Source organism: Pseudomonas sp. P129 (genome assembly GCF_020312195.1).
Lineage (GTDB): Bacteria > Pseudomonadota > Gammaproteobacteria > Pseudomonadales > Pseudomonadaceae > Aquipseudomonas > Aquipseudomonas fragariae.
Genome location: NZ_JAGPYS010000005.1, coordinates 1 through 57,671, shown reverse-complemented (window position 1 = coordinate 57,671; position 57,671 = coordinate 1). Strand labels below are relative to the sequence as shown.

The 57,671-nt window shown below is 61.0% G+C and carries 47 protein-coding genes and 1 pseudogene (1 of these 48 running past the window's edge); 30 read left to right on the top strand and 18 right to left on the bottom strand.

The window, feature by feature from the left end; genetic code table 11:
- From KBY02_RS14115 to KBY02_RS14035, 17 genes are all read left to right on the top strand, one after another.
- Positions 1-353: the 3' portion of a lysophospholipid acyltransferase family protein gene (locus tag KBY02_RS14115; RefSeq protein ID WP_003402969.1), read on the top strand. It extends 460 nt beyond the left edge of the window; only the last 353 of its 813 coding nucleotides appear in the window; its start codon lies beyond the left edge, outside the window; its stop codon occupies positions 351-353.
- Positions 328-588 (top strand): phosphopantetheine-binding protein, encoded by a 261-nt coding sequence (locus KBY02_RS14110; RefSeq protein WP_003316688.1) that lies wholly within the window; start codon positions 328-330, stop codon positions 586-588. The genes KBY02_RS14115 and KBY02_RS14110 overlap by 26 nt, the downstream gene beginning before the upstream one ends.
- 9 nt (positions 589-597) lie before the next feature.
- Positions 598-852, top strand: a complete 255-nt coding sequence (locus tag KBY02_RS14105) for an acyl carrier protein (RefSeq protein WP_011266401.1) — start codon at positions 598-600, stop codon at positions 850-852.
- Positions 849-1,394, top strand: a complete 546-nt coding sequence (locus tag KBY02_RS14100; RefSeq protein ID WP_011266400.1) for a membrane protein — start codon at positions 849-851, stop codon at positions 1,392-1,394. Before KBY02_RS14105 ends, KBY02_RS14100 begins: the two co-directional genes overlap by 4 nt.
- A 10-nt stretch (positions 1,395-1,404) precedes the next feature.
- Positions 1,405-3,087, top strand: coding sequence for an acyl-CoA synthetase family protein (locus KBY02_RS14095; protein ID WP_162496813.1), 1,683 nt, complete (start codon positions 1,405-1,407; stop codon positions 3,085-3,087).
- Positions 3,080-3,814 (top strand): glycosyltransferase family 2 protein, encoded by a 735-nt coding sequence (locus KBY02_RS14090; RefSeq protein ID WP_011266398.1) that lies wholly within the window; start codon positions 3,080-3,082, stop codon positions 3,812-3,814. Before KBY02_RS14095 ends, KBY02_RS14090 begins: the two co-directional genes overlap by 8 nt.
- Positions 3,811-4,758, top strand: a complete 948-nt coding sequence (locus KBY02_RS14085) for a glycosyl transferase (RefSeq protein WP_011266397.1) — start codon at positions 3,811-3,813, stop codon at positions 4,756-4,758. The genes KBY02_RS14090 and KBY02_RS14085 overlap by 4 nt, the downstream gene beginning before the upstream one ends.
- A gap of 65 nt (positions 4,759-4,823) precedes the next feature.
- Positions 4,824-5,273, top strand: a complete 450-nt coding sequence (locus KBY02_RS14080) for an acyl-CoA thioesterase (protein WP_003316680.1) — start codon at positions 4,824-4,826, stop codon at positions 5,271-5,273.
- A complete protein-coding gene (locus tag KBY02_RS14075) occupies positions 5,270-5,884 on the top strand; it encodes an outer membrane lipoprotein carrier protein LolA (protein WP_104652604.1) in 615 nt (204 codons plus the stop codon). The genes KBY02_RS14080 and KBY02_RS14075 overlap by 4 nt, the downstream gene beginning before the upstream one ends.
- Positions 5,868-8,231 (top strand): MMPL family transporter, encoded by a 2,364-nt coding sequence (locus tag KBY02_RS14070; RefSeq protein WP_225650581.1) that lies wholly within the window; start codon positions 5,868-5,870, stop codon positions 8,229-8,231. The genes KBY02_RS14075 and KBY02_RS14070 overlap by 17 nt, the downstream gene beginning before the upstream one ends.
- Positions 8,232-8,285: 54 nt before the next feature.
- On the top strand, positions 8,286-9,533 hold the full coding sequence (locus KBY02_RS14065) for an NAD(P)/FAD-dependent oxidoreductase (protein WP_104652603.1): 1,248 nt from the start codon (positions 8,286-8,288) through the stop codon (positions 9,531-9,533).
- Positions 9,530-10,264 carry a class I SAM-dependent methyltransferase gene (locus KBY02_RS14060; RefSeq protein ID WP_057456941.1) on the top strand — a complete coding sequence of 245 codons (735 nt, stop codon included), beginning with the start codon at positions 9,530-9,532 and terminating at the stop codon, positions 10,262-10,264. Before KBY02_RS14065 ends, KBY02_RS14060 begins: the two co-directional genes overlap by 4 nt.
- Positions 10,261-10,743, top strand: a complete 483-nt coding sequence (locus KBY02_RS14055; protein ID WP_057456942.1) for a hypothetical protein — start codon at positions 10,261-10,263, stop codon at positions 10,741-10,743. The genes KBY02_RS14060 and KBY02_RS14055 overlap by 4 nt, the downstream gene beginning before the upstream one ends.
- A complete protein-coding gene (locus KBY02_RS14050; RefSeq protein ID WP_057456943.1) occupies positions 10,740-11,936 on the top strand; it encodes a beta-ketoacyl-[acyl-carrier-protein] synthase family protein in 1,197 nt (398 codons plus the stop codon). The genes KBY02_RS14055 and KBY02_RS14050 overlap by 4 nt, the downstream gene beginning before the upstream one ends.
- On the top strand, positions 11,933-12,388 hold the full coding sequence (locus KBY02_RS14045) for a hotdog family protein (RefSeq protein WP_003346295.1): 456 nt from the start codon (positions 11,933-11,935) through the stop codon (positions 12,386-12,388). The genes KBY02_RS14050 and KBY02_RS14045 overlap by 4 nt, the downstream gene beginning before the upstream one ends.
- A complete protein-coding gene (fabG, locus tag KBY02_RS14040) occupies positions 12,385-13,113 on the top strand; it encodes a 3-oxoacyl-ACP reductase FabG (protein WP_032655070.1) in 729 nt (242 codons plus the stop codon). The genes KBY02_RS14045 and fabG overlap by 4 nt, the downstream gene beginning before the upstream one ends.
- Positions 13,113-14,339 (top strand): beta-ketoacyl-ACP synthase, encoded by a 1,227-nt coding sequence (locus KBY02_RS14035; protein ID WP_011266389.1) that lies wholly within the window; start codon positions 13,113-13,115, stop codon positions 14,337-14,339. The genes fabG and KBY02_RS14035 overlap by 1 nt, the downstream gene beginning before the upstream one ends.
- Before the next feature lie 236 nt (positions 14,340-14,575).
- On the opposite strand, the gene KBY02_RS14030 is transcribed toward KBY02_RS14035, so the two are convergent.
- Entirely contained in the window at positions 14,576-15,466 is an 891-nt protein-coding gene (locus KBY02_RS14030) for a LysR family transcriptional regulator (protein ID WP_003402997.1), read from the bottom strand.
- Positions 15,467-15,581: 115 nt separating this feature from the next.
- Here KBY02_RS14030 and KBY02_RS14025 point away from each other — a divergent pair, with 115 nt between their 5' ends.
- The 6 genes from KBY02_RS14025 to KBY02_RS14000 all read left to right on the top strand — a co-directional run bounded on the left by KBY02_RS14025 (position 15,582) and on the right by KBY02_RS14000 (position 22,796).
- Complete coding sequence (locus KBY02_RS14025; protein WP_011266387.1) at positions 15,582-16,850, top strand: MFS transporter; 1,269 nt, start codon at positions 15,582-15,584, stop codon at positions 16,848-16,850.
- 77 nt (positions 16,851-16,927) lie between these two features.
- Complete coding sequence (locus KBY02_RS14020; protein WP_032620174.1) at positions 16,928-18,193, top strand: AAA family ATPase; 1,266 nt, start codon at positions 16,928-16,930, stop codon at positions 18,191-18,193.
- Positions 18,190-18,837, top strand: coding sequence for a retron system putative HNH endonuclease (locus KBY02_RS14015; RefSeq protein WP_011266385.1), 648 nt, complete (start codon positions 18,190-18,192; stop codon positions 18,835-18,837). The genes KBY02_RS14020 and KBY02_RS14015 overlap by 4 nt, the downstream gene beginning before the upstream one ends.
- Before the next feature lie 269 nt (positions 18,838-19,106).
- A complete protein-coding gene (locus tag KBY02_RS14010; RefSeq protein ID WP_003403016.1) occupies positions 19,107-20,456 on the top strand; it encodes a GntP family permease in 1,350 nt (449 codons plus the stop codon).
- On the top strand, positions 20,457-21,317 hold the full coding sequence (locus tag KBY02_RS14005) for a MurR/RpiR family transcriptional regulator (protein ID WP_024651853.1): 861 nt from the start codon (positions 20,457-20,459) through the stop codon (positions 21,315-21,317).
- Between the two features lie 3 nt (positions 21,318-21,320).
- A complete protein-coding gene (locus KBY02_RS14000; protein ID WP_096135380.1) occupies positions 21,321-22,796 on the top strand; it encodes an N-acyl-D-amino-acid deacylase family protein in 1,476 nt (491 codons plus the stop codon).
- 44 nt (positions 22,797-22,840) lie between these two features.
- Here KBY02_RS14000 and KBY02_RS13995 read toward each other — a convergent pair whose 3' ends face one another.
- From KBY02_RS13995 to KBY02_RS13935, 13 genes are all read right to left on the bottom strand, one after another.
- Positions 22,841-24,022: a Fic family protein gene (locus KBY02_RS13995; protein WP_096135379.1), complete on the bottom strand. Its 1,182-nt coding sequence runs from the start codon at positions 24,020-24,022 to the stop codon at positions 22,841-22,843.
- Between the two features lie 228 nt (positions 24,023-24,250).
- Positions 24,251-25,315, bottom strand: a complete 1,065-nt coding sequence (gene hemE / locus KBY02_RS13990; RefSeq protein ID WP_024639381.1) for a uroporphyrinogen decarboxylase — start codon at positions 25,313-25,315, stop codon at positions 24,251-24,253.
- A gap of 131 nt (positions 25,316-25,446) precedes the next feature.
- Positions 25,447-28,671 carry a dermonecrotic toxin domain-containing protein gene (locus KBY02_RS13985; protein WP_096135378.1) on the bottom strand — a complete coding sequence of 1,075 codons (3,225 nt, stop codon included), beginning with the start codon at positions 28,669-28,671 and terminating at the stop codon, positions 25,447-25,449.
- A gap of 333 nt (positions 28,672-29,004) precedes the next feature.
- Positions 29,005-30,423, bottom strand: a complete 1,419-nt coding sequence (locus tag KBY02_RS13980) for an FAD-dependent oxidoreductase (RefSeq protein ID WP_003403026.1) — start codon at positions 30,421-30,423, stop codon at positions 29,005-29,007.
- A gap of 118 nt (positions 30,424-30,541) precedes the next feature.
- Positions 30,542-34,987, bottom strand: a complete 4,446-nt coding sequence (gltB, locus tag KBY02_RS13975) for a glutamate synthase large subunit (RefSeq protein ID WP_060409222.1) — start codon at positions 34,985-34,987, stop codon at positions 30,542-30,544.
- Positions 34,988-35,345: 358 nt separating this feature from the next.
- Positions 35,346-36,968, bottom strand: a complete 1,623-nt coding sequence (locus KBY02_RS13970; protein WP_011266379.1) for an SPOR domain-containing protein — start codon at positions 36,966-36,968, stop codon at positions 35,346-35,348.
- A 10-nt stretch (positions 36,969-36,978) separates the two neighbouring features.
- Complete coding sequence (gene aroB / locus KBY02_RS13965; protein WP_003403032.1) at positions 36,979-38,082, bottom strand: 3-dehydroquinate synthase; 1,104 nt, start codon at positions 38,080-38,082, stop codon at positions 36,979-36,981.
- 113 nt (positions 38,083-38,195) lie between these two features.
- Complete coding sequence (gene aroK / locus KBY02_RS13960) at positions 38,196-38,714, bottom strand: shikimate kinase AroK (RefSeq protein ID WP_003403034.1); 519 nt, start codon at positions 38,712-38,714, stop codon at positions 38,196-38,198.
- 4 nt (positions 38,715-38,718) lie between these two features.
- The gene (gene pilQ, locus KBY02_RS13955) at positions 38,719-40,824 is read right to left on the bottom strand and encodes a type IV pilus secretin PilQ (RefSeq protein WP_024639377.1); all 2,106 of its coding nucleotides are present in this window, start codon (positions 40,822-40,824) and stop codon (positions 38,719-38,721) included.
- Between the two features lie 47 nt (positions 40,825-40,871).
- The gene (gene pilP, locus KBY02_RS13950) at positions 40,872-41,399 is read right to left on the bottom strand and encodes a type 4a pilus biogenesis lipoprotein PilP (protein WP_011266376.1); all 528 of its coding nucleotides are present in this window, start codon (positions 41,397-41,399) and stop codon (positions 40,872-40,874) included.
- The gene (pilO, locus tag KBY02_RS13945) at positions 41,396-42,019 is read right to left on the bottom strand and encodes a type 4a pilus biogenesis protein PilO (RefSeq protein WP_003403037.1); all 624 of its coding nucleotides are present in this window, start codon (positions 42,017-42,019) and stop codon (positions 41,396-41,398) included. Before pilO ends, pilP begins: the two co-directional genes overlap by 4 nt.
- Positions 42,016-42,591, bottom strand: a complete 576-nt coding sequence (locus KBY02_RS13940; RefSeq protein ID WP_003403038.1) for a PilN domain-containing protein — start codon at positions 42,589-42,591, stop codon at positions 42,016-42,018. Before KBY02_RS13940 ends, pilO begins: the two co-directional genes overlap by 4 nt.
- Positions 42,591-43,655: a pilus assembly protein PilM gene (locus tag KBY02_RS13935; RefSeq protein ID WP_003403040.1), complete on the bottom strand. Its 1,065-nt coding sequence runs from the start codon at positions 43,653-43,655 to the stop codon at positions 42,591-42,593. Before KBY02_RS13935 ends, KBY02_RS13940 begins: the two co-directional genes overlap by 1 nt.
- 209 nt (positions 43,656-43,864) lie before the next feature.
- On the opposite strand from KBY02_RS13935, the gene KBY02_RS13930 reads away from it, so the two are divergent.
- Complete coding sequence (locus KBY02_RS13930; RefSeq protein ID WP_371834303.1) at positions 43,865-46,306, top strand: penicillin-binding protein 1A; 2,442 nt, start codon at positions 43,865-43,867, stop codon at positions 46,304-46,306.
- Between the two features lie 226 nt (positions 46,307-46,532).
- Here the strand turns inward: KBY02_RS13930 and KBY02_RS13925 are convergent.
- The 4 genes and pseudogenes from KBY02_RS13925 to rpmE form a co-directional block, all read right to left on the bottom strand.
- Positions 46,533-46,661 (bottom strand): annotated as a pseudogene (locus KBY02_RS13925) (IS110 family transposase); the annotation flags it as partial.
- 230 nt (positions 46,662-46,891) lie between these two features.
- Positions 46,892-48,160, bottom strand: coding sequence for a malic enzyme-like NAD(P)-binding protein (locus KBY02_RS13920; protein ID WP_011266374.1), 1,269 nt, complete (start codon positions 48,158-48,160; stop codon positions 46,892-46,894).
- Positions 48,161-48,341: 181 nt separating this feature from the next.
- Positions 48,342-49,145, bottom strand: a complete 804-nt coding sequence (locus KBY02_RS13915; RefSeq protein WP_032655047.1) for a thermonuclease family protein — start codon at positions 49,143-49,145, stop codon at positions 48,342-48,344.
- 13 nt (positions 49,146-49,158) lie between these two features.
- Positions 49,159-49,380 (bottom strand): 50S ribosomal protein L31, encoded by a 222-nt coding sequence (gene rpmE, locus KBY02_RS13910; RefSeq protein ID WP_003403048.1) that lies wholly within the window; start codon positions 49,378-49,380, stop codon positions 49,159-49,161.
- A 169-nt stretch (positions 49,381-49,549) separates the two neighbouring features.
- Between rpmE and KBY02_RS13905 the strand changes: the two genes are divergently transcribed.
- From KBY02_RS13905 to KBY02_RS13880, 6 genes are all read left to right on the top strand, one after another.
- Entirely contained in the window at positions 49,550-51,769 is a 2,220-nt protein-coding gene (locus KBY02_RS13905; protein WP_003403050.1) for a primosomal protein N', read from the top strand.
- Positions 51,770-51,866: 97 nt separating this feature from the next.
- Positions 51,867-53,606: an arginine--tRNA ligase gene (gene argS, locus KBY02_RS13900; RefSeq protein WP_003403053.1), complete on the top strand. Its 1,740-nt coding sequence runs from the start codon at positions 51,867-51,869 to the stop codon at positions 53,604-53,606.
- A 1-nt stretch (position 53,607) separates the two neighbouring features.
- Positions 53,608-54,303, top strand: coding sequence for an SPOR domain-containing protein (locus KBY02_RS13895; RefSeq protein WP_003403056.1), 696 nt, complete (start codon positions 53,608-53,610; stop codon positions 54,301-54,303).
- Positions 54,304-54,717: 414 nt separating this feature from the next.
- Positions 54,718-55,248, top strand: coding sequence for an ATP-dependent protease subunit HslV (hslV, locus tag KBY02_RS13890; protein WP_002551644.1), 531 nt, complete (start codon positions 54,718-54,720; stop codon positions 55,246-55,248).
- A gap of 66 nt (positions 55,249-55,314) precedes the next feature.
- Positions 55,315-56,652, top strand: coding sequence for an ATP-dependent protease ATPase subunit HslU (hslU, locus tag KBY02_RS13885; RefSeq protein ID WP_003316641.1), 1,338 nt, complete (start codon positions 55,315-55,317; stop codon positions 56,650-56,652).
- Between the two features lie 105 nt (positions 56,653-56,757).
- Positions 56,758-57,135 (top strand): gamma-butyrobetaine hydroxylase-like domain-containing protein, encoded by a 378-nt coding sequence (locus tag KBY02_RS13880; RefSeq protein ID WP_003316640.1) that lies wholly within the window; start codon positions 56,758-56,760, stop codon positions 57,133-57,135.
- The last annotated feature ends 536 nt before the right edge of the window (positions 57,136-57,671 follow it).

Genomic DNA, 57,671 nt, shown 5'->3' with positions numbered 1-57,671 from the left:
AGCGCCTGCAAAGCGGCCAGACACTGATCATCTTCCCGGAAGGCACGCGCACCCAGCCAGGTCAGCCGCCGGTCTTTCACCGCGGCGCGGCCGCCATTGCGCTGCGTGGCGCGAGCGTCATCACCCCGGTGACGATCAAGGTCCAGCCGACCACCCTGACCAAGGCCGAGCCCTGGTATCGCATTCCGCAACGCCGCGTGCACTTCACTTTGCGCGTCGGTGCCGATATAGACCCAACCGCCTTCAGTGCGCTAGGCCCACCGCCCCTGGCGTCCCGCAAGCTCAACGATTACCTGCATGACTATTTCACCAAGGAGCTCGCCTCAGATGAGCGATCTGCACCAGGACATTAAATTGTTGATCATCGATGCCCTGGGCCTCGAAGACATCACCCCGGAAGATATCGGCAACGATATGACGCTGTTTGGCGAAGGACTGGGACTGGACTCGGTGGATGCACTCGAATTGGGCCTGGCCATCCAGAAGCGTTATGGCATCAGGATCGATGCCGATGCAAAGGACACCCGTAACCATTTCGCCAGCGTCGACAGCCTTGCGGCCTTCGTCAGCGCCAGACAACCGGCCTGAGAATTGAACATGCAAACCCGTGAAGACATCTTCGAAATCCTGCGCGCCGCAATGGTGGAACTGTTCGAACTGGAGCCTGAGAGAGTCACGCTTGAAGCCAACCTGTATCAGGACCTGGAGATCGACAGTATCGATGCCGTGGACCTGATCGATCACATCAAACGCAAGACCGGCAAGAAGATTGCGGCTGAAGAGTTCAAGTCGGTGAGAACCGTGAAGGACGTAGTAGAAGCCGTGTACAAACTGGTCAATACCGCCGAATGAAGCGGCTGATTGGCCTGATTCTGGTGCTGGCCGGCGTGCTGTATCCATTCGCCGTCTATTGGGGGACCGAGCATTTCGCCCCCTGGCAGTTCGCGCTGCTGCTCGGCAGCCTGTGGCTGGCGCGCGCCCTGACCGGAGAGCGCAGGCAAGGCAGCCTGGCGATGGCGATTGTCGCGCTGATCTTTTGCGTGGTGCTCGGCGCCCTCGACAGTCACATGATGCTGCGCTGGTATCCGGTACTGGTCAGCACCTTCATGCTCGGTCTGTTCGGTTCAAGCCTTGTCTACGGCCCGCCGATCGTGGAAAAGATGGCGCGCCTGAACCGCCCCGATCTGCCTGAGGCCGGTATTCGCTACACCCGTAAAGTCACGCAGATTTGGTGCCTGTTCTTTCTCGTCAACGGCCTCACGTCAGCCATCCTGACGCTGTGGGCACCGTTGTCATGGTGGACGCTGTACACCGGCCTGATTTCCTACGGCCTGATGGGCGTGTTGTTCGCTGTCGAATGGATCGTCCGCCCACCCTCTGCGGGCGGCAAATGAAATGGATCGCATGAACTGGTTGAACCTGGAACACCTGCTGCTCGATGCGCTGCCCGACCGGCTGCTGACGCTGGCCCCGACCCTGGACCACGCGCAGTTTCGTGATCAGGCGCTCAGCGTGGCCGCTGGGCTGCAAGCGCGTGGCATCACCCACCTTGCAGTGCACCTCGAAGATGCCGCCGACCTGGCCATTGCGTTGTTCGCGGCCTGGCGCGCGGACGTGCATGTGTTGCTGCCCGCCGACTTGCAGGGCCAGACCCGCGAGCGCTGGGCGAATCAGGTCGACCTTTGGCTGACCGACCTGCCAGGTGACACCCAGCTGAGCGATCTGCGTGCCGCGCCCCTCCCGGCGGCAGCGCTGGACCTCGACCAATGCCGGCTGAGCCTGTGCACCTCAGGCTCCAGCGGCGAGCCCAAACTGATCGAGAAGCGCCTGCGGCAACTGGCCAACGAAGTCTGCGGGCTGGAACAGCTGTGGGGCGCGGAGCTCGGCTCGGCATGCATGATCGGCAGCGTGGCGACGCAACATATTTACGGGCTGCTGTTTCGTTTGCTGTGGCCGCTGTGCGCGGCACGCCCGTTCGTGCGCCGTCAGTTGCCGTTCGCCGAAGACCTGCAACGCGCCAGCCGTGAATACCCGTCATTCGCCTGGGTCGCCAGCCCCGCGCTGCTCAAACGCATGGGCGACAATCTCGACTGGCACAGTCTTGCGGCCGTGCGCCGGGTGTTCTCTTCCGGTGGTGCATTGCCGGCCGACGCCGCACAGAGCCTGCAGCAACGCCTCGGCCAGTGGCCGACGGAAATTCTCGGCAGCTCGGAAACCGGCGGCATCGCCTGGCGTCAGGGCGGGCAGCGCTGGCAAGCCTTCGACGGCGTAGAACTGAGTCAGGATGCGCAAGGTGCGCTGCGCATCAGCTCGCCGTATCTGCCGCCCGGCCATGTCGAGCAGACCGCCGATGCGGCGCTGATCGGCGCAGACGGGCGCTTTGAACTGCTGGGCAGGCTGGACCGCATCGTCAAACTCGAAGAGAAGCGCGTGTCCTTGCCGCTGATCGAGCAAGCCCTCGCGGCTCACGAATGGGTGAGTGAAGCGCGCCTTGGCGTGGTGCAGGCAAACCGTGCCTCGCTGGGCGCGCTGCTGGTGCTGAGCGACGCGGGCTTGCTGGCCCTGCGCAATCAGGGCCGTCGGGCGCTCACCGAAGCCTTGCGACAGCACCTGCAGCCGCATTGCGAAACCATCGCCCTGCCGCGTCGCTGGCGGCTGCTGCGGCAGATGCCGCTCAACGCCCAGGGCAAGCTGCCTCAAGCAGACGTCGAGGCGCTGCTGCTGGCGCCACGCTCGAAACAACCGGAAGTGCTTGAGCAACAGAACGTCGAAGGCGAGCTGCACCTGCACTTGAGTGTCCCGCCCGATCTGGCGTTTTTCAGCGGCCACTTTCCCAAGGCGCCGATTTTGCCGGGCGTGGTGCAGGTCGACTGGGCGATCAGTCTGGGCCGGCGCCTGCTCGACCTGCCATGCGGATTCGCCGGCATGGAGGTGCTCAAATTCCAGCAGCTGGTGCGCCCCGGCGACCGTCTCACGCTGACGCTGCGCTTCGATGCGGCACGCTCCAAGCTGCACTTCGCCTTTCGCAACGCCGACAACGCGCCCTGCTCCAGTGGCCGGATCCTCCTGGAGGACGACCATGCATAAGCCTTGCGTGATCATTCCGGTGTTTGACCACGAGCTGGCCGTGCCCACCGTGGTCAAGGCCGTGCGCAACGCCGGGTTGCCGTGCATCCTGGTCGACGATGCCAGCAGCCCGGCCTGCGAAGCCGTGTTACAGCAGTTGGCACAGGGCGAGGCTATCTACCTGCTGCGCCTGCCGGTCAATCAGGGCAAGGGCGGCGCGGTGATGGCGGGGTTCCGCGAGGCGCTCCGGCTGGGTTTCAGCCATGCGTTGCAGGTCGATGCCGATGGCCAGCATGATCTGAGTGATATCCCGCTGTTTCTGGAGCAGTCACGCCAGCACCCGGATGCGCTGATCTGCGGCTATCCGCAGTTTGACGAGAGCGTGCCCAAAGGCCGTCTGTATGCACGCTACCTGACCCACGTCTGGGTGTGGATCAATACCCTGTCGTTGCACATTCGCGACTCCATGTGCGGCTTTCGCCTTTATCCGCTGGCGCCGGTGGTGGCGCTGATCGACCGCGTGCAGATCGGCAGGCGCATGGATTTCGACTCGGAAATTCTCGTGCGCCTGTCCTGGCGCGGCCAGCCGATGCGCTGGCTGCCGACCCGGGTTCACTACCCGCAGGACGGCCTGTCGCATTTCCGCCTGTTTCACGACAACGCGCTGATTTCGAAAATGCACGCCAAGCTGTTCTTCGGCATGCTGGTACGCCTGCCCATGATCCTGTGGCGACGGTGGCGGCCATGAGCATCGACAAGTCGCCCAGGGAGCATTGGGCCAGTCATCAGGAGCGCGGCAGTTTCATGCTCATGAAGCTCACCGCCTGGGGCATGCGGGTACTCGGCCGGCGCCTGCTCAGCCCGGTGCTGTATGGCATCGTTCTGTATTTCTTTGTCTTCGGCCGACGTGCCCGGCACAGCATCTGGCAATACCAGCAGCACCTGGCGGACTGGAGCGGCAAACCCGAACTGCGGCCCGGCCAGCGCCGGGTGTTCGGGCAGTTCATGGCATTTGCCGATGCCTTGCTCGACAAGCTCGACGTGTGGAACGGCAGGCTGGGTATCGATCAGATCGAGATCGTCGACCAGGCCCTGCTGCGCCAGAACCTGCGTGGCCAACGCGGACAGATGCTGGTCGGTGCGCACCTGGGCAACCTTGAAGTGTGCCGTGCGCTGGCCGAACTCGGCGAAAAGGTCACCATGAACGTGCTGGTGCACACCAAGCACGCCGAACGTTTCAATCGCCTGCTCGGCGAAGCCGGCGCGACCCATCTGCGCCTGATTCAGGTCAGCGAGCTGGATCCGGCCATCATGCTGCAGCTGAGCCAGCGCCTGGACGAAGGCGAGTGGCTGGCCATCGCCGGTGACCGCGTCGCGCTGCACGGCGGGCGCAATGTGCGGGTCGACTTTCTCGGTCAGCCGGCCAACTTCCCGCAAGGCCCCTGGCTGCTGGCCGGTCTGCTCAAGTGCCCGGTCAACCTGTTCTTCTGCCTCAAGGGTGCGAAAGGCTATCGGGTGATTCTCGAACCGTTCGCCGACGCCATCGAGTGGCGGCGCAGCGACCGCGCTCAGGTCATCGAGCAGTGGGCCACGCGTTATGCCGAGCGTCTTGGTCACTATTGCCTGGAAGCGCCGCAGCAGTGGTTCAATTTCTACCCATTCTGGAAGTCTGCCGATGAATCGGGCTCATGAGCTGATCGCGCTCGGCGATCGGGGGCTGCGTTGTAAAATCAGCGCGGGTCGCCACAGGAGGTTACATGCGCAGTAAGGGTTTTCTGCACATCGACACTGAAATCGTCGTGCCGTTTTTCGACGTCGACATGATGAACATCGTCTGGCACGGGCACTACGTGAAGTACCTCGAAGTGGCGCGTTGCGCGTTGCTCGATCATATCGGCCATAACTACATGCAGATGCTCGAATCCGGTTATGGTTGGCCGGTGATCGATCTGCAATTGCGCTATGTGCGCAGCGCCGTGTTCGGTCAGACACTGAACGTGCGCGCCAGTCTGGTGGAGTGGGAGAACCGCTTGAAAATCAATTACCTGATCACCGATGCACACACCGGTGAGCGCCTGACCCGCGCCAGTACTGTGCAGGTCGCCGTCGACAGCCAGAGCCGGGAAATGCAACTGGCTTCGCCGCAAGTGTTCATCGATGCCGTGAAAAATGCCCTTGAGAGCACAATAGAGAGCGCCTCGCCATGAACCGCCCGCTTCGCACCTTGATTCTGCTGGGTCTGCTGTGCCTTTCGTCCCTGGCGCAGGCTTTCGACCTGCAACAACTGAGCGACCAGCTCGCCAAACCTGCCGTGGTGCAGGGTCGTTTCGTTCAGGAAAAACACCTGCGCGCCCTGCCGCAACCGCTGCTCAGCAAGGGCCGCTTCGTGCTCGCCAGGGATTTCGGGCTGCTCTGGCTGCTGGAAACACCGCTCAAGCAGGATTACCGCATCAATGCCGACGGTATTGCCCGTCGTGAAACCGCTGGCAATGTCAGCACCTGGAAGCCGGTGCCGAACAAGAACGCCGGCTCCGAGCAGAACCGTCTGTTTCTGGCGGTCCTGCAAGGCGACAGCAGCGGCCTGCAACGGGATTTCGACTTGCAGCTCAAGGGCGAAGCGACTGCCTGGCACCTCACCCTGACGCCACGCTCGATGCTGCTGCAACAAGTGTTCAAGCAGATCAACATCGACGGCGGCGAACTGGTGCAGCGTATCGAGCTGCTGGAAACCCAGGGCGACAGCACGGTCCTGAAAATGATCGACAGCAGCAGTGCCACGACCCTGACCGATGCGCAGCGTAATGACTTCAAAGACTGAGCGGCTGTTGCCGCGACTGTTCCTGCTGATTCTGGCGGGCGTATTGGCGCTGGCTGGCTGGCAGTGGCACGACCGCTCGCCGCTGTCGGCCAACCTGATGGAGCTGGTGCCGGGCACCGATAACGACGAACTGGTGGTGAGCGCCGAAAAGCGCATGCAGGAACCGCTCAACCGCGAAATGCTGGTGCTGGTGGGCCACAGCGATCGGCAGAAGGCCGTCGAACTGGCGCGCAACCTGGCTGAACAATGGCAGTCGACCGGCCTGTTTGAGAAGGTCCAGTGGTCGCTGCAGGCCGACCTGCCCGCGTTGCGCACCCAGTTGCTGCAAGGGCGCATCGCCATGTTGCCGACAGCGGACCGCACACTGCTGATCGACGACCCGAAAACCTTCATCGAACAGCGCGTACAGACGCTGTTCGACCCGTTTGCCGGGTTCAGCCTGGTGCCTGGTCAGGATGACTGGCTGGGGCTGACCGGACGTATCCAGAACGGCCTGCCGAAGCAGGGCTCGGTCGAGGCGGACCTGGCCAGTGGCGCGCTGGTGGCCAGCGCCGAGGGTAAAAGCTGGGTACTGCTGCGTTCACGAACCCGAACCGATGCCTTCGATATGCACCTGCCCGGCCAGGTTGCCGACCTGCTGGCGCAAGCGCTGGTGCAGGCCAGTCAGGCAGGTGGTCAATTACTCGCCGCCAGCGGGCTGCTTTACGCTGCCGACGGGCAGAAGCAGGCCAGCCGGGAAATCACCTGGGTCGGCGGTGGCGCAACGGTCGGTATCCTGTTGTTGCTGTTGCTCGCCTTCCGCCGCTGGAGCGTGCTGTTGGCATTCGTGCCGGTGGTGGTCGGCATGCTGTTCGGCGCGGTGGCCTGCGTCGCGCTATTCGGCAGCATGCACGTCATGACACTGGTGCTGGGCTCCAGCCTGATCGGCGTCGCGGTGGATTACCCGCTGCATTACCTGTCCAAGAGCTGGAGCCTCAAGCCCTGGCGCAGCTGGCCCGCCTTGCGCCTGACCCTGCCGGGCCTGAGCCTGAGCCTGATCACCAGTTGCATCGGCTACCTGGCGCTGGCCTGGACGCCGTTCCCGGCACTCACGCAAATTGCGGTGTTCTCGGCGGCCGGCCTGATCGGCGCCTACCTGACGGCGGTGTGCCTGCTGCCCGCGCTGCTCGCCAATGTCGAGATCAGCCCTGCCCAGTGGCCGCTGAAACTGGCGCAATTGATGCTCGATTGCCGCGCCGCCTTGTTGCTGCGCATCAGCACACCGATTCTGCTGGTGCTGCTGTTGGCCTTCTGTGGCGGCGGGCTCTGGCACCTGACCACCAAGAACGATATCCGCCAGTGGGTGGCAGCGCCTCAGACGTTGACCGATGAAGCCCAGGCCATCGCACGGATCACCGGTTATCAACCCACCAGCCAGTTCTTTCTGGTGCGCGGCAAGGACCAGCAGCAATTGCTGGATCGGCAGTCCGAACTGACCCAACGGCTCGACCAACTGGTCAGCATGGACAAGCTGCAAGGCTACATGGCGCTCAACCAGTTGCTCGATTCGCCTGCCGAACAACAGGCCACCCGCGATGCACTGGGCAAATTGCCGCAATACTGGGCACCGCTGGTGCAACTTGGCGTTCCGGCCAGCGCCTTGAAGGCTGAACTGGCCCAATTGCAGGTACTGCCGACGCAAGACGTCGATCAAGCGCTTCAAGGCCCGCTGAGCGAGCCGTGGCGCACGCTCTGGCTGGGACCGACCCGCGATGACAATGGCGATCAAGGTGTCGCCAGCATCGTCAGCCTGCGCGGCATGAACAGCATGGCGTTGCTGCGCGTGCAGGCCATCGGGCTGGAGGGCGTGCAACTGGTCGACCGCCTGGGTGAGCTCAACGAGGTGTTTGCCCACACACAGATCAGTGCAGCGGAATTGAAGCTGGCGTCGTGCGTACTGATCGTCCTGCTGCTGATCACTCCGTTTGGCTTCGGTGGTGCGTTGCGCATCGTCGCACTGCCGCTGCTGGCGGCGCTGTGCAGCCTCGCCAGCCTGGGCTGGCTCGGTCAGCCGCTGACCCTGTTCAGCCTGTTCGGCCTGTTGCTGGTCACGGCGATCAGCGTCGATTACGCCATCCTGATGCGCGAGCAGATAGGCGGCGCGGCCGTCAGCCTGCTGGGCACGCTGCTGGCGGCGCTCACCACCTGGCTGTCGTTCGGGCTGCTGGCCGTTTCCAGCACCCCGGCGATCAGCAACTTCGGCCTGTCGGTCAGTCTGGGGCTGGCGTTCAGCTTCCTGCTGGCGCCCTGGGCCAGCCCGCGTAAAGCGCTTCATTCGCCAGCCAATGCTGAAGGGCCACACGCATGAATCTTGCAGCGCTGTCGTCACTCCCTGCCACCGCCCAACCGAAAAGGAATACCTGTGCCCATCACTGATAGGGAAATACGTCAGGTCATCGTCATCGGTGCCGGCCCGGCCGGTTCAATAGCGGCTGCCCTGCTCAAACGCCAGGGCCATGACGTGCTGATCATCGAGCGCCAGCTGTTTCCGCGCTTCTCCATCGGTGAAAGCCTGCTGTGCCATTGCCTGGACTTCGTCGAAGAAGCCGGGATGCTGGAGGCCGTGCAGGCCGCCGGTTTCCAGCCCAAGAATGGCGCAGCCTTCGCGCGTGGCGAGCAATACAGCGATTTCGACTTCGGCGATACGTTCAGCAACGGCAGGCCGACGACGTTTCAGGTGCAGCGCAGCGAGTTCGACAAACTGCTCGCCGATCAGGCCGCGCTGCAAGGCGTGGACATCCGCTATCAGGAAGAGATCGTCAGTGCCGACTTCGACGGCCCGCAGCCGGTTTTGCGTGTGAGGCGCGAGGACGGCAGCGAATACAGCGTGCAGGCCAGCTTCGTGCTCGACGCCAGCGGTTATGGCCGCGTGCTGCCGCGCTTGCTGGATCTGGAAGCGCCGTCGGGTTTCCCCGTGCGCCAGGCGGTGTTCACGCATATCCAAGACCGCATCGAAAGCCCGCCCTTCGACCGCCGCAAGATTCTCGTCAGCATCCATCCGCAGCACAGCGATGTGTGGTTCTGGTCGATTCCGTTCAGCGAAGGCCGCTGTTCGATAGGCGTGGTCGCCTCGGCTGAACGCTTCAAGGACAAGCCCGAGGATCTGGATGCCTGCCTGCGCACCTTTATCGCTGAAACACCGCAACTGGCCAGCGTGCTGAAAAACGCGGTCTGGGACACGCCAGCGAGAACCATCGGCGGCTACTCGGCCAACGTCAAGACCCTGCACGGCAAGGGCTTTGCGCTGCTGGGCAATGCGGCGGAGTTCCTCGACCCGGTGTTTTCTTCGGGCGTGACCATCGCCATGCGTTCGGCAAGCATGGCGGCTGGCGTGCTGAGCCGGCAGTTGCAGGGCGAAAACGTGGATTGGGAAAGCGAGTTCGCGGTGCCGTTGAAACGTGGCGTCGACACCTTTCGCGCCTATGTCGAAGGCTGGTACGACGGTACGTTCCAGAACGTGATCTTCTACCCCGGCAGCGCTCCGGACATCCGCCGCATGATCAGCTCGATTCTGGCCGGTTATGCCTGGGACGAACGCAATCCGTTTGTCAGCGAGCCCAAGCGCCGCCTGCGCACGCTCTCGGAAATCTGCGCGGGCAGTGGCTCATGAATCGACCGTTCCTGAGTGACAGTTATGTCGAGGAAACCCGCTTCGGCCTGTGGTTTCTGCGCAGTAACATCTGGCAGTACCGCGTGCTGCGCGTGGCGATAGACGACTTGCGCAGCCTGTTCGCCAGCGCGCCGCCGGTTGCGCCGGTGTTGCTCGACGCCGGGTGCGGGCAAGGCCGCTCGTTCCAGCACCTGAACAAGGTTTTTCAGCCCTACAGGCTCATCGGTGTCGACGCCGACCCGCACAGCCTCGACATGAGTCGTGAAGAGGCGAGGGCCAGAGGCGTAGAGGTCGAACTGATCGGCAGCGACTGCGCAGCCCTGCAAGTACCCGACGCCAGCGTCGATCTGCTGTTCTGCCACCAGACTTTCCATCATCTGGTCGATCAGGAACGGGCGCTGGCCGAGTTTTATCGCGTGCTCAAGCCGGGCGGCTATCTGCTGTTCGCCGAGTCGACCGAGGCGTACATCGACACCTGGGTGATTCGCTGGCTGTTCCGCCACCCGATGCATGTTCAGAAAAGCGCGGCGCAGTATCTGCAGATGATCCATGACCAGGGTTTCGAGTTCGATGCACAGAATGTTTCGTACCCTTACCTGTGGTGGAGCCGCGCCAGGGACTTCGGCCTGCTCGAAGTCTTGAAATTGCAAAAGCCCAGGCCGTTCGGGCAACGTGAGGAAACGCTGGTCAATGTCGTGGCCCGCAAACCCCTGGAAGTGGGAGCATCATGATTCGCGTACTGTTTTTAGCCTTCCTGCTGCTCGGCGGCTGTGCGGCACAAGCCCCGCTGCCGGCCAGCGCACCGACCCTGCAATTGCCGATGCAACTGCACATCGAGCGTCGCCAGGCCGATCAGCATCAGGACTGGTTGCTGATCATCCAGCGTGAAAACGGCGGATTGCGCTGGTCGATGATGGACCCGCTGGGCATTCCCCAGGCGCGCCAGTTGCTGATCGACGGAAAATGGCAGGCCGATGGTTTGCTGCCGCCCAATCCCGAAGCCCGCGAGCTGTTCGCTGCGCTGATGTTCGCCATGACCCCGGACCTGGAAATGCATGGTCGCTACCCGACGGCTTACCGCCAGGGCATGCAGCGTCGTCTGGATGACCGCTGGCTGGTCGAATATCAATCGGCCAACGCGTTCACTGTCCGCCTCAAGGACAGGCTGAGCTACAAGGTTACACCGCTGAACAACGAGAGCCTGCCATGACTGCCTATCTCAACGCGCTGGGCCTGATCTGCTCGCTGGGCGACAGCCGTGAAGAGGTGTCGCGCAGGCTGTTCGCAGGCGACAGCTCGGGCATGGTGTTCGAAAGCGGCTGGGTGCCGGAACGGGCGTTGCCGGTCGGTGCAGTCAAATCTGCACTGCCGCCCATTCCGCCTGCCGTACATTTGCATCGCAGCCGCAATAACCAGTTGCTGCTGGCCGCCGCCTTGCAGATCGAGGAGGACATCAGCCAGGCCATCACCCGCTTCGGCGCCGGGCGGATCGGCGTGATCATCGGCACCAGCACCTCTGGCATCGATGAAGCGAGCGAGAGCATGGCCGTCTGGCTGCGTGAACGGACCTTCCCCGACGATTACGATTATCGGCAACAGGAACTGGGCGCACCGGCGAATTTTCTCGCCGCCTGGCTGCAATTGAGCGGCCCGGCCTACGTCATTTCGACAGCCTGCACCTCCAGCTCGCGGGCGTTGCTCAGTGCGCGTCGGGCGCTGGACATGGGCCTGTGCGATGCCGTGCTGTGCGGCGGCGTCGACAGCCTGTGCAGGCTGACCCTGCAGGGATTCTCGGCACTCGAGGCCATGTCGCCGCAGCTCTGCAACCCGTTCTCCAGCAACCGCAACGGGATCAATATCGGCGAGGCCGCCGCGCTGTTCCTGATGACTCGCGAAACCGACAGCAGGCACTCGATTGCCCTGCTGGGTGCAGGTGCCAGCTGCGACGCTCACCACATCTCGGCCCCCGAACCCACCGGGCGTGGTGCGCGCGATGCCATGCTGCAAGCGTTGCGCAATGCCCGACTCGAGGCGGAACAGATCGGTTATCTGAACCTGCATGGCACCGCCACGCCGCACAACGACGCGATGGAGAGCCTGGCCGTGCAGGGGGTATTTCCGAACGGCGTGCCCTGCTCGTCGACCAAACCGCTCAGCGGCCACACCCTGGGCGCGGCAGGCGCGCTGGAAGCGGCGTTTTGCTGGCTGAGCCTGGCACCGCAGAATACCGAACAGGCCCTGCCCCCGCACTTGTGGGACGGCGAGGCCGATCCGCTCTTGCCAGCGCTGCACTGGACACATGCAGGCTCGCGCCTGACACCTGAAAACGCTCGTTACATGATGAGCAATTCGTTTGCCTTCGGTGGCAACAACATCAGCCTGATTATCGGAGATGCCCCATGACCGAGTGGCCGCTCGCCGAACTCATCCCCCATGCCGGCGACATGATTCTCATCGATCAGGTGCTGAGCTTTGACGAAGAGCAGATTCGAACCCGCCTGACCGTGCGCGCCGACGGCCTGTTCAATCAAGCCGACGGCAGTCTGCCGGCATGGCTGGGCATCGAGCTGATGGCGCAGAGCGTCGCGGCCTATGCCGGTTGCAAGGCGCGCAACAAGGGCGAAGCGGTCAAGCTGGGGTTTCTGCTTGGCAGCCGCAAGTTCGACTGCAACGTGACGCGCTTCCCGCTGGGCAGCGAACTGCACATCCACGCCGTGCGTTCCCTGCAGGACGACAACGGCATGGGCATGTTCGAATGCACCCTCACCGGTCCGGGTATCGAGGCTTTTGCCCGACTCAATGTATATTGCCCGCCCAATACTGCTGACTACCTGGCTGAAGGAGCCCCGGCATGACTGAATCGATACTGGTCACCGGCTCCAGCCGTGGCATTGGCCGCGCCATCGCCCTGCGTCTGGCGCAGGCCGGATACGACCTGATCCTGCATTGCCGCACCGGCCGCAGCGAAGCCGAAGCGGTGCAGGCCGAAGTCGTTGCGCTGGGCCGTCAGGCACGCGTGCTGCAATTCGATGTCTCGGACCGGGCCGCCTGCAAGGCCGTTCTGGAACAGGACGTGGAGACGCACGGCGCCTATTACGGCGTGGTGCTCAACGCCGGGCTGACCCGCGACGGCGCGTTTCCGGCGCTCAGCGACGATGACTGGGATCAGGTGCTGCGCACCAACCTGGACGGCTTCTATAACGTCCTGCACCCGTTGACGATGCCGATGATTCGCCGTCGTACAGCAGGGCGCATCGTCTGCATCACTTCGGTTTCCGGGCTGATCGGCAACCGCGGCCAGGTCAATTACAGCGCTTCCAAGGCAGGGCTTATCGGTGCTGCCAAGGCCCTGGCTATCGAACTGGGCAAGCGCAAGATCACCGTCAACTGCGTCGCGCCGGGGCTGATCGATACCGCCATGCTCGACGAGAACGTGCCGGTGGACGAACTGCTGAAAATGATTCCGGCACAACGCATGGGCACGCCCGAGGAAGTGGCGGGTGCGGTGAATTTTCTGATGTCGGCCGAAGCGAGCTACATCACTCGTCAGGTTCTGGCCGTCAACGGGGGACTGTGCTGATGAAGCGTGTGGTAGTGACCGGCATGTCCGGCATCACTTCGGTGGGCAGCGACTGGCCGACTATCGATGCACGCTTCACGGCCAATCGCAGCGGCATTCGCCGGATGGACGAGTGGAACCGGTTTGCCGAGCTCAATACCCGCCTGGCCGGTCCCATCGACGATTTCGCCGTGCCGGGGCACTGGACGCGCAAGCAACTGCGCAGCATGGGCCGCGTGTCACGTCTGGCCGTGGCGGCTGCCGAGCAGGCCCTGATCGACGCCGGGCTGCTGAATGACCCGATCATTCGCGATGGGCGCATGGGCACGGCCTGCGGTTCGTCCACCGGCAGCACCGACGAGATCAAGGCCTTCGGCAACATGCTGATCAACTCGGTGGCCGTGGGCCTGAACGCCAATTCCTATGTGCGGATGATGCCGCACACCACCGCCGCCAACATCAGTATCTTCTTCGGCCTGACCGGACGCCTGATTCCGACCTCCAGCGCCTGCACCAGTGGCAGTCAGGGCATCGGCTATGCCTATGAGGCGATCAAGTTCGGCCGTCTGCCGCTGATGCTGGCGGGCGGGGCCGAAGAGTTGTGCCCGACCGAGGCCATGGTCTTCGACGCGCTGTACGCCACCAGCCTCAAGAATGACGCGCCACACACCACACCACGCCCCTACGACAGCGGACGCGACGGCCTGGTGATCGGTGAAGGCGGCGGCATGCTGGTGCTTGAAGAGCTTGAGCATGCCCAGGCACGGGGGGCGCACATCTACGCCGAAATAGTCGGCTTCGGCAGCAACGCCGACGGCGCGCACAGCACTCGCCCCGAGCAGACCACCATGCGCCGCGCGATGGAGCTGGCCCTCGAAGACGCCAACCTGTCGCCCGACGCCATCGGTTACGTCAACGGTCACGGCACCGCCACCGAACAAGGCGACATCGCCGAGACCCTGGCCACCAGCAGCCTGTTCGGCCCGCGCATGCCACTTAGCTCGCAAAAAAGCTTTCTCGGTCACACGCTGGGAGCGTGCGGCGCGCTGGAATCATGGTTCAGCATCGAAATGCTCAACAGCGATCGCTATATCCATACCCTGAACCTGGTCGACATCGACCCACAGTGCGGCGAACTGGACTACATCGTCGGCGAACCCAGGCACATGAGCAACGAATACGTGATGAACAACAACTTCGCATTTGGCGGCGTGAACACCTCGCTGATCTTCAGGCGTTGGGGCTAAGGGTATTCTCTGAGCCGCCTGTCGTTCCTCACGCGCCAGCCCACACACCTATCGTTCCCTACGCTCCAGCGTGGGAATACAGTTCTGCACCGCATGCACCGGTCTTGCTGCCGGTTCCCGGCAGATCGCGAGCAAGCTCGCTCCCACGGCCTGCGGCCAGAATCTCAACTATCGTGCGACGCTCCGCGTCGCATGCCGTTCTGGACGCTCCGCGTCCTATCATCCGTGCCTTTGAATCACCCTACGTTGCGCGTTAACAGCTCGGTGAACGCCTTGGCCATGGGCGATTGTTCGTCCTTGCGTTGCACCAGCCACACCGCGCTGGTTGCGCCGGGGTCGAGGACGTTGCGGTAGACCACGCCGTCGATGCGCATTCGCCGGTAGGACGCAGGCAGTACGGTGACGCCCAAGCCTGCTGCAACCAGGCCGATGATGGTCATCACTTCGCCCGCTTCCTGGGTGATCAGCGGGCTGAACCCGGCCGCGCGCGCCAGGCTCAGGACTTGCGCGTAGATACCGCTGCCATAAGTGCGCGGGAAGAACACGAACGGCTCGGCGGCCAGTGCCGCCATGTAGATCCCTTCCTCGCTTTCTGCCGCCAGCGGATGGTCGGCACGCATGATCGCCACCAGCGGCTCACTGAGCAATTCGAACACCACCAGTGAATCGGGCAATGCCAGCGGGCGCATGATGCCGACCTGAATGGTCTTGTCCTCAAGACCTGCCGCCACTTCCTGACTGGTGATCTCGGTCAGGGTCAGGTGCACATCCGGGCAGGCCTGACGGAAAGCAAAAATCGCCTGCGGGATGCTCGACGTAAACGGCGCAGACGAAGTGAAGCCAATCTTCAGCTCGCCGATTTCACCCAGTTGCGCACGCCGGGCAACATCAGTGGCCTTGTCGACCTGTGCCAGCACCAGCCGTGCTTCGTCGAGAAACAGCCGCCCGGATTCGCTCAGCTCGACACGCCGGTTGGTGCGTTCGAAAAGACGCGTGCCCAGTTCCTGCTCCAGCGTCTGAATCTGCTGGCTGAGCGGCGGTTGCGAAATCCCCAGCGCCTGGGCTGCGCGGCCAAAATGCAGCTCCTCGGCAACCGCGATGAAGTAACGCAGATGACGCAATTCCATGCGGCCTCCATTAAGTCGTTTTAAATATCAAACAGGTCGAACAATATATTGGATGGAATGATTAGCGAGCTATATGATTTTTTCATTGCCTGCTCAACCGTGCCCCGAGGTCTTTGTGAACCCTGCCGTTGCCCCGCCCACCCCCGACTTGAACACCTCGTCCGTACAGTCGTCGACACTGCCGGGCGATACCTACATCGAGAAGAACACGCCACTGTTCAAACGCACTGCACTGGCGCTGTTCGCTGGCGGGTTTTCGACTTTTACCCTGCTGTACTGCGTTCAGCCGATGATGCCCACGCTGTCCAGCGAGTTCTCCCTGACTGCGGCACAAAGCAGCCTGATCCTGTCCGTCGCCACAGCAATGCTCGCCATCGGCCTGCTGATCACCGGGCCGATATCCGATCGGCTGGGGCGCAAGCCGGTGATGGTCATGGCGCTGTTCTGTGCCTCGCTGTTCACCATCGCCAGCGCCTTGATGCCCAGCTGGGAGGGCGTGCTGATTACCCGAGCTCTTGTAGGTCTTTCGTTGAGCGGCCTGGCGGCAGTGGCGATGACCTACCTGAGCGAGGAGATCCACCCCACCCATCTGGGCCTGGCGATGGGGCTGTATATCGGCGGCAGCGCCGTCGGTGGCATGAGCGGAAGGCTGATCGTCGGGGTGATGATCGATTATGTCAGCTGGCACGCGGCGATGCTGGTGGTCGGCGGGCTGGCGCTGATCGCCGCAGCGGTGTTCTGGAAGATCCTGCCGGCGTCACGCAACTTCCGCCCGCGCTCGCTGCACCCTCGCAGTCTGCTCGACGGCTTTGTCGTGCAGTTTCGCGATGCAGGCCTGCCGCTGCTGTTTCTGACCGGTTTTCTGCTGATGGGCGCATTCGTTACGCTGTTCAACTACATCGCCTACCGCTTTCTGAGCGCCCCCTACAACCTGAGCCAGGCCGTGGTCGGTGTGTTTTCCGTGGTGTACCTGTCGGGCATCTACAGTTCAGCAAAGATCGGCTCGCTGGCTGACCGCCTAGGCCGCCGACAGGTGCTCTGGGCCGTGATCGTGATGATGCTGGCCGGCCTGCTGCTGACCCTGTTCACCCCACTGCCACTGGTGATCGTCGGTGTGCTGATCTTCACCTTCGGCTTCTTCGGCGCACATTCAGTGGCCAGCAGTTGGGTCGGACGCAGGGCCACCACCGCCAGAGGCCAGGCCGCGTCCCTGTACCTGTTCTGTTACTACGCAGGTTCGAGCGTGGCCGGCACCGGCGGCGGCGTGTTCTGGCACTACGCAGGCTGGAACGGTATCGGGGTGTTTATAGGCGTGTTGCTGCTGATCGCCCTTGGTGTGGCGTTGAGGTTGGCAAGGTTGCAGCCGCTGGGGTCGCAGGTTTAGTCACACATAGGGCGATGGCGCATAGGGTTAGCCAAGGTACACTGGCGCATCCGCCAGTTCTGGTAAAGGAAACCGACATGCGCCTCGACCGCCTCCACCTGCAGAATTTTCGTTGCTACGAAGATGCTCATTTCGACTTCCAGCCTGGGTTCAATCTGGTGGTGGGGGTTAATGGCAGTGGGAAGACGTCGTTATTGCTGGGGGTGGCGGGATGCTTCGGGAATCTACTTGGAAGCATTGGCGTCCATCAACCATCGATAGCCGAGTCCGATGTTCGGTTCGAGTTAGTAAAGTTCGAAGACAGGATTCGTTTTGAGCGCAGCTATCCTCTTGTGTTGACTGCCCAAGGTGGCGCGTTTGAGCATCAGGAATGGCACGTATCGCTAGAACGCAGCAGTCTTCAGACAAATTTTAGCGCGCTGAACAGTCTCGTATTTTCGGAAAATCTGATCAGCATCGACGGCGCTACTCACGGGGATTTGCCTGTATTCGCCGTCTATCAAGCCAATCGACGCTGGCTGACGATGAGTGTAACCGCTGAGCATGCTGCACAGAGCAAACCATCAAGACTGGATGCCTACACCTCTTGGTTCGATGCCGCTTCCAACTTGAAAAACTTCGAGACCTGGTTCATCGGCAAGACACTGGAGCGCTTTCAAAGACTGGCCAGAACGGGTTTCCCTGGCATTCTCACCGACGAACTCACCTGGATCAATTCAGCTATCCAGTGCGCACTGCCGGAGTCCAAGGGCATAGAGTACGACATGGAAATGCGGGGGCTGATGGTGGACATTGATGACCGAAAAACCCCGTTCAACGACCTGAGCGACGGGCAACGCGGAATGGTCGCCCTCTTCGCCGATATTGCCCGCCGTATCTGCCTGCTAAATCCGCACATGGGGAAGGATGTTCTAAGCAAGACAAACGGCATCATCGTGATCGATGAACTGGACATCCACCTTCACCCCGGCTGGCAACGCACCATTGCACCCGCGCTGAAAAAAGCATTTCCCAGCATTCAGTTCATCGCTGCCAGCCACTCGCCACAGGTCATCGGCAGCCTGCAACCGGGCGAGGTCATCCTGCTGAATAACCATGACGGCTCTCACCCAAGAGCAACCTACGGCCTGGACTCCAGCAGCATTCTGGAAGAAGTCATGGGCGTGCCTCAGCGTGAGCCTGAAATTGAAGAGTTGCTCGATCAGCTATTCAGCACTCTGGAAAACAACGAGCTTGAAAAAGCCAGGTCGCAGCTTGATGCACTGAAGAAGAAGGCGCCCGATCTACCAGAGTTCGCGGGTGCCGAGGCGCTACTCAAACGCAAGGAGATCATTGGACGATGAGACGCATCATCAAAGGAACTGAGCCTGCGTCATTCACCGAATGGAAAGCCAGTGCAAACGAAGACTGGACGCCCACTTATCCAACCTTGCAGAACCCGCAAAAACGCGACCTGCATGATCGCCTGCTGCAAGAGCAGAACTTCTCATGCTGCTATTGCGGCAGGGAAATAGAACTTGATAGCAGTCACATCGAACATTTCAGACCGCAGGATCATTATCTGCCATTGGCACTGGAGTTCAGCAATCTTCATGCGTCCTGCCTGCGCGAGACCACACCAGGAAGCCCGTTGCACTGCGGCCACTACAAGGGCAACTGGTTCGATGAAGACCTGCACATCTCTCCGACAGAGGACGATTGCGAACAGCGCTTCCGTTACTTGCTGACAGGGAAAATCCAGAGCACATCCCACACCGACCTTCCCGCCACGACGATGATCGAAAAGCTCGCACTCGATATCGCGTATCTGACCAAAAGACGTCAGGAGGCCATCACGGGTGTGTTCGATGAACAGTTCATATCCAGCGCCAGCGATGCGGAACTCGCTAACCTTGTAGACAGCCTGCGCTCGGGCACCGCTAATACCTCTATTGCTTTCGGCCATGTCGTTGCGCGCTATGCGGAGCAATTGCTGACGCAGCGGTAGGCCGCGCCTCAGCGCCTCTCTCCCATTAGCGAGGCACGACCCAAAAAAGAAAATTATTTTCATATATTTGTTTATATTTCATTTTCGTGTAATTTATTTTCATAACGAAAACAGAGATAAAAATAATGAATACCTGTGATCGCCCTGAAATGCCCCTGCTCCACCTTATTGCGTCATCCCTGCCGAGTACTCCCGAGTCGCCTTCAGGCTGACAGCTTCAGCTGTTGGTGTTGCGCCCTCGCCTACCCACTTTGCAAGGAACCGTCGCCATGTCGCCGTCACCCGGTATTTCGCTATTGGTCTACGCCGCTGTCGCCATCATCGCCTTGATCGTGCTGATCGCGCGTTACCGCCTCAATCCGTTTATCGTCATTACGCTTGTTTCGGTCGGTCTGGCCCTGATCGCCGGAATGCCGGCCAGTGGCGTGGTCGCCTCTTATGAAGCGGGGGTTGGCAAAACGCTGGGGCATATCGCGCTGGTCGTGGCGCTGGGCACCATGCTCGGCAAGATGATGGCCGAGTCTGGCGGCGCCGAGCAGGTGGCGCGCACCCTGATCGATCGCTTTGGCGAACGTAACGCGCACTGGGCCATGGTCTGCATTGCGTTTCTGGTGGGCTTGCCACTGTTCTTCGAAGTCGGCTTCGTTCTGCTGGTGCCGATCGCCTTTACCGTAGCCCGGCGTGTCGGGGTGTCGATTCTGATGGTCGGCCTGCCGATGGTCGCCGGTCTTTCGGTGGTGCATGCGCTGGTGCCGCCGCACCCTGCTGCGATGCTCGCGGTGCAGGCGTATCAGGCGTCGGTAGGACAAACGCTGTTCTACGCCATCCTGATCGGCATCCCCACGGCCATCATCGCCGGTCCGGTGTATGCCAAATTCATTGTCCCGCGCATCCACCTGCCGGCTGAAAACCCGCTGGCCAAACAGTTTCTCGACCGCGAGCCACGCCAGAAGCTGCCCAGCTTCGGCCTGACCATGGCGACGATTCTGCTGCCGGTGGTGCTGATGCTGCTGGGTGGCTGGGCCAACCTGATCAGTACACCGGGTAGCGCGTTCAACAGCTTTCTGCTGTTCATCGGTAACTCGGTGATTGCCCTGCTGCTGGCCACCCTGCTGAGCTTCTGGACGCTGGGCATCGCGCAGGGCTTCAACCGCGACTCTATCCTGAAATTCACCAACGAGTGCCTGGCACCGACCGCCAGCATCACGTTGCTGGTAGGTGCCGGTGGCGGCTTGAACCGCATTCTGATCGACAGCGGCGTGACCAATGAGATCGTCGGCCTGGCGCAGGACTTTCATCTGTCGCCCCTGCTGATGGGCTGGTTGTTCGCGGCACTGATGCGCGTTGCCACCGGCTCGGCGACGGTGGCGATGACCACGGCATCGGGCATCGTTGCACCTGTGGCGATGGGGCTGGGTTATCCACACCCCGAACTGCTGGTGCTGGCGACGGGTGCAGGCTCGGTGATCTTTTCCCACGTCAACGACGGTGGGTTCTGGCTTATCAAGGAGTATTTCAACATGACTGTCGCGCAAACGTTCAAGACCTGGACGGTCTTGGAGACGCTGATTTCCGTCGTCGCTTTCGCCCTGACGCTGGGCCTGGCGCAGGTGCTTTGAGTGGACATTCTGTACCAGATACGTGCCCGTCAGGATTCCTTCAGTGCGGGAGAAGGCCGAATCGCCAGGCTGTTGCTCAGCGATATCGCCTTCGCGGCCAGTGCCAGTCTGGATGAGCTGGCCAGCCGCGCCGAGGTCAGCAGTGCGACGCTGTCACGTTTCGCGCGCAGCATCGGTTGCCGGGATCTGCGCGATTTGCGCCTGCAACTGGCTCAGGCCAGCGGCGTCGGCAGCCGCTTTTTGCATCCGCAACCGGCGCCGGAGCAGTCGGCCTTTTTCGCCCGGATTGTCGACGACATCGAAGCCACCCTGCGCCAGCACCTGGCAGGCTTTGACGCGACACGCTTTGCCGCCGCCATCGCCTGCGTCACCGATGCACGCATGATTCACACATTCGGCATGGGCGGTTGCTCCAGCCTGTGCAGCGAGGAGCTGCAAACCCGGCTGGTGCGCCTGGGTTACCCGGTGGCCGCCTGCCGCGACCCGGTGATGATGCGCATGGTCGCCGCTACGCTTGGCCCGCAACACAGTCTGATTGTCTGCTCGCTCAGCGGGCGCCCACCGGAGCTGCTCGACGCCGTGACCCTGGCGCGCAGCTACGGTGCCCGCGTGCTGGCCATCACCCTGCCTGACTCACCGCTGGCACAACTGGCCGAGGTCGTGCTGCCGTTACAGATTGCTGAAACCAATTTCATCTATAAACCCACCGCAGCGCGTTACGGCATGCTGCTGACCATCGATGTGCTGGCCACTGAACTGGCGCTGTCGAGCCCTGAAGACAACCAGGAGCGGCTGCGCCGGATCAAGCTTGCGCTGGATGAATACCGTGGCGGCGAAGATGGCCTGCCGCTGGGAGACTGAACCATGTTTTATGACCTGATCATCCGCGACGCACTGGTCATTGATGGCAGTGACACACCGGGGGTACGCGCCGATGTGGCGATCAGCGACGGGCGCATTCAGCGCATCGGCAGTCTGGCCGGTGACAGTGCCCGGGAAGAAGTCGATGCGGCCGGTCGCGTGCTGGCCCCAGGGTTTATCGATGTCCACACCCACGACGATACGGTGGTCATCCGCAAACCCGACATGCTGCCGAAAATCAGCCAGGGCGTAACGACCGTCATCGTCGGCAACTGCGGGATCAGCGCGTCGCCGGTCTCGCTGAGCGGCAATCCGCCCGACCCGATGAACCTGCTGGGCGACGCCGCTGCGTTCATCTATCCACGTTTCACCGACTACCGCTCAGCGGTTGAAAACGCCAGGCCAGCGGTGAACGTGGCGGCCCTGATCGGCCATACCGCCTTGCGCAGCAACCACATGGATGACTTGTTGCGCAGCGCCAGTCCGGAAGAAATTGCCGCGATGCGCGAACAGTTGCGTGACAGCCTGGAAGCCGGCGCGCTGGGGTTATCGACCGGCCTTGCCTACGCCTCGGCGTTTTCGGCCGAAACCAGCGAGGTCAAACAACTGGCGGAAGAGCTCAGCGCGTTCGGCGCGATTTACACCACCCACCTGCGCAGCGAGTTCGAGCCGGTGCTGGAGGCCATGGCGGAAGCATTCGATATAGGCCGCCATGCGCGCTCACCGGTCATCATCTCGCACATGAAATGCGCTGGTGCCGGCAACTGGGGACGCAGCCCGCAACTGCTGGCAGCCCTGGAAAAAGCCGCGCAGGACCATCCGGTAGGTTGCGACTGCTATCCCTATGCGGCCAGCTCTTCGACGCTGGACCTCAAACAGGTCACTGACGCATTTCGCATCACCATCACCTGGTCTACGCCGCACCCGGATCAGGGTGGCAGGGATCTGCAGGACATTGCCGCCGACTGGGGGCTGTCATTGCTGGACGCCGCACGCACGTTGCAGCCTGCGGGTGCGGTGTACTACGGCATGGATGAAAGCGATGTCGAGCGCATCATGTCTCACCCGCTGGCGATGATCGGCTCCGATGGCCTTCCGGAAGACCCGTTTCCCCATCCGCGCCTGTGGGGCGCGTTCCCGAGGGTGCTCGGGCATTTCAGCCGCGACAAGGGGCTGTTTGCGTTGCACACCGCCGTACACAAAATGACCGGGCTGTCGGCCGCGCGCTTCGCCCTGCACGAGCGCGGCCTTATTCGCGAAGGCTACTGGGCGGATCTGGTGCTGTTCAATCCGCAAACCGTGCGAGACGTGGCGGACTTCAAAGATCCTCAGCGAGCGGCGCAGGGCATCGACGGTGTCTGGGTCAACGGCCGCTTGAGCTATGCCGACGGCAAACCGCAAGGCGAGCGACAGGGCCGATTCCTGCCACGCAGCGGTTCGCTGCGGGAGGGCTTTGCGGATGCGAAAGCGCCGACGTAGTCGTCGGCGCTGAAAAGGGAAGGATGACCCTGGTGCGTACAGGGTTACCAGAGGTAGGGAAACAGGAACTCGATCGAGTGCCGGGATAGGTTCAGGGCTACCGGCTTGCGGCCGTCCAACGTTATCAATCCCTCTTTGGCCATCTGGCTCAACAGACTGCGTGTGGTGCGCTCGCCGACGCCCAAGCGGGCCTGAATATCAGCGCGCTGCTGATCGCCCTGGTAGAGCAACGCCTTATAGACATCTCGGGCCTCTATACGGAGTTCAGGAAGAGTCTCGCCCTTGCTGTCCGAAAGCGCGCGACGGCTGCGCATCTCGAAATAAACGTCGATCCGCTCGTCAAGCCTTTCCGGTTCAAGCTGCGCGCTGAAGTATTGCACCTGATCCAGGGCAGTCTCCGTGAAGAAACGGGTCCAGCGCAACAGGCCACTATCCGAAAGCTCACCCCGCCCGTCCAGCTCACCTTTGCGCGGGTGGTCGGCGGCGCCAAGCATCTCGTAGTAGGCGGTGACGTTGCGGGCAAATCCACGGCTCATGGACCACAGACCATACCCACCAAAGCCAGCTGCCTTGAGGTACTGATCCGTGAACAGGCGGCCGGTGCGACCGTTGCCATCCATAAATGGGTGAATCCACATCAGCCTGTGGTGCGACGCTGCAGCCGCAAAGAAGCCCGAAAGGCCGTGAATCCAGTCCAGGCGGTACATTCGCTCAAAATCGTTGAGGTATGTGGGCATCTGCTCGACGGTTGGAGGGATGTGCTTGCCGACGCGAACCCCCAGATGCCGGAATTCGCCGGGGACCATACGCACGGTATCGCCCTTCTCATTGAGTTGAATATCCAGCATATCTTCGGGCACGCCAACATAGAACTCGCGGTGCATGCGTGAGATAGCGCTCTTCGTGCACACGTCGACCTGATTGATAGGCTCATCGGTAAGTCGACGCTGGGCTTCAATGTGACGCTTGATCTCCTGCAGGTCCTTTGCACCCTTGAACTCCTGAGGAGCCTCCTCGGCACGCAGAATGTCGGCGGGAATCGTGGAGTTACCCTCGATCTTGTTGCTGTAGTAAGAATTCACCACCCGAAGCAGATTCATCATCGGCAAGCGCAGCGGGCCCGGAATTTTCGCGTGGAGGGCCGCATCGAGCCGCATGATCTGGACGACCTGATCCTGCAAGTCATCGGGCGCTTTGTCTTGGGGAATGTACGGTGTGAATGCCATTTGCCGGTTTTAAACCCCACCTAATGCCCCTATTTATAGGGGCTGGGTAATTTTTAACCGGCTATTTTTGCCGGCTTGCTTGCCGGCAATTTATCACTCCTTGTCCCTAAGAGCACTACCGTCGTCCGATGACCAGCGATCAGCCCTGAGAATCAGCAAGAGGAATAGTCTTTTCTATTCCTCTCCCATAGGTTCAGCTCTCAAAAACCAACATCGTCAGCCCAGCAACTACTGGTGATACTGCGCCGACAACTCATGCACCGCGTTGATGAACGCGCCGGCATTGGCCGGGTCGACTTCAGGGGTGATGCCGTGGCCGAGGTTGAAGACGTGGCCGGTGCCGCTGCCGTAGCTGGCAAGGATGCGTGCGACTTCCTGGCGGATGGCTTCCGGGCGGGCGTAGAGTACGGTCGGGTCCATGTTGCCTTGCAGCGAAACCTTGCTGCCGACACGCTGACGCGCTTCGCCGATGTCGCAGGTCCAGTCCAGCCCCAGGGTGTCTGCACCGATGTCGGCGATGCTTTCCAGCCATAGACCGCCGCCTTTGGTGAAGACGATGACCGGCACCTTGCGCCCGTCGTTTTCGCGGATCAGGCCGCTGACGATCTTGCGCATGTAGGCCAGCGAGAACTCCTGATACGCCGCCGAAGACAGGCTGCCGCCCCAGCTGTCGAAGATCTGCACGGCCTGCGCACCGGCCAGAATCTGGCCATTGAGGTAGGAGGTGACTGACTGCGCCAGCTTGTCGAGCAGCAGGTGCATGGCTTGCGGGTTGTCGTAGAGCATGGCCTTGGACTTGCGGAAGTCCTTCGACGAACCGCCCTCGACCATGTAGGTCGCCAGCGTCCACGGGCTGCCGGCGAAACCGATCAGCGGTACACGACCGTTGAGTTCGCGGCGAATGGTGCTGACCGCATCCATCACGTAGCCCAGATCCTGCTGCGCATCGGGGATCGGCAGTGCTTCGATGTCAGCGAGTGTACTCACGGTTTTCCTGAAACGCGGGCCTTCGCCGGTTTCGAAGTACAGCCCCTGGCCCATCGCATCAGGAATGGTCAGGATGTCGGAGAACAGAATCGCCGCGTCCAGCGGGTAGCGATCCAGCGGCTGCAGGGTGACTTCACAGGCGAACTGCGGGTTCTTGCACAGGCTCATGAAATCCCCGGCACTGGCGCGGCTGGCGCGGTATTCCGGCAGGTAACGACCTGCCTGACGCATCATCCATACCGGCGTGACGTCTACGGGTTGCTTGAGCAAAGCGCGAAGGAAACGGTCGTTCTTCAGGGCAGTCATGTCGGCATCCGCAATAAAAGTGCCGGCATTTTCTCAGAGCTCGACGCAAAAGGCACGGCGAGAGCCGTGCCTTTTGTCTATCGAGGCGATTTGCCAAGCCAATTCAGCGGCTTGCGCTGCGCAGGTCTGAGCTATTTGTGCGGATCCTTGACGTCGACAGCCCTGATGATGCCCTTTTCACCGGGTTCGAGTATCAAGCGCCAGGCTCCCCTGCCGGTACTCCTGCCAACACCGGGAAGATCGAGCGAAAAACCTGTTTTGCCGTGTTTATGCAGACTGCCGTTGCCGTCCAGTTCGAATCGCTCTGTTGCCTTCCTGACTGCAACGACGAGGTCATCTTCGATGTTTTTCTGAGCGTTCTTGAAGTTGCGACTTTCAAAAAATCCCTCCAGATCAACTTTATACCTCCTGACGCGGCTACCGTTTTCCGGCGATCCGCTATCACTGCCCGAGCCACTGGAGGACTTGGGTTTTGAATGCTTCTTGCCACCGCGCAAACCTGCCGAGGCGTGTACCCACACATTTTGCCTGTCGAGCTGAATCGGCAATTGGTAATAGGCATCCGGCCGGCGCGGATCGATCACCCGCCAGACTGCGGAATCGGCGTCGTACCTGACGGCATAGGCCTTATCGTGTTGCACGGCATAAAAACGGCTTGGCGCGTCTTCCCGGCTTTTTTCGTAAACGCCTTTGTAAAAACCGTCATCGCGTAATTTCAACCCGCCGGGGATTCTTGCCACGGCTGTTCTCGGGTCGAGCACAGAGCGACCAATGGAGGTCGCTGCGGGCGTCCTGACCTGTCGCCCCTTGGGCAGCGCCAATCCATCGGCCAGTAGTAGCGCCGCCTGAACGAAATACAGCGGGGCGCTTGCCTTGTCATCAGCCGTTGTGGCAACGCCCTGCCATATGGCATAAAAACTGCGCAGCGCGGCCATCGGCAGCCTCACCTTGAAAGGTGCGAAGGTGAGCACGATATCGCCAATAGCCTTGGTGATTTCCCAGGCGCTCTCCCAATTGGTTTCCCACGTGGTATTGGTCTGTTCATCGACAGCAGAAATCACCCGTGCGACTTCAGACTCGTAAACTGCATCGAGAAAACTACCAGTGCAGGGCTGCAGTGCCATGAACAGCGTGTCACGGCCAGAGGTCAGGACGTGCCTGACATGGCCCCGGGACGCCAGAGGAGCCCTGCTCACCAGATAGTCCAGCAATTCAGGCTCAAGCAGTACTTGTTGCTGAAGTGCCTGCGCATCGCTCATTTCCCGGAAGCATTTGCCGTCGGGTACCTGCGGGGTGAACAGCACCAGGCTGGCCACGCTGGAAAGAGACTCCGCGCCGACCAGCAGTATGCCGCTCAATGTCACACCATTGATCGACAACTGACTGACCTGAATGCGGTGCCCCTCCACCGCCGCACGATCGCCACCTTCAGACGGGTGATCCAGTACGGCGGCGAGCCATTTGTAACCTCTGTTCGCCAACTCGGGAGGGAGCCCTCCATCGCCAAGAAAGTCTCCGGCCATTTTTGCTTCGAGGGCGTCCAGACGCATCTGTGCGCGCATGACGCTCGCGAAACGTTCGCGGTGCCATTGCCCGGCTGTCGAGGTCAATAACTCGGTGTTGAGGAATCGGACATGGTTTTCGCCGACGTTCAGATCACGAATCAGGCTGAACAGATAACCGGCGCTCAAAAAGCTGATCAGTTGTCCATGATCGTCAAACGCGCGACCGGTGAGCAGAAAGTTGATATCGGTAACGGCAATGTTTTCCAGAGACAGCTCCGTCAGGCTGCGCTGCTGCGTTTCAACATTCGGCTCGATCTCTGAAGGACCGACGTAGGTGTAATCCGTATCGATGATAATGCCTGGGTCAATCTCGATGCTCGCGGTGTGCACAATGACAGCGTCAGGGTCGACTGCAACCCCGTGGTCGAGCAGGATTCGCGCCCGAAGTTTCTCGCGCGCGTAGTTGCGCAACTGCTCGGGCTCTCCGTATCCGGAAGGATCGAGCAGGTCCGGTGCCTGAGCTTCGAGCAATGCCTGAGTGTAATCCTGCACCGCCGCTTTCCAGCGATGCTTTTCGACATCGGCCGCGGCCGCGAACCACTCGGGTAGAAACCCGCTTTCGATTTCGGTCGGCTTTCCGGGGTCAAACCAGCCGCGATTTTCCTTGATGGCAAGACGAGTCAGCAGCTCGCGAAACCCCTTCACGTCCTGTTCGAACTGCATGCCCAGCAATGCTCGTTCTTCGGCCTTCAATTGCGCACTGATCGCCAGATAAAAGCTGTCGGTGCCCTCCTTGAATGAAGTGATTTCACCGTTGCCGGTGTCCTGTGCACGGTAATTGCCGTAGTCGTCATGCAGCAAAACGATGCTGGTATCGTCAGGGCCTGGCGTGACATACAGGCTCATGCCGTACTCGATGATCACCAGTGCTCGTCCCAGGGTGTCCGTCAGCAGCTGACTGGCAAGGCGGCGGGCCAGCTCGTCCGTATAGGTATTGAAGCTGCGCGTTCGCGCCAGACCATCAATGGCCAGACTGCTGCTCCACTCATCCAGAGAAATGTTCAGCGCTTCGCCAAAAGCGTCCGGCAATAGTGTTCTCTCCAGAAAGCCGGTTTCTTCCTGCTCCGTCAACGGCATCTGATCCAGCAATTCCTCGAGGCGTGCGACCGGAACCTCTGGGCATAAGGCACACAGCACGCCCAGCGCCGGAGTCAGAAAAGCCTGCTGACGAACCCATAGGGGCAGAAGAGGGTTACGCGTGCGGGTATCCAGCTGGCTTTTTGAAACGTCCTCATTCGCCGCCACAAGGGCATCGAACAACAGCGGCCTCTGGTCTTTTGCCAACCCGGCGATTTGCTCACGCAGGGTTACTATTCGTCCGGCGACACTGTTGCTGCCCGGAAAGTTACCTCCCGTCCCGAGGTCAGAACCCACAGGCAACTGGCTGAAGATCAAGTGCAGCAGCGGCTCATCATCGGAGATCGGAACATCATCCGGCGCAATATAAGCGTCAGCGTTTAGCGTCAGGAGAATACTGCTCTGAACGACGCTGTCATCGCTGCCCTTCAGGAAAACCGCGAGCACTTCGTCGCTTTCGTTGTGAATCCTGATCGACAGGTCTGCTGGCCATTCAGGCAACTGAACCAGCAAGGCAAACAAGGCGTCATCGCCGTCATCCGGAAAAAAATCTTTTTCTGTGAAGCGCTCGACGAACTGGTCGATGATGCGGTCTGCCCGTTCCCGGTTCCGGTGTTCGCGAACGGCAATGCTACTGGGCGTGAACCTGTCCGGCCCGAGAGATTGCTGTTCAGTGGAGCGCGCAAGCTTGCCCCTGGGTGCTGCTTTCAACACGGCTATTTCCTTATAGCGACATGGAGGGCGGGAGTGCCTGTGTGGCAATTGACCTCCCGATGAAAGCGCAAGAGCCTAATGCTTTCCGGGGGCAGTGACCGGGGGCGGAAACAAGCGTTAACAATCGAATATCACGCCCCTTACGGACAGGTCGTGATCGGAGAATCGGAGTTATTTCAAAAGATCTCAAACCCGCCCTGCCGAGCGAGTTGCACCGAGTTCAGGGAAGAAGTGCCAGGCGGGATGTCAGAGACATTGGCACAGTGCCTATGAAGGGTAGACGCTTGTTATCGGGGTGCGCGTCAGCAACGACACACCCCGGCAACACAAGGCTCAGACGCCCAGGTAATCCAGAATCCCTTCAGCCGCATTACGGCCTTCGAAGATAGCGGTCACCACCAGGTCAGAGCCGCGCACCATGTCGCCACCGGCGAAGATCTTCGGGTTGCTGGTCTGGTGCTTGTACTGCGCCTGTTCCGGGGCCACGACACGGCCCTGGCTGTCGGTGCTGATGGTGAACTGCTCGAACCAGGGTGCCGGGCTTGGGCGGAAGCCGAAGGCGATGACCACGGCTTCTGCCGGGATGATCTCTTCGGAGCCCGGAATAGGCTCGGGACTGCGACGACCACGGGCATCCGGTTCGCCCAGGCGCGTCTCGACCACTTTCACGCCTTCAACCTTGCCCTCGCCGATGATGGCGATCGGCTGACGGTTGTAGAGGAACTTCACGCCTTCTTCCTTGGCGTTTTTCACTTCCTTGCGCGAGCCAGGCATGTTTTCTTCGTCGCGCCGGTAGGCGCAGGTCACTGACTTGGCGCCCTGACGGATCGAGGTGCGGTTGCAGTCCATCGCCGTGTCGCCACCGCCCAGAACCACGACCCGCTTGCCCTTCATGTCGACGAAGTCTTCCGGGGCCTTTTCAAAGCCCAGGTTGCGGTTGACGTTGGCGATCAGGAAGTCGAGCGCATCGTGCACGCCCGGCAGATCCTCACCGGGGAAGCCGCCTTTCATGTAGGTGTAGGTGCCCATGCCCATGAACACCGCATCGTATTCTGCGAGCAGTTGATCGATGGTGACATCCTTGCCGACTTCGGTGTTGAGACGGAATTCGATGCCCATGCCGGTGAACACTTCACGGCGATGGCTCAGCACGGATTTCTCCAGCTTGAATTCCGGAATGCCGAAGGTCAGCAGACCGCCGATTTCCGGATTCTTGTCGAACACCACCGGGGTTACGCCGCCACGCACCAGCACGTCGGCACAGCCCAGGCCCGCAGGCCCTGCGCCGATGATCGCGACGCGCTTGCCGGTCGGCACGACCTTGGACATGTCCGGACGCCAGCCCATGGCAAAGGCGGTATCGGTGATGTACTTTTCGACCGACCCGATGGTCACCGCACCGAAACCGTCGTTCAGTGTGCAGGCACCTTCACACAGGCGATCCTGCGGGCACACGCGGCCGCAGACTTCCGGCAGGGTGTTGGTCTGGTGCGACAATTCCGCTGCCGCGAGGATATTGCCCTCGGCGACCAGCTTGAGCCAGTTGGGAATGAAGTTGTGCACCGGGCACTTCCATTCGCAGTACGGGTTGCCGCAACCCAGGCAGCGGTGCGCCTGATCGGCGGACTGCTGGGGCTTGAAAGGCTCGTAGATTTCCACGAACTCTTTCTTGCGTTGACGCAGCAGTTTCTTCTTCGGGTCTTTACGTCCGACGTCGATGAACTGGAAGTCGTTACTGAGACGTTCAGCCATTCTCTGGAGCCTCTTTGCGGCAGCTTCAAGCGACAAGCTTCAAGCTGCAAGAAATCAATTCAGTTCAATTCACAGGGTGGCAAACTTGCGGCTTGAAGCTAACCGCTAGCAGCTGCTTTTACTGCGGATTCGCCCGAGTGCTGGACAGCAGCGATTTCAGGTTGGCAGCCTTGGGCTTGACCAGCCAGAAACGACGCAGGTAGTCGTCCAGGTTTTCCGCGATATTGCGGCCCCATTCGCTGTCGGTTTCCGCGACGTACTCGTTCAGGACGCTTTGCAGGTGAGTGCGGTATGCCTCCATCGATTCGCCGCTGATACGCTGGATCTCGACCAGTTCATGGTTGACGAGGTCAACGAAGGTGTTGTCCAGGTCGAGCACGTAGGCGAAACCGCCGGTCATGCCGGAACCGAAGTTGTAGCCGGTCTTGCCCAGTACGCAGACGAAACCACCCGTCATGTATTCGCAGCAATGATCGCCAGTGCCTTCAACCACAGTATGGGCACCGGAGTTACGCACGGCGAAACGCTCGCCTGCCGTACCTGCCGCAAACAGCTTGCCGCCAGTTGCGCCGTACAGGCAGGTGTTACCGATAATCGCGCTTTCGTTGGTCTTGAACGGGCTGCCCTTGGGCGGCACGATCACCAGCTTGCCAGCGGTCATGCCCTTGCCGACGTAGTCGTTGGCATCGCCTTCCAGGTACATGTTCAGGCCACCGGCGTTCCACACGCCGAAGCTCTGACCGGCAGTGCCCTTGAAGCGGAAGGTAACAGGTGCCTTGTTCATGCCCTGGTTGCCGTGCAGTCTGGCGATTTCGCCAGAGATGCGCGCGCCGATCGAACGGTCGCAGTTGCAGATATCCAGTTCGTAGTCGCCGCCGCTGAGCGACTCGATGGCCGGCTTGGCCATCTCCACCATCTTCTCGGCCAGCAAGCCCTTGTCGAACGGCGGGTTGCGATCCACCTGGCTGAACTGCGGTTTGTCGGCCGGAATATGGTCGCTGCCCAGCAATGGTGTCAGGTCCAGATGTTGCTGCTTCTCGGTTTCGCCCGGCAGGATGTCCAGCAGGTCGGTACGGCCGATCAGCTCTTCCAGCGAGCGAACACCCAGCCTGGCCAGCCACTCGCGGGTTTCTTCTGCCACGTAGGTGAAGAAGTTGATCACCATGTCGACGGTGCCGATGTAGTGGTCCTTGCGCAGCTTTTCGTTCTGAGTTGCAACGCCGGTGGCGCAGTTGTTCAGGTGGCAGATACGCAGGTATTTGCAGCCCAGCGCGATCATCGGCGCGGTGCCGAAACCGAAGCTTTCGGCCCCGAGAATGGCAGCCTTGATCACGTCCAGGCCGGTTTTCAGACCACCGTCGGTCTGTACCCGAACCTTGCCGCGCAGGTCGTTGCCACGCAGGGTCTGGTGGGTTTCGGCCAGCCCCAGCTCCCACGGTGCGCCGGCGTATTTGATCGAGGTCAGCGGCGATGCACCGGTGCCACCGTCGTAACCGGAAATGGTGATCAGGTCGGCATAGGCCTTGGCGACACCGGCGGCAATGGTACCGACTCCCGCTTCTGCCACCAGCTTGACCGACACCAGCGCCGCCGGGTTGACCTGCTTCAGGTCAAAAATCAGCTGCGACAAGTCTTCGATGGAATAGATGTCGTGGTGTGGAGGCGGCGAAATCAGCGTCACGCCCGGTACTGCATAACGCAGCTTGGCGATCAGGCCATTGACCTTGCCACCCGGCAGTTGCCCGCCCTCGCCCGGCTTGGCGCCCTGCGCGACCTTGATCTGCAGCACATCGGCATTGACCAGATACTCGGGCGTGACGCCAAAGCGGCCTGTCGCAATCTGCTTGATCTTGGAGCTGCGCACCGTGCCGTAACGGGCCGGGTCTTCGCCACCCTCACCGGAGTTGGAGCGCGCGCCCAGGCGGTTCATCGCCTCGGCCAGCGCTTCGTGGGCCTCGGGCGACAAGGCACCCAGAGAAATACCGGCCGAGTCGAAGCGCTTGAGGATTTCGCTCAGCGGCTCGATTTCGTCGATGTTCAGCGGCTGATCGATTGTCCTGACCTGCAGCAGGTCACGAATCATCGACACCGGACGCTGGTCCACCAGCGAGGTGTATTCCTTGAACTTGCTGTAGTCACCCTGCTGCACGGCAGCCTGCAGGGTGCTGACCACGTCCGGGTTGTAGGCATGGTATTCGCCACCAAACACGAACTTGAGCAGGCCGCCTTGCTGGATCGGCTTGCGCGGGCTCCAGGCTTCGGCAGCCAGCGCCTTCTGTTCGGCTTCGATGTCGACGAAGCGCGCGCCCTTCAGGCGGCTCGGCACGCCGCGGAAGCTCATGTCGCAGACTTCCTCGGACAGGCCGATGGCTTCGAACAACTGTGCGCCACGGTAGGACGCAACGGTCGAGATGCCCATCTTCGAGAGGATCTTGAGCAGGCCCTTGGTGATGCCTTTGCGGTAGTTCTTGAAGACTTCGTACAGATCGCCCAGCACTTCGCCGGTACGGATCAGGTCGCCCAGCACTTCGTAGGCCAGGAACGGATAGACCGCCGAGGCGCCGAAGCCGATCAACACGGCGAAATGGTGCGGGTCACGCGCCGTCGCGGTTTCGACCAGGATGTTGCTGTCGCAGCGCAGACCCTGTTCGGTCAGACGGTGGTGAACCGCGCCGACCGCCAGCGAGGCGTGCACCGGCAGCTTGCCCGGCGCAATGTGTCGGTCGCTCAGCACGATCAGCGTATGACCGGCACGCACGGCCTCTTCGGCCTGATCGGCAACGTTGCGCACAGCGGCTTCAAGGCCCAGGCTTTCATCGTAGTTCAGGTCAATGATATGGCGTTCGAACCCTGGACGCTCCAGGTTCATCAGCGAGCGCCATTTGGCTGGCGAAATGACCGGCGAGCTGAGGATCACGCGCGAGGCGTGCTCCGGCGACTCCTGGAAAATATTGCGCTCGGCACCGAGGCAGATTTCCAGCGACATGACGATGGCTTCGCGCAGCGGGTCGATCGGCGGGTTGGTCACCTGCGCGAATTGCTGACGGAAGTAATCGTAAGGCGAGCGTACACGACGCGACAGCACGGCCATTGGCGTGTCATCCCCCATCGAGCCTACGGCTTCCTGGCCCTGCTCGCCCAGCGGACGCAGCACCTGATCACGCTCTTCGAACGTGACCTGGTACATCTTCATGTACTGCTTGAGCTGCTCGCTGTCGTAAAAAGCCGAACCATGGTCGTTGTCTTCCATGGTGGCCTGAATGCGCAGGGCATTCTTGCGCAGCCATTGCTTGTACGGATGACGCGACTTGAGGCGGTTGTCGATGGCATCGGTGTCGAGGATCTGACCGGTTTCGGTGTCCACGGCAAAGATCTGCCCCGGACCGACACGGCCCTTGGCGATGACATCTTCGGGTTTGTAATCCCACACGCCGATTTCCGACGCCAGGGTGATGTAGCCGTTCCTGGTCGTGACCCAGCGCGCCGGGCGCAGGCCGTTGCGGTCGAGCAGGCAGACCGCATGACGACCTTCGGTCATGACCACGCCCGCAGGGCCGTCCCACGGCTCCATGTGCATGGAGTTGTACTCATAGAACGCCCGCAGATCCGGGTCCATGGTCTCGACGTTCTGCCACGCAGGCGGAATGATCATGCGCACGCCACGGAACAGGTCGATGCCGCCGGTGACCATCAGTTCGAGCATGTTGTCCATGCTCGACGAGTCAGAACCCACGCGGTTGACCAGCGGGCCCAGCTCGTCCAGGTCCATCAGATCGTTGGTGAACTTGGTGCGCCGCGCCTGTGCCCAGTTGCGGTTGCCGGTGATGGTGTTGATCTCGCCGTTGTGGGCGAGGAAACGGAACGGCTGCGCCAGCGGCCATTTCGGCAGGGTATTGGTGGAAAAGCGCTGGTGGAACACGCAGATAGCGGTCTGCAGACGCTCGTCGCTCAGGTCCGGGAAGAAGGCCGTGAGGTCGGCCGGCATCATCAGGCCTTTATAAATGATGGTCTTGTGCGAAAAGCTGCAGATGTAGTGATCGGTATCGGCGGCGTTGGACACCGACGAGCGGCGACGCGCACTGAACAGTTTGATGGCGAATTCCTGATCGCTCAGGCCCTCACCGCCAATGAATACCTGCTCGATTTTCGGCAGGCGCTCCAGCGCCAGGCGACCCAGAACGCTGGTATCGATCGGCACCTGACGCCAGCCCACCAGATCCAGGCCTTCGGCGAGGATTTCACGGTTCATGTTTTCGCGTGCGGCGTCGGCCTTGGCGTCGTCCTGATTGAGGAACACCATGCCCACAGCATATTGGCGGGGCAGATCGACGTCGAAGTGTTGCTTGGCAATCGCACGCAGGAAGCCATCGGGCTTCTGAATCAACAGACCGCAACCGTCGCCGGTCTTGCCGTCGGCGTTGATACCGCCACGGTGGGTCATGCAGGTCAGGGCCTGAACGGCCGTCTGCAACAGGTGATGACTGGGCTCGCCCTGCATATGAGCGATCAGGCCGAAGCCGCAGTTATCCTTGAATTCATCTGGTTGGTACAGACCTGCTTTCATAGACACTTTCTCACCAGGCTGCCTCTATGCGAGGCAAATTTCCTTTTAATTCAACCAATTGCCTGTCACGCCGAACGTGCGCCAGCTTCGGACAGGCAAAACGGAGGTCATTGTACACAGCGACACAAGGGCTCACAAATTTAACGACGACTGGCTGATAATCAATGTCGCAATTATGAAAGTTTTAAAACGGGTCGCTGTGCTAGTCAAAGTATTTCTTCATGAATCTGACTGACGCGACGGGAGACTGTAAGGCGCTTGTAACGCAGACGCCGCAAGGCGCGGGCCGATAGGCCGCGCGCGCAGGCGGGTTAAGTCAGGCAGGTCGGCAAACGGCCCGGGTAGGGCCGCTGCGACTTCAACGAGTGGCGCCGAGCTCTTGTTGGACGCTGGCGACAGTACGAGGCCAAGGTTTACCAGCCTGAACCTTGGCTGGCAATACCTTGATGGCTGCCAGGGCGGCAGCGCGGTCAGGAAAGTTGCCGTACGTCACAACGTACAGCGGCTTGCCCTGCAGGGTTTTCTTGAAATAACGATACTCGCCACCCTGCTCTGCAACGTAGGCCTGGGCCGTCGCTTCGGAGCTGGTGCCGAGAATCTGCACCACGTAGTGGCCTGGAGCCTGGCTGCTGTACCAGCTACCGCCGGCAGCCGGTTTGGCGGCGGCCGCTGCCGGTTTTTCAGCCGGTTTGGCAGCCGGAGCCGGGGCAGGCTTGGCCGTAGCAACCTGAGTCTGCGCAGGTGCCGGCTTGGCCGCTGGCGCAGGTGCAGGTGTCGGCGCAGGGATGGACGAACGAGGCGTCTGCGCTGCGGCCTGACCTGCCGGAACACCGGCTGGAGGCGCAGTAGTGGTCACGGTCGGCGGCTGGGCAGGCGAACCTGTCGGCACGGCGTCTTCGTCGGAATCACTGGAACCGGCGGCTTCGGCCAGAGGACCGCGCATCACCGGTTGGTTGCCATTCATCGGCAACGGCATCGGCTGGGAATTGCCAGCGAATTCGATGGCCGGGCTGCCGTTGTTCGATTGTTGAGCAGTTGGCTTGCCTTCGCCCAGCGGCAGCTGCGCCTGAGCGGAAGCCGGGGCATTGGCGGGTGTACCCGTCTTGTCGCCGCGACCCGGGATCAGCACGGCTGCTGCCACGGCCACTATGACAACGGCACCCAAGGCCAATACGTGTTTTTTCGGCATTTTGAACCCCACACTTGGACGCTTGACCGCGGAACGACTCGCGATCATCGCCTCGATCATTGAATCGCGGGCTACCTGGTTGATTGCGCCAGGCCAGCCATCGGACTGTTCATGAATATCGGTGATCTGGTCGGCGGTGAACAACGCGATTCCCTGCCCTGCACCCTCCAGACGCTGAGCCAGATACTCCCGGGTTTCCTCTTCCGTATAGGGTTGCAGCTCGATGACGTGAAAGCGTTCGCCTTCGACATCGCCCTGCAGGTCGGCACACATCTGATCGAGACGATCGAGCAGCGATGGCTCTCCGAACAGGAATACATGCGGACGCCCTTCAGGCGTTCCCGCAGCAAGACCCAGCAACGCTTCGAGCGCCGAATCGCCAAGTTGTTCCGCATCGTCAACCAGCAGGTAGACTTCCTGACCGGTCAGCCCGAGCTGCACGACCTGCGACAGGATCGACTGCATTTCAGCCTGGGCGACGCTCAGCGCCTGCGCGACCTGCTGCAGCACGCCCGCAGCATCGCCGGCACCGCGCGCAGAAATCACGACACTTTGCACCGACTGCTTGTTGGTACTCGCCACCAACGCCTGGCGCAGCAGGGTCTTGCCGCTGCCCTGAGGCCCGGTGACCGCCAGCAGCAACTGGCTGTAGCGCGCCAGATGATGAAGCTGACCCAGCACAGGCTTGCGTTGGGCAGGAAAGAATTTGAAGCCAGGTACCCGCGCCGCAAAGGGGTCATGACTCAACTGATAATGGCCGAGGAAGGCCTCGTCGGCATGCAAACTAGTCATGGGGTTTCCGTTAACCTCTGAGCTGATCCACCAGGGCGCGATAATCCGCAACCAGAGTGGCCTGTAATACTTCTTTTGGATATTCGTCCGTGATAACCGCTTCACCCATCCGGCGCAACAGCACCAGACGCAAGCGACCGTCGATGACTTTCTTGTCGATCGCCATGTGTTCGAGGAAATTGTCTTGCGTCATGTCCTGCGGCGGCACGACCGGCAGCCCGGCACGCTGAAACAGGCGAATGCCGCGATCCCGCTCCTGCGTGCTGATCCAGCCCAGGCGCGAGGACATTTCCAGCGCCATGACCGTACCGGCAGCAACCGCCTCGCCATGCAGCCAGACACCATAGCCCATATGCGTCTCGATGGCGTGCCCGAATGTGTGACCCAGGTTCAATGTCGCACGAACACCGGACTCGCGCTCATCGGCGCCGACCACCAGCGCCTTGGCGGCGCAGGAACGTTCGATGGCCACGGTCAGCGCCGCCTGGTCCAGCCCGCGCAGTGCATCGACGTGCTCTTCGAGCCAGGTCAGAAAGGGTTCGTCGCAGATCAGGCCGTATTTGATGACTTCCGCCAGCCCGGCGGACAGCTCACGCTCGGGCAGGGTATTGAGCGATGCGGTATCGATCAGCACCACACTCGGCTGATAGAAGGCACCGACCATGTTCTTGCCCAGCGGGTGGTTGATGCCGGTCTTGCCGCCGACCGACGAGTCCACCTGAGACAGCAGCGTGGTCGGGATCTGGATGAAGTTCACGCCACGCTGATAGCAGGCGGCAGCGAACCCGGCCATGTCGCCGATCACCCCGCCACCCAGGGCGATGACCGTGGTACGACGATCATGACGGGCGGTCAGCAGGCCATCGAAAATGGTCTGCAGGGTCTCCCAGTTCTTGAACGCCTCGCCATCGGGCAGAACAATCGGCAGAACGTTGTAACCGGCCAGGGTTTGCGTCAGGCGTTCCAGGTACAGCGGTGCCACTGTCGTGTTGGAAACGATAGCTACCTGGCGCCCGACGATGTGCGGGGTCAGGAGCTCTGGCTGATCCAGCAGGCCTTCGCCAATATGGATCGGGTAGCTACGCTCACCAAGCTCGACCTTAAGTGTCTGCATGTGTCCCCACATTGATTACCGATTGGACGGTGTGTGCTTCAGCAGGTCATGACGCAAGGCCATGCACCGTCGCTGTTTCCGGGCGTCGAGAATAGCGCATTTTCGCCTGCGCTTTAACGGGGAGGAAGCTCTGCCAGTCGCGCCAGTATCTCAAGAACCACCATTCGAGGCGGCCGCTCATCGGTTTCAATCACGATATCGGCGATTTCCCGATAAAACGGGTCACGGATGGCCAGCAACTCGCTCAGTACCCGGGCAGGATCGGCGGTACGCAGCAAAGGCCGATTGCGATCACGCGCGGTGCGCCCCACCTGTTGCTCGATCGAGGCGTGCAGATAAACCACACGCCCGCCGGCGCGCAGTGCCTGGCGATTTTCGCTGCGCATGACCGCACCACCGCCGGTCGCCAGAACCACGCCATCGGCGGCGCACAGTTCGGCAATCATGGCCTGCTCGCGATCACGAAAACCCGGTTCGCCTTCTTTGTCGAAGATCCAGGGAATATTGGCGCCCGTACGCAGCTCGATTTCCTTGTCGGAATCCTTGAACGGCAGTCGCAATTCTTTGGCAAGCAAACGGCCGATGGTGCTCTTGCCAGCACCCATCGGCCCCACAAGTATTAAATTTCGCACAAAATCAACGACTCACAGAAATCGCCTGGTTGTTCATGATACGCGGAGTCAAAAATACCAACAGCTCGGATTTGGACTCGGATACCACATCGCGCCTGAAAAGCCGGCCAAGATACGGTACATCGCCAAGAAATGGCACTTTATCGACAACTTTACTTTGCGTATTCGAGAACACACCACCGATGACGATGGTTTCGCCGTCGGAAATCAGCACCTTGGCGTTGACCTCGTTCTTCTTGATGGGCGGTACGCCCAGTACCGCATTCAGGTAGTCCGGCTCGTCCTTGGTGACCTTCACTTCCATGATGATGCGGTTGTCCGGCGTGATCTGCGGCGTCACTTCAAGCGACAGGGAAGCTTCCTTGAAGCTCACGGTGGTCGCACCGCTGGAGCTGGATTCCTGATACGGGATCTCCGTGCCCTTGAGGATCTTGGCGGTTTCCTTGTCGGAGGTGACCACCTTGGGCTGGGAGACGATTTCACCGTTACCGGTTTTCTCCATGGCACTCAGCTCAAGGTCCAGCAGCGTGTTGTTGGTCACGAAGCCCAGGCCTATGCCGGTCGTCGCATCAGCAGCGCCCAGGTCCACGAACGGCACGTTGGAGGTCACACTGCTGCCAGTGTTACCGGCCTCGTCGCCGTTATTATCCAGCCCGTAGGTTGTCCATTTGCCGCTGCCGCTGGTGTTGGTAGACCCGCCCCAGCGTACCCCGAGCTGCTTGTTGTAATCGACGTTGGCCTCGACGATGCGCGCCTCGATCATCACCTGGCGTACCGGGATGTCCAGTTGCGACACGATACGACGCAGTTCGTCGAGTCGTTCCTGGGTCTGGTAGGCAATGATGTTGTTGGTCCGGTCGTCCACCGTGATCGAGCCGCGCTCGTCGGCCTTGGACTCGGCGCTGGTCACGGACTGGAACAGCTTGGCGATGTCGGCTGCCTTGGCGTAATTGACCTGCAGCAGCTCGCGGCGCAAGGGCGCCAGCTCGGCGATCTGTTTGAGCGATTCCAGCTCCTGACGCTCGCGGGCGGCAATTTCATCGGCTGGTGCGACCAGCAGAACGTTGCCAACCTTGCGCTTGTCCAGGCCCTTGGTTTTCAGCACCAGATCCAGCGCCTGATCCCATGGCACATTCTGCAGACGCAGGGTGATACCGCCCTGGACCGTATCACTGGCCACCAGATTGAGGTTGGTGAAGTCGGCAATCAGCTGCAGCACCGAACGCACATCGATGTCCTGGAAGTTCAGCGACAGCTTTTCACCGGTGTACACCGGCTTGTCGGCAGCGCGGCGGTCCAGATCCTCGTTGGTCAACGGGCGCACGCTGATCGTCAGCTTGTTTTCGGTCTGGAACGCCGAGTAGTCGAAGGCGCCCGACGGCTCGATCAGAATGCTGGCCTTGTCACCTGTCGCCGAAGCACTGACGAACTGCACCGGCGTGGCGAAGTCCTTGACGTCCAGGCGGACGCGCAGCGGTTCGGGCAGCTGGGTCTTGGCGAAGTCCACGCGGATCTTGCCGCCCTGCTCCTGAATATCCGGGGCAATGCCGGGGTTGCTCAGGTCGATGACCACATTGCCTTCACCCAGCTCGCCACGCTGAAAGTCGACATTCCTGATGGCCTTGACGCCAGCGGGGATGAACGGCTTGGCGGATGCCGGTGTGGGCGGTGGCACCGCGACCCGTTGCGCGCCCATCGCGGTAGTCGGCTGGGAGGCTTGCGCGGCGCCGGCACCCTGGCCGATGACCACGAACAGGTTGTTGCCATCGACGCGGGAGCTGTACGGCGAAAGCGTGGTCAGGTTGATGATCACCCGGGTACGGTCCTGAGCCTGTACCACGACCACACTGCGCGCATTGCCGGTGCCCAGGTCACGACTTTTGGTCGCCAGCTGGCTGGTAACACCCGGCAGGTCCAGCGCAATGCGCGCCGGTTGCGAGGTGGTGTAACCGCGCGGTGCAGGCACCGGGGCGTCGAATGCCAGCTTCAGCTCGATGCGGTCACCCGGCAGGGCGGCGACATCCAGGGTCTTGAGGTTGGCAGCCTGGAGAACCGGCGACAGCATCGCGATGCATAACGACACGCCGATAATCGAGAGAATCCGGGTCATGATCAATTTCCGTTGAGCGCTACTGTGCATACTTGGCCTTGCCCACTTCATGAGCGTTCTTTGAGGGCGATCGTGCGCGGCCTTTCCAGCCACGCCCCCTCTCCATCAGGAACAATTTCGATGACATCAACCTGCGCGTCGCCGATCGACACTACCCGGCCGTTGTTACGCCCCAGATAATCCCCCACCTTGACGCGATGAACACCTCCGGCACCGCGCAGCAGGGCGAATGTCCCTGACTCGTTGCCAATCGTGCCGACCATCTCGAACGACTCGATATTGAAGCCTTCAAGGAACTGTTTGACCCGGTGTTCGTCCGGCGCCACCAGCCGTGACCCCTTCTGGCGGTTGAGCAGGTCGATCTTGACCGGCGGCTGAAAAGGACTGCGCAGCGTGGAGGCGTTGTAGGTGAACGCCTCATACGGCCGAAACTTGGGCAGCGGCTCGATGTTGCCACTCGGGCGGGCTCTGGCCTGATCCATGAATTCAGAAAGATCGGCAAAATCATTGTCATTACCGCAACCGGCCAGCCCTGCCAGAACCACACTGACGCACAGCAATCGCGCCGCCCTCATTTCTTCAGCCCTTCATCGTTGTAGCGGTAGGTCTTGGCCAGAATGCTCATGCGCAACTTGGTCGGCACCTTGGGATCGACCGGCTTGATTTCGAAATCATGCAGCGTGACGATGCGCGGCAGGCTGGCGACGCCGCTGACGAAGGTCGCCAGGTCGTGATAACCACCGACCACGGTGATCTGTATCGGCAGCTCGATGTAGAACTGCTGGGCCGCCTCGGGCAGCAGCTTGATTTCCTCGAACTCGAGCCCGCTTCCCAGTCCGGTGCGGGTGATGTCCTCAAGCAGCCCAGGCACTTCGGTGTCGCTGGGCAATTGCCGCAGCAGGGCACCGAAGGTGTTTTCCATTTCTTCCATCTGCTTCTTGTACGGCTCGAGGTTGGCCGCCTGGAAGGCCTTGTTGGAGAACTGCTCCTTGAGCGTCACCTCGCTGCCCTGCGCGCTTTCCAGCTGGGTTTCCAGGTCCTGGATAAAGAAGAAATAGCCCAGAGCGAAAATCATGACCGCGACCAGCACCCCGGCAATGGCCTTGATCGCCGCAGGCCATGAACCGAGGTTGTTCAGGTCCAGTTCGCTCAGATCGACCTTGCGCAGCCCTTCCAGCCATTCGGACATATTCATGGCTTGGCTCCTGCGGCAGCGGCAACCGGTGGCTGGGTCTGGCGTACGGTCAACTGAAAGACGTTGGCCTGATCCACAGCACCGGCGGTCGTGGCCTTGACCTCGGTCAGGCTCGGCGCTTCCAGCCAGTCGGAAGCTTCAAGATTACGCATCAGGTCGGAAACCCGGTTGTTCGACTCGGCAGCACCATTGATGGCGATCAGCTTGTCGGTCATTTTGACCTGCGAGTAATAGACGCCATCCGGCAGAGTCCGCGCCAGTTGATCGAAGACGCGCCCGGTGATCGGGCGGTTGCCTTGCAGGTCCTGAATGATCTTCATGCGCTCGAGCAGTTGCTTGCGACGGGCCTTGAGGTCGCTGATCTCCTTGATGCGGATATCGAGCTGGGCAATCTGTGTCTGCAGAAACGCATTGCGCGCCATCTGATGCTCGAGGGCGTTGCTGACGTACCGATCGATCAGAAACAGAATGCCGACTGATACCACCAACACGCCGACCAAGGCAGTCAGGAAGCGTTTCTTTCGTTCTTCGCGAAGCTCTTCGCGCCACGGTAATAAGTTGATCCGCGCCATCAGTCGAAACTCCTCAACGCCAGGCCACACGCGATCATCAGCGCCGGCGCATCACTGGCCAGGGCGCCGGCATTGACCTTGGAACTCAGGGCCATGTCGGCAAACGGGTTGGCGACCATGGTCGGAGTGCCGATGCGCCGCTGGATCAGATGCTCCAGCCCTGAAATCGAAGCCGTGCCGCCTGCCAGCATGATGTGATCCACGGAGTTGTATTGACCGGCCGCAAAGAAGAACTGCAGGGAGCGGGAAACCTGCTGCACCAGCGCTTCCTTGAAGGGGTCGAGCACCTCGCTGACGTAGTCGTCGGGCAAGCCGCCCTGCTTCTTGGCAAGCCCGGCTTCCTCCATGGAGAGCCCGTAGCGGCGCTGAATTTCGTCAGTCAGCTGGCGCCCGCCAAACAGCTGCTCGCGGGTATAAATGATCCGGCCATGATGCAGCACGCTCAGGGTGGTCATGGTGGCGCCGATATCGACCACGGCCACCGTCAGCTCGTCATGACCGTTGCCCAGTTGCGCGGCCAGCAGTCCGAACGAGCGCTCAAGCGCGTAGGCCTCGACATCGACCACGCGCGCGGTCAGCCCGGCCAGCGCCAGTGCGGCCTCGCGCACTTCGACGTTCTCCTTGCGGCAGGCAGCCAGCAACACCTCGACGCGCTCGGGATTGCGCACCGAATAGCCCTGCACTTCGAAATCGATAGCGACTTCTTCCAGCGGATAGGGGATGTACTGGTCAGCTTCAAGCTTGAGCTGGTTTTCCATGTCATCGTCGGAAAGACCGGCGTCCATCTCGATGGTCTTGGTGATCACCGCCGAACCGGCCACGGCAACCGCCACGTTCTTGACGCTGGTCTTGGCCTTGGCGAGCACGCGAGACAACGCCTGCCCGACCCCTTCGAGTTCGGCAATGTTCTTTTCGACGACAGCGTTGGCCGGCAACGGCTCTACTGCGTAAGACTCGACCTTGTAACGGGTGCCGGAACGACTCAATTCCAGGAGTTTTACCGAGGTGGAGCTAATATCGATCCCTAGAAGGGTGTTGGCCTTCTTACTGAAGAGTTCGAACACAACCTGATTCCTATGAGTTTCCGTCACTTACGGAGTTATTTCGGGCCAACGTCACTGTCGACAGCCTTGACAGTAGCGCAAATCACGCGTGGGGACGAAAAATGCTTATAATGCCCAGCGTTTTTTTCATTTAACAAAGCTTCAAGGCATGTTCATTTGTAAATGCCTGCGCTTAACCCATTATTTTTTCTGGAAATCCAAAAGCCTTGATACGCCTGCTGAAGTTTTTCTGGTGGTCCCTCGTCGCGGTATTCTGCTCGCTGTTGCTTGGCCTGAGCGGCGCGTTTCTTTACCTGAGCCCGACCCTGCCCTCCGTTGACGCGCTGCGAAGCATTCAACTGCAAATCCCCCTGCGCGTGTTCACCAGCGACGGCAAGCTGATTGCCGAGTTCGGTGAAATGCGCCGCACGCCGATTCGCTTCGCGGAAATCCCGCCCAATTTCATCAACGCACTGCTGTCGGCCGAAGACGACAACTTCGCCAACCACTACGGCGTCGACCCGGGCAGCCTGATGCGCGCCGCCACTCAACTGGTCAAGAGCGGCCATATCCAGTCAGGCGGCAGTACCATCACCATGCAGGTCGCGAAAAACTTCTTCCTGACCAGCGAGCGCAGCTTTTCGCGCAAAACCACCGAGATCCTGTTGGCCTTGCAAATCGAGCGCCAACTTACCAAGGACGAGATTCTCGAGCTGTACGTCAACAAGATTTATCTGGGTAACCGCGCCTACGGGATCGAGGCAGCGGCGCAAGTCTACTATGGCAAATCGATTCGCGATGTAAGCCTTGCGCAAATGGCCATGATTGCCGGTCTGCCCAAGGCACCGTCACGCTTCAACCCGTTGGCCAACCCGACCCGTGCCAAGGAACGTCGCGACTGGATCCTCGGCCGCATGTATCGCCTGGGCAAGATCGACCAGACGGCTTACCAGGCAGCGCTGAACGAACCGCTCAACGCCAGCTATCACGTGCCGACGCCGGAAGTGAATGCACCGTACATCGCTGAAATGGCGCGGGCAGAAATGGTCGGCCGCTATGGCAGCGAGGCCTACACAGAAGGCTTCCGCGTCACCACGACGGTGCCGAGCGACCTTCAGGAACACGCCAACAAGTCCATCCAGCAAGGCTTGATCGATTACGACCAGCGCCACGGCTACCGTGGTCCGGAAAGCCGCTTCCCGGGCATGACCCGCGCCAACTGGGTACAGGAACTGACCAGGCAGCGCATGATCAACGGCCTCGAGCCCGGCATCGTGACCCAGGTCGACAAGACCGGTCTGCGCGTTCTGACCCACAACGGCGAGAAGGAAGAAACCGTAGACTGGGCCACCATGAAGTGGGCGCGGCCTTACCTGAATACCAACAGCCTGGGCGCCAATCCGAAGCAGCCGGGTGACGTTGCCAAGGTCGGCGACCTGGTTCGTCTGCTGCGCCAGGACGATGGCTCGCTGAAATTCAGTCAAATTCCCGTCGCGCAGAGCGCACTGGTATCGCTTGATCCGCAGAACGGTGCCATTCGTGCGCTGGTCGGCGGCTTCGCGTTCGAGCAGAGCAACTACAACCGCGCCATGCAGGCCAAACGTCAACCGGGCTCCAGCTTCAAGCCGTTCATCTACAGCGCTGCGCTGGATAACGGTTACACCGCTTCCAGCCTGGTTAACGACGCGCCTATCGTCTTTGTCGACGAATACCTGGACAAGGTATGGCGTCCGAAAAATGACACCAACACCTTCCTCGGGCCGATCCGCCTGCGCGAGGCGCTGTACAAGTCTCGTAACCTGGTATCGATCCGCTTGCTTCAGGCCCTCGGCATCGACAGCACCATCGACTACATCACCCGCTTCGGCTTCTCCAAGCAGGACTTGCCGCGCAACCTGTCGCTGGCACTGGGTACGGCGACACTGACCCCGATGGAAATCGCCACCGGCTGGGCAACCTTCGCCAACGGCGGTTACAAGGTCAGCCCTTATCTGATCCAGACCATCGAGAACCGTGACGGCCAGACCCTGTTTGTCGCCAACCCGCCAAGCGTTCCGGCCAATGATGTCAATACCGCGCCCAATACTTCGACCTTTGCGGTACATGACAGCCCGAGCGTGGTTGCGGGTCCACCGGGCGCACCCGCCCAGCCGCAAGCGCCTGCCGTTGCCGAGCGCATTGTCGATGGCCGCACCACGTACATTCTGAACAGCATGCTGCAGGACGTGATCAAGCGCGGCACCGGGCGCCGCGCGCTGTCCATGAACAGACCGGACATCGCCGGCAAGACCGGTACCACCAACGATTCCAAGGATGCCTGGTTCTCCGGGTATAACGCAGACTACGTGACGACGGTGTGGAGTGGTTTCGATCAGCCTGAAAGCCTTGGCCGTCACGAATTCGGCGGGACGGTCTCGCTGCCGATCTGGATGGACTACATGAGCGCTGCGCTCAAGGACAAGCCGCCGCATCAACAGGCCGAACCGCCAGGCATTCTCAGCCTGCGCGTCGACCCATTGAGTGGCCGCGCCGCTACGCCAAGCACGCCGAACGCATTCTTCGAGCTGTTCAAAAGCGAAGACACACCGCCAAGCGTCAACGAACTGGGCGGCAGCAGTGCACCGGGCAGTCCGTTGCCAGCGGATGAGTCAGCGCCGATCGATTTGTTCTGATAGCACTGCGCGGGCTTGTGACACGGAGCGTCACGAAAGGCATTGCCACGCTGGAGCGTGAGGAACGATAGTCGTCAATAAGATCACCATCGTGCCCATGCTCCGCCCTGACGGTTATACGCAGGTCCCGTGGGAGCCAACTGTCTTTCATCATCCCCCGATGAATGGGCATTTTATAATGCCATCGCGGATAGATTCCGCGATGGCAGGCAAAGACCGCCCCCATTCAAACCGCATGATCACGCCATGGTGTTCCGTCGCGCACCATGGCGTTCAGGCGTATCAGCAACACCCGCATGCAGGCCACCAGGGCCACTTTCGCGCACTTGCCTTTGGCACGCAGCCTCGCATACCGGCCTCTTCGCGAGCAAGCTCGCTCCCACAAGTGCGGTGTATACCTGACCGGCAGGCGGGGCAGCGGGGAGATAACTGCCCCTGAAGATTTTATGGCGTGTGAAGATCTTGTGGGAGCGAGCTTGCTCGCGAAGAGGCCAGTTCAATCCCGAAAATGCCCCACAAGTGCAGGGTATCCAAGGCATAAAAAAACCCCTGCATCGCTGCAGGGGTTTTTTATTGGCTCAGGGATCAGCCCTTGAACACGTCATCCACGCTGGTCAGCGGGTAGTGCTTCGGATACGGCAGGGTGGCAACGCCGCTTTCGATGGCGGCCTTGGCCACTGCATCGGCGATCAGGCCCAGCAGGCGCGTATCCATTGGTTTCGGGATGATGTACTCACGACCGAATTCCAGTTTGATGCCGCCGTAGGCGTCGCTGACTTCCTGTGGCACAGGCAGCTTGGCCAGTTCGCGCAGGGCGTTGGCCGCAGCGATTTTCATTTCTTCGTTGATGCGCTTGGCGCGAACGTCCAGAGCACCGCGGAAGATGAACGGGAAGCCCAGCACGTTGTTGACCTGGTTCGGGTAGTCCGAACGGCCAGTGGCCATGATCACATCGCTGCGCGTGGCGTGAGCCAGTTCCGGGGAAATTTCCGGATCAGGGTTCGAGCAAGCGAACACGATCGGGTCCTTGGCCATCAGCTTGAGGTTTTCAGCGCTCAGCAGGTTAGGGCCGGACAGGCCTACGAATACGTCAGCGCCATCCAGTGCATCGGTCAGCGAGCGCTTCTCGGTAGCGTGAGCGAATGCAGCCTTGTACTGGTTCAGGTCGGTACGGCCGGAGTGGATAACGCCGGTACGGTCGACCATGAAGATGTTTTCGATCTTCGCGCCCATGCTCACCAGCAGCTTCATGCAGGAGATGGCTGCAGCGCCAGCGCCCAGGCAGACGATCTTCGCCGATTCGAGGGTCTTGCCGACGATTTCCAGTGCGTTGATCATGCCGGCCGCCGTCACGATAGCGGTGCCGTGCTGGTCATCATGGAAAACCGGGATGTCGCACTGTTCGATCAGCGCCTTCTCGATTTCAAAGCACTCAGGCGCCTTGATGTCTTCCAGGTTGATGCCACCGAAGGTGATGGAGATACGCTTGACGGTGTCGATGAACGCCTGCGGGCTTTCGGAATCGACTTCGATATCGAAAACGTCGATACCGGCGAAGCGCTTGAACAGAACGCCCTTACCTTCCATGACCGGCTTGGAAGCCAATGGCCCCAGATCGCCGAGGCCGAGAATCGCGGTGCCATCAGAAATAACTGCTACCAGATTGCCTTTGCCGGTGTACTTGTAAGCCAGCTCGGGGTCACGGGCAATTTCACGCACGGGTTCAGCAACGCCAGGGCTGTAGGCCAGAGCCAGGTCACGAGCGGTTGCGGTCGGCTTGGTGAGTTCGACGCTCAGCTTCCCCGGACGAGGATTGGCATGGTATTCGAGCGCGGCAGTTTTCAGATCTGACATGTATTGGATTCCGCTTTTTTTACTGTGGGACAGACGGACCGCCGAGGATACGCAAGATGCATAGTCCTAACAAGACTGACCAGTCACTGCTGTCAATAGGCACAGGCTTAGACTTTAGCTTAGAGGTCTGATACGTGAACACTCGGTCACGCTCGTCGGATCACCGGCCTGAAGGGCGCTTCTAACGGCGGGAAGGGCTCAGCATGGCGGGATGGGTCAGTGGCAGCAGCCAGCGGGACTGCCCGGCTTTCAGGCCCGCGCGCCGGGAGCGGTCGACTACCCAGCCACGCGCTTCGACCTGCTGCCCTTGGAGGCGCTGGAGCATCGCCGTATCGAACGCATTCAGGTGGGCAGGCGCGACACGCAGGACCAGCGAGCCCTGCAACTCGATCCAGATACCGCCGCGATTGCGCTGCACACGCCTGACCTGACCGGACACAATCGCGAACCCGCCTTTGCTCAGCCGGGTCGAGGACTGCACCGGCGAATTGCGCCACACACCCAGCCGCGCCTGACGTGCCTGACGCTCCGCGCCCTGCTGGCAAGCGACCAGCCTGACATTGGGCGCAACGGCCACCAGATAGCCCAGACCTTCACTCAGCAACTGCGCCTCGAGGTTGGCGCCCTTACGGTCATAGACGTTGGCCAGCGTGCGGCCGTAATGATCCTTGCCCTGCTGGCCGATACGCAGCCTGACCTTGCCGCCGCTTTCATTCACCAGCGTCTGCAAGCGCTTTTTCGCCGCCTCGGCAAACGGTTCGGCCGACCGGCCTTTCCTGCCGGTTTCAGGCGTATTGAGCCCGATCATTCGCACACTGCGGCCATCGGTCAGCTTTAACGTGTCGCCGTCGACCACACGCTGCACCTGTGCAATCGGCAACGAGGCAGGTGCGGGGCAGAAGGCCTGCGCAGCGGACACCCAAATCGCGGGCATAAAAAAGACGCCCACAAGGAGCGCCTTTTCAAGCAGCCTGGAGATGCCCATAGGGCAGCCAGTCTTACTTCGCTTTGGTTGCGCCGAACGCACCGAAACGGGATTTGAACTTGTCGACACGGCCGCCAACGTCAAGCATCTTCTGCTTGCCGGTGTAGAACGGGTGGCACTCGTTGCACACGTCCAGGCTCAGAGGAGCGGCCAGGGTGGAACGGGTCTTGATGACATTGCCGCAGCTGCAGGTAGCGTCAATGGCTTCGTAAACTGGATGGATATCAGCTTTCATCGGTACTTCCTCGGTCTAACGCGCCGCCACCCAACACTATTGTTGAATACCGCACGGAAATAGGCTGCGGATAGTACCAGACAATTGCAACGACGCAAGCGAACCTTCACACCGGTCGTCTGCTAAGATCGCGCCTCCGTCATCACTTATCACCACAGGGAAACACCGCGTGCCCGACGCCATCCTGCGCCTTGCCCTGCCCTCGCCGCTTCGCCGCCTGTTCGACTACCGCGCCCCCGCGGGCGTGTCGCGCAGCGCCTTGCAGCCGGGCATGCGTCTGCGAGTGCCGTTCGGACGTCGGGAAATGATCGGCATTCTGGTGGAAGTGGTCGATCACAGCGAAGTACCCGCCGACAAGCTGAAGCCGGCTATCGCCCTGCTCGACAGTGAAGCGCCGCTGCCGCCCGCACTGTTCAAGCTGTGCCTGTGGACCTCGCAGTACTACCAGCACAGCCTCGGAGACACACTGAGCTGGGCCTTGCCGGTGCTGCTGCGTCAGGGCGAACTGGCCGAAAGTCGCCAAGAGCGCTTCTGGCATGTGGCCCCGGGCGCCAGCGTCGACGATCCGCGCATCGCCCGCGCGCCCAAGCAGCGCGAAGCCCTGACCACCCTTGCCCAGCACCCGCACGGAGTGGCGCATCAACTGCTCAGCAAGCTGATGCTTAACAGGGACAGCCTCAACCTGTTGCTGGCCAAGGAGCTGGTGTACGTCGAGGTCCGCAGCCATGCGCCCAGCGCACGCCATGAACACTGGCTGGCCCAGCCTGAATTGCCACTCAACACCGAACAACGCGCCGCTTACGAAGCGATCCGCGCCGGATTCGACAGCTTTCATGCGTTTCTGCTGGCCGGTGTCACCGGCAGCGGCAAGACCGAAGTCTATCTGCAACTGATCCGCGAAACCCTCGAAGCCGGAAAGCAGGCGCTGGTGCTGATCCCGGAAATCAACCTCGGCCCGCAGACCCTGGCGCGCTTCGAGCAGCGCTTCAATGCGCGCATTGCGCTGGTCCACTCGGCGGTCAACGACCGCGAACGGCTGGACGCCTGGCTGGCGGCTCGCGATGGCGAGGCGGACATCATCATCGGCACGCGTTCGGCGCTGTTCACGCCGATGAAAAACCCCGGCCTGATCATCATCGACGAAGAACACGACGGTTCCTATAAACAGCAGGAAGGTCTGCGCTATCACGCCCGCGATCTGGCACTGGTGCGGGCGCGTCAGGAAAACATTCCGATTGTCCTGGGCTCGGCCACGCCGTCCCTGGAAAGCCTGCACAACGCCTACACCGGCCGCTATGGCCTGTTGCGCCTGAATCAGCGCGCGGGCGGCGCACAACAGCCGCGTTTCATGCGCCTGGACGTCAAGAGCCGACCGCTGGACAGCGGCATCTCCGGGCCCATGCAGCAGGCCATCGGCCAGACGCTCGCGGCAGGCCAGCAGGTCTTGGTGTTCCTCAACCGTCGCGGCTTTGCGCCAACCTTGCTGTGCCACGACTGCGGCTGGATGTCCGGCTGCCAACGCTGCGATGCACGCATGACCGTGCACCAGCGCTCGGGCGAACTGCGCTGCCATCACTGCGGGTATGTCGAGCGCGTACCGCGTCAGTGCCCGTCGTGCGGCAAGGTGGATTTGCGCCCGGTAGGCGCCGGCACCGAGCGCGCCGAAGAGCGCCTGGCGATTCTGTTTCCGGACTACCCCGTGCTGCGTGTCGATCGCGACAGCACGTCGCGCAAGGACGCCATGAACCAGCTGTTCACGACGATCCAGCGCGGTCAGCCGTGCATTCTGGTCGGCACGCAAATGCTCGCCAAGGGTCATCACTTTCCCCGGGTCACGCTGGTCTCGATTCTGGACGCCGACGGCGGGCTGTTTTCCGGCGACTTCCGCGCCAGCGAGCGCATGGCGCAACTGATCGTGCAGGTGGCAGGCCGTGCCGGGCGCGCCGAAGAGCCTGGCAAGGTGATCATCCAGACCCACCTGGCCGACCATCCGTTGCTGATCCAGCTGACCGAACAGGGTTATTTCGCCTTTGCCGAACAAGCGTTGAGCGAGCGCCGTTCAGCGGGTCTGCCACCGTTTTCTCACCTTGCACTGCTGCGCGCCGAAGCGCACAAGCCGGGGCAGGCCGAGGCCTTTCTTGATCAGGCCTGCAGCGATGCCGAGCAACTGGTTGCGCAAATGGCGCTGGGCGGCATAGAGCTGCTGGGCCCGGTTCCGGCCCCGATGGAACGCCGCGCCGGGCGTTATCGCGCGCAACTGCTGGTGCAGTCCAGCGCCCGCGCGCCACTGCATAAATTGCTTGCCACCTGGCTGCTCGCGCTGGAGCAAATGCCCAGCGGTCGACAGGTCAGATGGTCGCTGGATGTGGATCCCGTGGATCTTTATTAAGTCACGCCGTTGGCAAGCAGGCTTGAGCAACGGATAATGCGGAGTTTTTCCACCCGCGCATCGAAGCGCCACCGCGCTTGCGGTCGAAGAGAGCACCATGAAAGACACGATTCGCCAGCTGATTCAACAAGCCCTGACCCGTCTCGTCACCGAGGGCGTCTTGCCAGAAGGGCTGACGCCGGCGATTCAGGTGGAAAACGCCCGCGACAAGACGCACGGCGACTTCGCCAGCAATATCGCGATGATGCTCGCCAAGCCTGCCGGCATGAAACCGCGCGATCTGGCTGAAAAACTGATCGCCGCACTCCCGGCCGACGAGCAGATCAGCAAGGTCGAAATTGCCGGGCCGGGCTTCCTGAACTTCTTCCAGAACACCGCCGCGCTCGCCGCACGCCTCGACGCTGCCTTGGCCGACCCGGAAAAACTGTCGGTCCGCAAGGCGGGCGCTGCACAGCGCGTGGTGGTCGATCTGTCGGCACCCAATCTGGCCAAGGAAATGCACGTTGGGCACCTGCGCTCGACCATTATTGGCGACGGCGTAGCGAACGTTCTCGAGTTTCTCGGTGACACGGTCATTCGCCAGAACCACGTGGGCGACTGGGGCACCCAGTTCGGCATGCTGCTGGCCTATCTGCAGGAAAAGCCGGCGACCAGCGACGAGCTGTCCGACCTGGAAAACTTCTACCGCGCCGCCAAGCAGCGCTTTGACGAGTCCGAAGAGTTCGCCGAGCGTGCCCGTGGTCTGGTGGTCAAGCTGCAGGCCGGCGATGCCGAATGCCTGGCGCTGTGGACGCGCTTCAAGGATATCTCGCTGTCGCACTGTCAGGAGACCTACGAGCGCCTCAACGTCAAGCTGACCCCGGCCGACGTGATGGGCGAAAGCGCCTATAACGATGACCTGGCCAATGTCGTCAACGACCTGAAAGCCACGGGCCTGCTGGTCGAGAGCAATGGCGCACAATGCGTGTTCCTCGAAGAATTCCGCACCGCCGATGACACGCCGTTGCCGGTCATCGTGCAGAAGGCCGGTGGTGGTTATCTGTATGCCACCACCGACCTGGCAGCGATCCGCTATCGCAGCAAGGTGCTCAAGGCCGATCGCGTACTGTATTTCGTCGACCAGCGTCAGGCCCTGCACTTCCAGCAGGTGTTCGAAGTGGCGCGCCGCGCCGGTTTCGTGCATGACGGCATGCAGCTCGAACACATGGGCTTCGGCACCATGAACGGCGCCGACGGCCGCCCGTTCAAGACCCGTGATGGCGGTACGGTCAAGCTCATCGACCTGCTTGATGAAGCCGAAGAACGTGCCTACACGCTGGTCAAGGAAAAGAACCCGGAAGTCGCCGAAGCGGAATTGCGCAGCATTGCCAAGGCCGTGGGCATCAGTGCGGTGAAATACGCCGACCTGTCCAAGCACCGCGCCAGCGATTACAGCTTCAACTTCGATCAGATGCTCAGTTTCGAGGGCAATACCGCGCCCTATCTGCTGTACGCCTACACCCGTGTGGCCGGCGTGTTCCGCAAGCTGGGCAGCGCGTTTGACGCCAGCAAGGGCCAGATCGTCCTCGCAGCGCCGCAGGAACAGGAACTGGCCGCACGTCTGGCACAGTTCACCGAAACACTGAACAACGTCGCAGAAAAAGGCACACCGCACGTACTTTGTGCTTACCTGTATGACCTTGCGGGTCTGTTTTCGAGCTTTTACGAAAACTGCCCGATCCTTGGTGCGGAAAACCCCGATCAGCAACAGAGCCGTCTGCGCCTGGCTGCACTGACCGGCCGCACCCTCAAGCAAGGCCTGGACCTGTTGGGTCTGGAAACTCTGGAGCGTATGTAAGTTGGCAGTTGCGAAGAAGAAACCGGCACCCAAGCGGGGCGCCAGCCGTTACCAGGCACCCGCGAAGAAGCCGATTCCAGGATGGTTGTGGCTGGCGATTGGCTTGACCGTGGGCGCATTCGTGGTCTTTTTGATGAAGCTCGAACCCGGTGGCGATGACGTCAAGCGGGTCAGGGCAGACGCCAAGGCTGCAAAGATCGCCGAAGCGAACAAGACACCGCCAAGCCCTACGGCGCCGGTCAAACCCAAGTACGACTTCTACACATTGCTGCCGGAATCGGAAGTGATCGTGCCGAACGAGGCCGTGCCGGAGAAAACCCCGCCGCCTGTGGCACCGACAGCACCGGTCTCGCCGGAACAGGCAGCCAAGATCGACACGGCACGTGCCCAGGCAGCCCTCAGCGGCCTGACGCCTCCGCCGGCGCCACCGGTTGCGACCACCAAGCCGGCAGCGGTGACGACGTTCTTCCTGCAGGCAGGCTCGTTCCGCAAACAGGCTGACGCCGAGAAGGTCCGCGCGCAAATCATCCTGCTGGGCCAGACCTCTACCGTCGAGTCGGGCACCGTCAAGGATGAAACCTGGTATCGCGTACTGGTCGGCCCGTTCAGCAACCGCGAACAACTGACCACTGCCCAGAAACAACTGGCAAGCGGCGGATTTAGTAACCTGTTGTTGCAACAGCGCCAGAGCCGCTAGCCAAAGCGCCGCTGTTTCCGTGCTCATCGCGTGTTTTCGATGAGTACGGAGAACGGAGCTTCTGCCCGAAGGGCGTAGGAGCGGACTTGTCCGCGATCTGCCGGGAACCGGCAGCAAAACCAGCCGCATCTGTGTATCAGACCCAGCCGAGACAGCCTGTTTGGGGGCCGCTTCGCAGCCCATCGCGGACAAGTCCGCTCCTACGCCCGTTGGGCAGAATCAAAACGGCCTTCTGTCCGCTACAAAAACCGGGAGATCGCGGACAAACGAAGCGTCGCCTGGTCCGCTTAAAGAGTTGGGACAAGAATCATGCGGTCATTCCCCCCGATTCATCCCCAAGGTTGAAATACTCACCCACACCCCCATATGAGTTTGCATCAGGGCATTTTCGCCCCGCAGTGTGGAGACTCTCCCTTGACCACCATCGTTTCAGTGCGCCGCCACGGTAAAGTCGTCATGGCTGGCGACGGCCAGGTTTCTCTGGGCAACACCGTCATGAAAGGCAACGCCAAGAAGGTACGCCGCCTGTATCACGGTGAAGTGATCGCCGGATTCGCTGGCGCGACCGCCGATGCATTCACGCTGTTCGAACGTTTCGAGGCCCAACTGGAAAAACACCAGGGGCATCTGGTTCGTGCAGCCGTCGAACTGGCCAAGGACTGGCGCACCGATCGCTCGCTGAGCCGCCTTGAAGCCATGCTGGCCGTCGCCAACAAGGACGCCTCGCTGATCATCACCGGCAACGGTGACGTGGTCGAGCCCGAGGACGGACTGATCGCCATGGGCTCCGGCGGCGCATTCGCTCAGGCCGCAGCACGCGCCCTGCTGCTCAAGACCGACCTGTCGGCCCGCGAAATTGCCGAGACTTCCCTGCATATCGCCGGCGACATTTGCGTGTTCACCAACCACAACATCACCATTGAGGAGCAGGACCTCGTCGGCTAAGCCGCTGCCGGGCCGCACATCTTGCGGCCCCATCGACTTGACCGTACCAGAGGACCGTGAATAACCATGTCAATGACTCCCCGCGAAATCGTCCATGAACTCAACCGCCATATTATCGGCCAGGACGATGCCAAGCGCGCCGTAGCCATTGCCCTGCGCAATCGCTGGCGCCGCATGCAGTTGCCGGAAGAGCTGCGTGTTGAAGTAACCCCCAAGAACATTCTGATGATCGGTCCGACCGGTGTCGGCAAAACCGAAATCGCCCGTCGTCTGGCCAAACTCGCCAACGCGCCGTTCATCAAGGTCGAAGCCACCAAATTCACCGAAGTGGGTTATGTGGGTCGTGATGTAGAGTCGATCATCCGTGATCTGGCCGATGCCGCGATCAAGCTGCTGCGCGAACAGGAAATCGTCAAGGTGCGTCACCGTGCCGAAGATGCTGCCGAAGAGCGCATTCTCGACGCCCTGCTGCCACCGGCCCGGGTCGGCTTCAACGAAGACCCGGCGCAGAGCAGCGATTCCAATACCCGTCAGCTGTTCCGCAAGCGTCTGCGCGAAGGCCAGCTGGATGACAAGGAAATCGAGATCGAGATCAACGAAGCCGTTGGTGTCGATATCTCCGCGCCGCCTGGCATGGAGGAGATGACCAATCAGTTGCAGAGCCTGTTTGCCAACATGGGCAAGGGCAAGACCAAGAGCCGCAAACTCAAGGTCAAGGAAGCGCTCAAGCTGGTACGCGAAGAAGAAGCGGGCCGTCTGGTCAATGAAGAAGAGCTGAAAGCCAAAGCGCTGGAAGCGGTCGAACAACACGGCATCGTATTCATTGACGAAATCGACAAGGTGGCCAAGCGTGGTAATTCGGGCGGTGTCGACGTGTCCCGTGAAGGCGTGCAGCGCGACCTGCTGCCACTGATCGAAGGCTGCACCGTGAACACCAAACTGGGCATGGTCAAGACCGACCATATCCTGTTTATCGCCTCGGGCGCGTTCCATTTGAGCAAGCCGAGTGATCTGGTCCCCGAGCTGCAAGGCCGTCTGCCGATCCGCGTCGAACTCAAGGCGCTGTCGCCGCAGGACTTCGAGCGCATCCTCAGCGAGCCGCATGCGTCGTTGACCGAACAGTACCGCGAGCTGCTCAAGACCGAAGGCCTGAAGATCGAGTTCAAGCCTGAAGGCATCAAGCGTCTGGCCGAGATCGCCTGGCAGGTCAACGAGAAGACCGAGAACATCGGCGCCCGCCGCCTGCACACGCTGCTTGAGCGCCTGCTCGAGGAAGTCTCGTTCAGCGCCGGTGACCTGGCCATCAGCCCTGACGCAGCGCCGATCGAGATCGACGCGGAATACGTCAATAGTCACTTGGGTGACCTGGCAGAAAACGAAGACCTGTCGCGTTATATTCTCTGAAGCTGCAAGCTATTAGCTGCAAGCTATTAGCTGCAAGCTGCAAGCGGTTGTTCACGCTTGCAGCTTTTTGCTTCTGCCCGACGCTTAAAACCCGAGACTGCAGCCATGCCCGCTCTGCCCACTGCCATCCAGTTGCACAAGGCCTCCAAGACCCTGACGCTGAAATACGCGCCGGATGAGGAATACCATTTGCCCGCCGAATTTCTGCGGGTGCATTCCCCTTCTGCCGAAGTTCAGGGCCACGGCCGGCCGATCCTGCAATTCGGCAAACTGGGAGTCGGCCTGACCAAGGTCGAGCCCGCCGGGCAATATGCGCTGAAACTGACCTTCGATGACGGCCATGACAGCGGCCTGTTTACCTGGGAATACCTGTACGAACTGGCCACACGCCAGGCTTCGCTGTGGGAAGACTACCTGCAGGAACTCGAAAAAGCCGGCAAGTCCCGCGACCCTTCCGAACACGTCATCAAACTAATGCTCTGATCCGCCTGCAGGTGTCCGCATGAACACCATTGTGCCGATGCGCCGCGTGGGCATGCCGTTCTGGACGCTCTGCGTCCTCCCTTGAGCAGGTGGCGCGGCGTTGGTCTGTGACGCGGAGCGTCATGAAATACATTCCCACGCTGGAGCGTGAGGAACGATAGGTGCCCGCAAGAACATCATCGTGCCCATGCTCCGCGTGGGCATGCCGTTCTGGACGCTCTGCGTCCTCCCTTGAGCAGGTGGCGCGGCGTTGGTCTGTGACGCGGAGCGTCATGAAATACATTCCCACGCTGGAGCGTGAGGAACGATAGTCGTCCGTAAGAACACCATCGTGCCCATGCTCCGCGTGGGCATGCCGTTCTGGACGCTCTGCGTCCTACCTTGAGCAGGTGGCGCGGCGTAGATCTGTGACGCGGAGCGTCACGAAAGGCATTCCCACGCTGTGGACTGCCCCCAAGAAGTTGGACACCAATCCGACCTAATGGGGGTGTTCAAATGGCCAAGTATTCAGAGCAATTCAAACTCACCGTCGTCAA

What these genes read in the sequence shown, in the direction of transcription:
- KBY02_RS14110 (WP_003316688.1), top strand. Translation starts at nt 328, where the DNA reads ATGAGCGATCTGCACCAGGACATTAAATTGTTGATCATCGATGCCCTG.
- KBY02_RS14105 (WP_011266401.1), top strand. Translation starts at nt 598, where the DNA reads ATGCAAACCCGTGAAGACATCTTCGAAATCCTGCGCGCCGCAATGGTG.
- KBY02_RS14100 (WP_011266400.1), top strand. Translation starts at nt 849, where the DNA reads ATGAAGCGGCTGATTGGCCTGATTCTGGTGCTGGCCGGCGTGCTGTAT.
- KBY02_RS14095 (WP_162496813.1), top strand. Translation starts at nt 1,405, where the DNA reads ATGAACTGGTTGAACCTGGAACACCTGCTGCTCGATGCGCTGCCCGAC.
- KBY02_RS14090 (WP_011266398.1), top strand. Translation starts at nt 3,080, where the DNA reads ATGCATAAGCCTTGCGTGATCATTCCGGTGTTTGACCACGAGCTGGCC.
- KBY02_RS14085 (WP_011266397.1), top strand. Translation starts at nt 3,811, where the DNA reads ATGAGCATCGACAAGTCGCCCAGGGAGCATTGGGCCAGTCATCAGGAG.
- KBY02_RS14080 (WP_003316680.1), top strand. Translation starts at nt 4,824, where the DNA reads ATGCGCAGTAAGGGTTTTCTGCACATCGACACTGAAATCGTCGTGCCG.
- KBY02_RS14075 (WP_104652604.1), top strand. Translation starts at nt 5,270, where the DNA reads ATGAACCGCCCGCTTCGCACCTTGATTCTGCTGGGTCTGCTGTGCCTT.
- KBY02_RS14070 (WP_225650581.1), top strand. Translation starts at nt 5,868, where the DNA reads ATGACTTCAAAGACTGAGCGGCTGTTGCCGCGACTGTTCCTGCTGATT.
- KBY02_RS14060 (WP_057456941.1), top strand. Translation starts at nt 9,530, where the DNA reads ATGAATCGACCGTTCCTGAGTGACAGTTATGTCGAGGAAACCCGCTTC.
- KBY02_RS14055 (WP_057456942.1), top strand. Translation starts at nt 10,261, where the DNA reads ATGATTCGCGTACTGTTTTTAGCCTTCCTGCTGCTCGGCGGCTGTGCG.
- KBY02_RS14050 (WP_057456943.1), top strand. Translation starts at nt 10,740, where the DNA reads ATGACTGCCTATCTCAACGCGCTGGGCCTGATCTGCTCGCTGGGCGAC.
- KBY02_RS14045 (WP_003346295.1), top strand. Translation starts at nt 11,933, where the DNA reads ATGACCGAGTGGCCGCTCGCCGAACTCATCCCCCATGCCGGCGACATG.
- fabG (WP_032655070.1), top strand. Translation starts at nt 12,385, where the DNA reads ATGACTGAATCGATACTGGTCACCGGCTCCAGCCGTGGCATTGGCCGC.
- KBY02_RS14035 (WP_011266389.1), top strand. Translation starts at nt 13,113, where the DNA reads ATGAAGCGTGTGGTAGTGACCGGCATGTCCGGCATCACTTCGGTGGGC.
- KBY02_RS14030 (WP_003402997.1), bottom strand. Translation starts at nt 15,466, where the DNA reads ATGGAATTGCGTCATCTGCGTTACTTCATCGCGGTTGCCGAGGAGCTG.
- KBY02_RS14020 (WP_032620174.1), top strand. Translation starts at nt 16,928, where the DNA reads ATGCGCCTCGACCGCCTCCACCTGCAGAATTTTCGTTGCTACGAAGAT.
- KBY02_RS14015 (WP_011266385.1), top strand. Translation starts at nt 18,190, where the DNA reads ATGAGACGCATCATCAAAGGAACTGAGCCTGCGTCATTCACCGAATGG.
- KBY02_RS14010 (WP_003403016.1), top strand. Translation starts at nt 19,107, where the DNA reads ATGTCGCCGTCACCCGGTATTTCGCTATTGGTCTACGCCGCTGTCGCC.
- KBY02_RS14000 (WP_096135380.1), top strand. Translation starts at nt 21,321, where the DNA reads ATGTTTTATGACCTGATCATCCGCGACGCACTGGTCATTGATGGCAGT.
- KBY02_RS13995 (WP_096135379.1), bottom strand. Translation starts at nt 24,022, where the DNA reads ATGGCATTCACACCGTACATTCCCCAAGACAAAGCGCCCGATGACTTG.
- hemE (WP_024639381.1), bottom strand. Translation starts at nt 25,315, where the DNA reads ATGACTGCCCTGAAGAACGACCGTTTCCTTCGCGCTTTGCTCAAGCAA.
- KBY02_RS13980 (WP_003403026.1), bottom strand. Translation starts at nt 30,423, where the DNA reads ATGGCTGAACGTCTCAGTAACGACTTCCAGTTCATCGACGTCGGACGT.
- gltB (WP_060409222.1), bottom strand. Translation starts at nt 34,987, where the DNA reads ATGAAAGCAGGTCTGTACCAACCAGATGAATTCAAGGATAACTGCGGC.
- KBY02_RS13970 (WP_011266379.1), bottom strand. Translation starts at nt 36,968, where the DNA reads ATGACTAGTTTGCATGCCGACGAGGCCTTCCTCGGCCATTATCAGTTG.
- aroB (WP_003403032.1), bottom strand. Translation starts at nt 38,082, where the DNA reads ATGCAGACACTTAAGGTCGAGCTTGGTGAGCGTAGCTACCCGATCCAT.
- pilQ (WP_024639377.1), bottom strand. Translation starts at nt 40,824, where the DNA reads ATGACCCGGATTCTCTCGATTATCGGCGTGTCGTTATGCATCGCGATG.
- pilP (WP_011266376.1), bottom strand. Translation starts at nt 41,399, where the DNA reads ATGAGGGCGGCGCGATTGCTGTGCGTCAGTGTGGTTCTGGCAGGGCTG.
- pilO (WP_003403037.1), bottom strand. Translation starts at nt 42,019, where the DNA reads ATGAATATGTCCGAATGGCTGGAAGGGCTGCGCAAGGTCGATCTGAGC.
- KBY02_RS13940 (WP_003403038.1), bottom strand. Translation starts at nt 42,591, where the DNA reads ATGGCGCGGATCAACTTATTACCGTGGCGCGAAGAGCTTCGCGAAGAA.
- KBY02_RS13920 (WP_011266374.1), bottom strand. Translation starts at nt 48,160, where the DNA reads ATGTCAGATCTGAAAACTGCCGCGCTCGAATACCATGCCAATCCTCGT.
- KBY02_RS13915 (WP_032655047.1), bottom strand. Translation starts at nt 49,145, where the DNA reads ATGGGCATCTCCAGGCTGCTTGAAAAGGCGCTCCTTGTGGGCGTCTTT.
- rpmE (WP_003403048.1), bottom strand. Translation starts at nt 49,380, where the DNA reads ATGAAAGCTGATATCCATCCAGTTTACGAAGCCATTGACGCTACCTGC.
- argS (WP_003403053.1), top strand. Translation starts at nt 51,867, where the DNA reads ATGAAAGACACGATTCGCCAGCTGATTCAACAAGCCCTGACCCGTCTC.
- hslU (WP_003316641.1), top strand. Translation starts at nt 55,315, where the DNA reads ATGTCAATGACTCCCCGCGAAATCGTCCATGAACTCAACCGCCATATT.
- KBY02_RS13880 (WP_003316640.1), top strand. Translation starts at nt 56,758, where the DNA reads ATGCCCGCTCTGCCCACTGCCATCCAGTTGCACAAGGCCTCCAAGACC.